Genomic DNA, 55,634 nt, shown 5'->3' with positions numbered 1-55,634 from the left:
TTACCTGATAGAAAACGAATAATTGGGGGGCGTACCAAATTAGGGCGTCTCTGTTCTGTAGAAGGCGCGTTTGAACGCTCTCCCAATTTTCCAACAATTTCCCCTACAAAAAGAGAAACCACTATGTCTAGTTTTCGTGATCGAAAGAAATTCGCCACAGTCTTTGGTAGCCAGATGGCCTATATCGAAGAGGGTGAAGGGGGCCCAATTGTCTTCCTGCACGGCAATCCTACTTCGTCTTACCTATGGCGCAACATCATGCCCTATCTCGCGGGCAAAGGCCGCCTGATTGCGCCCGACTTGATCGGTATGGGCGATAGCGACAAGCTCCAGAACAGCGGTCCTGACCGCTACACCTATGCAGAACAGAGCAAATACTTGTTTGCATTGCTTGAACAGCTTGGCGTGACTGAAAATGTCACACTCGTGCTGCATGATTGGGGCTCTTCGTTAGGGTTTGAATGGGCCAGCAAAAACGAACACGCCGTGAAAGGCATCGCCTTTATGGAAGCTGCGGTTAAAGCATTGCAAAACTGGGATTCATTTACGGATGAAGGACGTGCGTTGTTTGCGGGCTTCCGTTCGCCGGCTGGTGAAGAAATGGTTCTGGAAAACAATATCTTTGTCGAAGGTTTCATCCCTGCAGCGGTTATGCGCGATCTAAGCGAAGAAGAAATGAACGAGTATCGTCGCCCATATCTAAACGGGGGTGAAGATCGCCGGCCTATGCTAACCTTCCCTCGTCAGATCCCGATTGCAGGCGATCCGCCTGAAGTAGCGGCTGTGGTTGACGCATATTCGGAATGGCTTGGAAAGACTGATCTTCCCAAGCTGTTTGTAAATGCTGAGCCAGGTATCATCCTGACTGGTGAGCTTCGCGATTACGCACGAAGCCTTTCCAATGTCAGTGAAGTCACGGTTCCTGGTCTTCACTACATTCAAGAAGATTCACCCGATGAAATCGGTGCAGCCATTCGGGACTGGTTCGGGACGCTTTAACACAGACCAAGGTGAGCCTTTCAAGGCGGAATGGCGGACAGTTAACCATTCCGCAATCTGGCTGTGGGTTCCGCCGCAGGTCTCCACCTTATGTAACGGGGTTCCCTCGAAGAAACTGGACAAGCTTTGCGTGATTGGAGCTCAACTCACTAATTACAAAATGCACCATCAATATGAGAGTAAAAATGTTTAAAATAATAGTAATGGTTCTTGCCGCGCTGAATATGGTTTTATTTGCGCCGGCAATCATCGCCACAGCGATCAGCAACCCGACACCTGAGAGCTTTTCAATGTCCTTCGCACTGGCGGGGTTCTTGATCATGACGGCGGCCTTACTTGTTTGGGCGACTCATAACTTACCTGAGCGCGCTCCGGTCCTGTTCTGGAACGGTATGGTTCGCATTTTTGCATCTAGTGCGACGGCTTATGCGATCAGCATTAACCTCGAAGATGTCGCTCGCTATGCGTTTGTAGCCTTTGATATGACCGCAGGGATGATTTTGATTATGGGCGCGATCAAAACATCCCAACGCTCGCTGTGGGAACTTCTCCTGTGGCGCGTTCGTTAACCCTAGTAAGCTGAGGATCACAAGTAATGCGAAGGTCGCCTTTCACAAAATTGTTGTGTGATGAACCGATATTGGGAAGGGCTAAGCCAATTTACGTTTTCTAAGAAAACTCACGCCAAATGCGTTTTCTAAGATGCTTCTGGCAACCGTCTGAAAATCGCTGATTTGTATCAAACGAAATTTCGGCTAGCCAAGGTGCGTAAAAAACTTGTCATGCAGCTTGCACCAAAATTCAGCTCCAATACCGAGCATCTCGTCATTGAAATCGAAGTAGGGTGAGTGAAGGCCAGGGGTGTTGTCAGATTGCGCGGTGCCAAGCCAAACATATGCACCTTTGGCCTCCTGCAGCATAAATGAGAAATCTTCAGACGCCATGGATGCAGTTACAGCAGGTTGATCCAGCCCCATCTCAGCCGCAACTGAGCGCGCTATTTCTGCGCAGGCTGGCGTATTCACGGTTGCCGGATAGCGCCGCTGATAGTCGATCTCAACCGTGCATCCATAGGCGGCTACAATATGCTCTGTTGCGCGACGGAACTGTTTTTCAAGCTCGGTATTTGCCGTATCCGAGAACCAGCGGATCGTCCCGCGCAGTTCCGCTGTGTCTGGGCAAACATTCCAAGCCGTTCCCGCATTCACCTGCGTCACAGAGATGACGCCGGGATCTAACGGAGACAGAAAGCGGGCAGGGATGTCCTGCAGCATATTCGTCAACCGCGTCACTGCAGCGATCACCTCATCGCTTTGTTCGGGCATCGCCGCATGGCCGCCACGGCCCGTAAGCTTTACCGAAAAAATCGCAAAGGCCGCCATCATGTCGCGGTCATGCGCAACAAATGTACCTGCAGTTAGGCTAGGCCAGTTGTGTAGGCCGTAGACCTCATCGCAAGGGAAACGGTCAAACAGGCCATCGGCTATCATCTCACGCGCACCCGCATCATTTTCTTCGGCAGGCTGAAAGATCAAGTGAAGCGTTCCACCGGTGCCGGAATTCGCGAGTTCGCGCGCAGCAAGAAGCAAAGTAGCCGTATGTCCATCATGGCCACAGGCATGCATTTTTCCAGGGGTCTGCGACGCCCATTCAGCGCCTGTGAGCTCGTGAATTGGCAGCGCATCAATATCTGCCCGCAGGCCAAGCGCGGGGCCACTTCCATCCCCCAATGTGGCGACAACACCGGTTTTTGCCACGCCGGTTGTGACCTTGAAACCCCAACCATCCAGCAAACGGGCGATCACCTCTGAGGTCCGTGTTTCTTCAAAGCCAAGTTCTGGATGCCGATGAAGGTCGCGCCGCAGCGCAATGGCCTCAGTGATGTGTTCAGGTGCAAACCTAGTGATCATCATTCAGCTCGCTGCTTTGGTCGGGCCACAAAACGCATTGAGATCCCGCCGAGTTTTGACATGTCATTCGCAACCAGCGCATCGCCGATTTGGGTTAAGGGGACCGAGGGCGCAATGGCTGCTAAATTGAAGACCGCAAGATCAGAAACACGTACATCCAGCGCGGCCACACGTGGTCCATCCGCCAGATAATTGGCCGGAAGCTCCGTTCCGTAGAATGTTTGATACCGGTCTGGATTCATCACGCGCCAAAACCCATTTGTGGTTTGCACCATAGTGAATCCATCTGCGTCTTTGGTCACGTCTGATCCATGAAGATTAATAAGCCATTCCAAAACGGATGCGCTGTCGCTGTCTTCTGAAGCAATGGTCGCCGCCTCAAAGCCGTGGCTGCCATTTGGATGCTCCATCCGGTCTGGGAATTCCAATAGGTCCCGTCGATGTTGCTGGCAGGCAAAGACCGAAAGGCGAGGCAGGGTGTCGTTGCGGAAAACCTTCAACGTGGTTTTGGTGCGATCAGGCTGACCATCAGATCGGATAACATCTCGACCAAAATCCACCGTGCCCGTGCAGGTGATACCGCGCGCGCTGAGCGCGGCTACTTCGGCCTCTGCGTCCTCTGTGAACAAGGCAGACAGAGCGACCCCTTCAGAGGTCTCAAGGTATCTCTCAATGTGACGCCCAAAGAGAAAACCATTGGTTTCATACCCATCCAAAAGAGTAGCATCCCCGACGCTCACCAGTTCTAGAAGTTGGTTACGAAACAGCGCCAATGCGGTCGATGTGCCCCACGGGTGCTGACCGGGAGGCGCGATATGGAAACCAAGGCTACGGTAAGTTTCGATGGCGGCGTTAAGATCACGAACCGCGACCAACGGATGGTCGATACCTAGATTGTGAGCCAAGTTTTCATCTCCGAACCAGAGTGTTTCAGTTACATTTGGGATGTCATTTGGCGGCATTAAATCCGCTGAAACTGTTTTGCCCACGTTCGCGCACTGTGGCCTTGGCCCCATAGGCCGTGACGCCTGCGGGGATGTCTCTGGTGACGATGGCGCCAGAGGCAACAATCGCGCCCGCGCCGATCTCGATACCACCCAAGATGGTCGCATAGGCCCCAAGCACCGCACCTTTGCCGATCTTTGGGTGGCGACGCGCACCAGTGTCCACCAAGTTGGAACCCAACGTGACCCCGTGCCAAAGACTGACATCGTCTTCAATGATCGCGGTCCGACCGACAACCACGCCGAGGCCGTGATCAATCCAAACACGACGCCCAATGATGGCTTGCGGTGCAAGATCAATGTTGAGCGTGCGGCCAAGCAATGCCTTTACCGCTGCAGATGCGGTTTCCCGCCCTTGCAGCAAAAGCGCGCGCGACACCCGCTGTGACAACAGCCCCTGCAGGCCAGGCGCAAAAAGCAACACATTTCCAATGCCGCCCACATCAATGTCGCGCTCGGCTGTGGCCATCAGATCTTCGACTGCCAAAGCAACGACGTCTGGATCTTCGGAAAAGGCTTCGTTCGCCAGATCGCGCACCGTGCGGCGCGCGTCCTTGTCTTGTGTCAACCCGGCCAGAACCGCAGCCAGTACCTCTGCAGATGTCGTGATTTCTGACTCTGCGAACCCATATATCGTCCGAAGCGCGGGCTCCGTGGTAAACAAACGTTGGATATCTTTGACAAGATTTTCCTCAGATCCGTTCTGCGGCTTCATAATTGCGGGCCTTTCATTCGCTCGGAGCGTAACCAAAGGCAACCCGAGGAACCTCTGATGTTTCCACCCAAACACTCTTAGGCTCTGTATACTCCATCAGCACATCCATGCCACTGGATCGCCCAAAGCCAGATGAGCGCGAGCCGCCAAATGGGGTTGAAACATGGATCGCTTTATACCCGTTCACCCAGAAGGTCCCAGCGCGCACTTTTGCAGCCATGCGATGAGCCAGGCTGACATTGTTTGTCCAAACTGCGCCAGCAAGACCAAAATCCGTGCTGTTTGCGATCCGCACTGCATCCGCTTCATCTTCGAAAGTAAGCGCTGTTACAACCGGGCCAAAGATTTCATTTTGCGCGGCATCAGAAGAAGGTGGTAGATCAGCAAGGATTGTCGGAGGCACAACCAACGCATCGCCAAAAGCATCATCCGACGCGATCACTGTCGCGCCATCATCGGCGGCTTTTCCGATCATTGAGGTGACGTGATCAAATTGCCGTCGGTTGCTGATCGGGCCAATTTCCGTGTCTTCGCTCAGAGGGTCACCAACCGCGAGTTGCTTCATGCCGTCCGCAACCATTCTCAGGAATTTGTCTTTGATGGAAGCTTGAACCAATAGACGAGAGCCCGCAACGCAACTCTGTCCAGCGGTGGCAAAAATCGCTGCCTGCGCACCGCGACAGGCCGCTTCTAGATCAGCATCTTCAAAAACGATGTTTGCGGATTTCCCACCCAGTTCAAGTACCACTGGTTTTAGGGCTTTCCCTGATGAGGTCGCAACAATGCGGCCGGTTGCAGGAGAGCCCACAAAGACAACTTTACGCACGGCATCATGGGCAATGGCGGCTTCACCTGCGGTCGGGCCCAGACCCGCAAGAATATTGACAAGGCCTGCAGGCACACCTGCTTCGACACAGATCGCACCAAGTGCGAGAGAGGTGGAAGGGGTCAATTCGGAAGGTTTGAGCACAACGCCATTGCCGCAGGCAATCGCTGGCGCGATTTGCCAAGCTGCAGTGAACACAGGCGCGTTCCAGGGCGTGATTTGGAAAATAACCCCCAGTGGTTCACGTAATGTGTAGTTTAGGTGTCCGCTTGGAACGGGAATGACTTCGCCATGGAGCTTGTCTGCATAGCCCGCGTAATAGCGGAAGATTTCCGCAACTTTGGACACTTCGACCCGGCAATCCCGGATCGGTTTGCCAGAAACAGCGGTTTCAAGCTGCGCAAGGATCTCAAGCCGTTCTTCAACGATAGTCGCGATCTTTTGCATCACAACGCCGCGGCCCGCTGCAGTGAAATCCGTCATCCAGGATTTCTGCGCCTCTTCAGAGGCGACACAGGCCGTGTTCGCGATCTCGGCACCACAATCATTATATGTCGCTAAAACCGTCCGCGTGTACGGGTCTTCTAGCGTGATCGGCTGTCCCGTGCCGTCGACAAAAGCGCCATTTACATAGCTTTGCGGAACTGGATTTAAACCGAGGTTCGCGCAATGAGAGGTGTAGTGTTTGATGCGATCAAGCATTGGAACGCTTTCTGTATTTGAAAATCTCGTTGAAGTCGGCGCTGTCCTCCAGCATCTCCCGGCTTTGCTCCCAGATATTTGCGACGGCACTTGTGGCTGGCAGATCAATGCCAAGCCGTTCAGCCAAATCCGTGGCCAGCCCAACATCTTTGCGCATCAGCCCCATGGTAAAGCCTGAATCAAACGCACCGTTGGTGATCCATTTCGGGAAATTCACTTCGCTGACACCAGAACGACCAGAACCCGCGTTGATGCCGGTCAGAAGTTCCTCGATGGAAATGCCCGCACGTTCCGCCATCTGCGCCATTTCGCTCATGAGAACAAGATTTGCCGCACACAAAAGGTTGTTCGCAATCTTAACGGTATGCCCAGCACCTGATGGGCCGATATGAATAAGCTTTCCGGTCATTTGATCCAAGATCGGCTTCACGGATTCAAAGGCAGCCTTATCACCGCCAACAACCATGGTCATTGTGCCTGTGCGCGCGCCGATGGGCCCACCGGATACCGGGCAATCCAGAAAAACATATCCGTTGTCAGTAGCAATCCGGGCAAGACGCTTGGTGGTGTCTGGTTCCGAAGTGGAGGTATCGATCACAACGGTGCCTGATTTCAGATGCGGCCCGAGGTCATTCATCACGGCTTCGACAATCGCAGCCTTTGGGAGGGAAAGGATAATGGTGTCGCTTTTGCTGCCAAGTTCTTGAAGCGATGCGGCGATCTCTGCGCCCATTACTGCAGCGCGTTCGCGGGCTTCTGGCATTGCGTCAAAACACAAGACGGTTTGGTTTTGCTCTGTCAGGCGCGCGAGGTAACCGCCGCCCATGGCACCTAGGCCGATAAGACCGATCATTAATTGTCCCTTCCAACGGAATGATTGGAGATCGGAAACGACAGGTGTTCCCAGCTCCTCATTTGCAGATTGGAACAGGCTAGGCTTGTTGGGAATTGCTGTAGATCGGAAATTGTGTTGCATTTTATGCAACACATGCTGGGTGCATTTGCCGTGGACTAGGATTGAACCGCATGTCCAAAGGCATTCATACTGCGACTTGCATGATTTGCGAGCCTGATGGCGGCCTCCGGCAGGCGGCGTCCAGATCGAGAAATTAGCGCAGCCTCACCCTGGGAAAACTCTGGTACGTCGATTGGTATCGTCGTGATTGTTGCATCGGCGATTTCGCCTGCGACAACAAAGGGCGGAAGGATCGCAACGCCAAGACCTTCGCGCACAAAGTTGCGGATCGTTGCCAAAGAGTTTGCCTCCAAAACTGCATTGAACCTGACGCCATAGATTGCCTCAACATCCCGCACCATCGCGCCGATTCCAGAACCGGGCATCAGCAGGGCCATCGGCAACGCGGCCAAACGATCGATGGAGACAGAAGACGACGTATTTGCCCATTCAGACTTCGGGCTCACAAGCAGTTCAAGCGGCTGCGCTTTTTTCGCAATGACCTTACACGTGCGATCAGGTCCGGCGTTGTAGACAAAACCAAGATGGGCAGCGTCATTTTGAATGTCCTGCAATACTGATTCAGTCGGACCACTCTGCATGCTAAAGGTGATTTGGGGGTAGGCGACCTGAAAGCTAGGCAGCGTGTTTTTAAGCAAGTCGCTTATGAAGCCATCGCCCACTGCTAAGTTGATTTTTCCGCGTTTGAGGCCGCGAAGCGCATCAAATTCTCCGATCAGGGCTTCGAATTCGGCTCGGTTACGACGCAGGTAAGCTAAGAAAAGCTCACCAGCTTCCGTCGGCCGAACGCCAGTTTTACGTCGTTCCAATAGGGGGATCGCCAGCTGCGCCTCTAAGGTTGAAACATGGCGACTGACCGTGGAGGGCTCTTGCTCGAGTGCAGTTGAAGCCGCACGTATCGACCCTTCCTGGCAAACTTTGATGAAAGTCCTTGCAAGTTTGTCGTCCATTTTAATCAACTTTTGAGGAGCCTTTGCTTGGTTTTGAGTACTATCGCTCGACGTTTGGTGCAACAACAGTGATGCTCTAGACTCCTATCAGATTTGATCATCTTACCTAATTCAATTGAATGTCACCGTTGTCTCAGCCACTTTTATTGGCCGATCGTCCAGTGTATTGTTTTCTCAAAAATGTCTTAGAGCCGTCATTCTCCGCCTCGCGGCATATAGTTTTCAAATGGGCGCCCCCACTCTCACTCACGGCTATCTCCCGCTAAGATAACAAAGGGGCGGACACAACCGTTCAATGTTGTTGCGCGATTCGTATTTCTTGCTTGGAAACGCTCAAAACCAGACCAACAAGGTCTCTATGCACGCCAAATTCTTGTGACTTAGAGCGGTGGGACGATTTTTTTTTACCTTAAATCACTTACGAAAAGCACTCTGAAAGCGTGTGCATCTCATTTCCAGCAATGAATAAACCACCCTACGAAGTCTTTGTTCCCAGCCAATTTTAGTGAAAAATAACGGATTGAATTATAATGGTATTTTTGGGCGATTGGAGATAACTTTAGCCCGATCTACATTTTGTACTCAGCAGTACGAAGGTAAGATTTAGAACTAAAATACCAGATTAACTGATCAAAGCCTCCTGAGTTAGGTGCGAAAGCGTCTTGGTTATATGTGGGTTTTGAATGAGGGTTTGTCCCTCCTGTGACAAGGAACGTCTTATTGTCTTCTGTAAGTGACCGCATTGCCAAGGTTATCGCGACCGAGATTTCCGCCCGATCCGAGCAGGTTGTATCTGCGATTGAATTGCTGGATGGTGGTGCGACGGTTCCATTTGTGGCGCGTTACCGCAAAGAGGTAACTGGCGGACTAGATGACACCCAATTGCGAACACTGGGGGATCGCCTGACTTATTTGCGCGATCTTGAGGCGCGGCGCAAAACCATCCTTGAATCGATCAAATCCCAAGGCAAGTTGACCGATGCCCTCAGCCGCCAAATCATTGGCGCAGAAACGAAATCGACGCTTGAAGATATCTATCTGCCTTTCAAACCCAAGCGTCGCACCAAAGCGATGATTGCCCGCGAGAACGGTCTTGAGCCGCTTTTGCGCGCCATCCAAAGCGCTCCTAATGTTGATCCGCAAACCCATGCTGAGACCTATCTTTCAGCCGAAGTTGATACGGTGAAGGCTGCGCTGATGGGGGCACGTGATATCCTTGCAGAAGAACTGTCTGAGAATGCCGATCTGTTGGGTGCGCTGAGGGATTTCATGATGCGTGAAGCGCGGATATCGGCGCAGGTGCTGCCGGGCAAAGAAGAAAGCGGTAAAAAGTTTTCTGACTATTTTAACCATTCAGAGAAATGGGCGGATATTCCGTCTCACCGTGCGCTTGCCATCCTTCGGGCCGCTAAGGAAGAGATCGTCACAATCTCGATTGAGCCTGAACTAGAGACGGGAACAGAGCGCGCTCAAGGGATTGTTTGCCTTGCCATCGGTGAGCTTGGAGAGGGGGCGGGGGATCAGTGGTTGCGCGACGCGGCTGGCTGGACCTGGCGCGTTAAGCTATCACTGTCGATGTATATTGACCTGATGACCGACCTGCGCCGTCGTGCCCATGAAGAGGCGATTGCGGTTTTTGCTAGGAATTTGAAAGACTTGCTACTGGCGGCTCCTGCTGGCAATCGCGCAACGCTTGGGCTGGATCCGGGCATTCGGACCGGCGTAAAAGCCGCAGTTGTGGACGCGACGGGTAAGTTGCTTGAAACAGCCACGTTGTATCCATTTCAACCCCGCATGGACGTACGCGGGGCAGGGGCCAAGATCGCTGAACTGGTCAAACGACACGGGGTCGAATTGATCGCGATTGGCAATGGTACAGCAAGTCGCGAAACCGACCGACTGGTAGCAGATACGTTGAAACTGATCGACGGTCCAAAGCCAACGCAGATTGTGGTCTCTGAAGCCGGGGCCTCGGTCTATTCTGCCTCTGAATTAGCGGCGCAGGAATTCCCTGATCTTGATGTGAGCCTGCGTGGCGCGGTGTCCATTGCGCGCCGGTTGCAGGATCCACTGGCTGAACTTGTTAAGATCACGCCAGAAAGCATTGGTGTTGGGCAATATCAACATGATGTTGATCAAAGACGTTTGGCACAGGCTTTGGAGGGCGTTGTTGAAGACGCTGTTAACGCAGTGGGTGTTGATCTTAATATCGCTTCAGCGCCGCTGTTGACCCATGTGGCTGGGCTCGGCGCCTCCTCGGCGCAAGCCATTGTTGCACATCGTGATACGAACGGCGCCTTTGGTTCGCGTAAAGCGCTTTTGAAAGTTGCTGGTATTGGCCCGAAAGCCTTTGAGCAATGTGCGGGATTCTTACGAATTCGCGATGGAGAAGAGCCTCTAGATGCCTCTTCGGTTCACCCTGAATCATATGATGTCGCACGCCGTATCACGCATGCCTGTGGGCGTGATCTGCGCGATATCATGGGTAAGCCGGAAGCGCTTCGCGGTGTCAGTGCAGAAGCGTTTGTTGACGATCAATTTGGCCTCCCAACAGTTCTTGATATTCTCGCTGAACTTGAAAAGCCTGGGCGTGATCCGCGTCCGGCGTTCAAAACAGCAAAATTTGCCTCAGGTGTTGAGGATATCAAAGATCTCAAACCAGGAATGCGGTTGGAAGGCACCGTGACGAATGTGGCGGCCTTCGGAGCATTTGTGGATATCGGCGTGCATCAGGACGGGTTGGTACATGTCAGCCAGTTGGCTGATAAGTTTGTGAAAGACCCACATGAGATCGTTAAAGCCGGGGATGTTGTAACCGTACGCGTCACTGAGATTGATGTCCCGCGCAAACGTATCGGATTGACGATGCGTGCCGCAGGCAACACGGCTGACGCGAGTGCCACCAAGAAGGGGCAGTCGGCAAAAGGCAAGCCGGGCGGTCATAAAACCAAATCGGCACAACGAGGGTCCGCACATCAGCGCGGATCGGGAACCCGGAACCCAAAACAGAATGAACTTGGGGCCCTTGGAGATGCCCTAAAAGCGGCGATGCGGAAAGACTAGGGCTGGTGAGACGTTCAGCCTAAAGTCTTTCGTGAACCTAAAGGCTGCTCAGGCGAAACTTGTGCAGCAATTCCAGCATCATGAGTTTCGCGTTCTGGCGGTGGGATCTATGGATCTCATCGGCACGCTGGGCATTTCCTTCGGCAATCGCTTCAAAGAGATTGCGATGATCTTCATTGGATTTCAAAGGCATAGGGCGCATGAATAGGGTGACCGAACGCGCCCGACGCACTTGGTCATTCATCAATTCAAACACGGTTTGCGCGCGCGAATTCCCTCCCAGACGTACCAGTTCATTGTGAAACTGGTCATCCATTTTGGCCCAAGTTTCTCGATCATCAACCGTCAGGGCCTCTTCCATTGCGTCGATGGTCTGGGCGAGGATTTTCAGATCGTCATGCCCATAGTTTTTTTCAGAGGCCTTGCGCGCAGCAAGGCACTCTAGCTCTGTCAAAACATCATAGATTTCTTCCATATCCTCTGGCGAAATCGGCAAAACTCTGATGCCCTTGCGGGGGCGAAGTTCCAACAGCCCCTGACTTTCAAGCATCAAAGCCGCTTCCCGAACGGGTGTGCGCGACATGCTTAGACGCTCGGCCAGCTCGCTTTCAAGGTGGTCCGACCCAGCGGCAAGATCGCCGCTGAAAATCATATCACGCATCATCAGCAGGGCGCGCTGCGTGTTTGAAATTGGCTTATCTGCGGCTGTGTTCACACCATCCCCAATGCGGTTTTCTGTCCGGTCGCTGCCGATTGATAAATGGCTTCTTCAATCTCGATAACACGAACGTAGTCTTTGGCTTCGTTTTCTAACGCGGTGCCATTCAATAGGCCAGAAATCACATGGCTCTGCAAGAGATGCACACAGTCGCCGCCAAACCCGTCCCAAGTATCGGGAGGCAGAATTTCTATCTGATCTGTCTGTCCAAAATCGCGCAGCGCAAGCGAACCGTCGCCGCGTAGTATAAGCGAGCCTTCTGTGCCTTCCACCAACGCCTCGCCCATGGTCCGACGAAGATTGTCTGCGGCGTGATCCAGATTGCGGTTTCCGTCAAGCATTGCGCGAACGCCATTAGGATAATCAAATAGAACAATCCCCGCGTCTTCCCCAGCAATCACAGGGTTCACTTTGCGCAGATCAGCATAGACGGCAGTGGGTTCCCCCAGCAGGTAGCGAAAGGTGTCCACCCAATGCACCCCTGTTTCATGTATGAGAAATCGCTGCATTTCTTGGAAATAGGGCTGGCGATCCATATATGCCTCTGGTCCTTGCCCGTCACCGGGACGCAGACGGAAGGTCAATTGTTGCACGTCGCCGATCTGCCCCGACGCCAGCACATCTTTCATTCGGCGATACCAGGGTTGGAACCGGAAGTTCTCATGTACAATGATTTTTGCACCGACCCGATCTGCAGATTGAATCATATCGCGTGCCTCTGTCAGGCTGCGGCAAAAGGGTTTTTGGCAAATTAGCGTTTTCACACCAGCATCTAGTGCTGTTTTGATGGCTTGGGCATGCGCGATAGGCGGCAAAATAATATCCAACAAGTCTGGCGTGGTGGCTTTCAGCATCTCAGCGAGATCTGAAAAGGCTGGAAGGCCCGTCGCGCGGGCTTTTTCAATGTCGCGATTGCAGGAGCCTACAAGGGTGACGTCATCCATGCGGGCCCAGCTGCCATAGTGAAACTGGCTAAAATAGCCAGCTCCAATACATGCGACTTTGATCTTTTGGCTCATGCGATTTCCAGTTCCAAAAGTGATTGCACGGCAGTAGCAGCTTCGTTGGTTGTCGCAGAGCCGCCTAGATCGCGTGTGAGAACATCGCCTTTCGAGATCGTAGCTTCTACAGCGCTGCGCAACCGATTACCGTCCGCAATAAGGGCGTCGTTATCGTGCTTAATGCCGAGCCATTCTAGCATCATTGCTGCTGATAGGATCATTGCAAACGGGTTGGCATACCCAAGCCCTGCAATGTCAGGGGCTGAGCCGTGGCAGGGTTGGAACATAGCATGTTCAAGACCGATGTCGGCAGAGGGTGCTACGCCAAGCCCCCCCATCAGACCCGCGCCGAGGTCTGAAAGAATATCGCCAAACATGTTTTCTGTGACCAGCACATCAAAGTCCCACGGTTTTTGCACCATCCAAAGGGCCGTCGCATCGACATAGGCGTGGTCGGCATTCAGATCTGGATGCTGTTCGGCCTCTTTGTCAAACAGCTCGCGGAAGAATGCAAATGCGCGAAACACATTGGCTTTGTCGACACAGGTGACGCGACCAGGACCCCGCCCGGCTTTTTTGCGGTTAGCTGCCAGCTCGAAGGTAAAGCGGAACAGTTTTTCTGAAATATCGCGGGTGATCAGAAGGGTTTCCCGAGCCTCATCTTTGGTGACTTCTCCGCAGCCTTGAGAATGAAACAGCCCTTCCGTGCTTTCACGGATTAAAACGAAGTCGATTTCTTTGCCTTCGGGCAGGATTAACGGGCAGTTTTGACCTGCACGGACGGTGACAGGGCGTACGCCTGCAAAAAGGGTAAGCTGCTTTCTTAAATCGATTTGCGGAGAGATTTCGGTGCCGTCTGCATAGCGCACATCAGGCAATCCCATGGCGGATAATAGAATCGCATCCGCCTTTTTCGCAGTTTTGATGGATTGCGCTGGGAGCGATTCGCCTGTGGCTGCGTAATGCGCTGCACCTGCTTCTACAGCGTTAAAGTTCAAAGCATATTCCGAGGATGATTCAGACAGGTTTTTTAGAATTTTCACCGTGGGATCAGTGATTTCCGGTCCAATTCCGTCCCCTGAAAAGACCGCGATTTCATATGTCTTACTCATAGACACTGTTCCCTTTCTGAATACTTGCCTTCGGGCTTTCAGCGCTGTGTTGCGCATTTATGTTGACAAAAAATTTATTAATGCATACGTAAATAAATGCAACAAAAAACGCATTGAGTCTGGGAGGACGACATCGGATGAAACTCAACTTTGCAAAATTTGCTGGAATGACAGTGCTTGCGACTGGCCTAGCCGGAGCGGCAATGGCTCAGGATTACCCATATCGTGACATCACCACGGCTGTGGTTTGGGGCGCTGGCGGCGGCACCGATTCCATCAACCGCATGATCATGGCAGAGATGGAAAAGCATCTGCCTGTCTCAATTAACGTCATTAACCAAACCGGTGGTGTCGCTGGGTCAAATGGCATGGTCTATGTGCAAAACCAAGCTGATGACGGATACACGCTGGTAGGCCTGTCTGAATCCAACGTAACGGCAGCGGTCCAAGGCGGCTGGGATCAAAAATTCGACTACTGGTACCCATTCATTGTGGGCGGATCGCCAGATCTTATTTCTGTTCCTGCAAACAGCCCGTACAATACTTTGGCCGAGCTGGTCGACGCAGCCAAGGCAGCACCCGGTACAATTCCAGCTGCGGCCTCAGGGGCGGGTTCCATCCACCACCTGAACTTGTTGGCGATTGAAAACGGCGCAGATGCGACGTTCAAATTTGTGCCTTACAAAGGTTCAGCACCGGGCCAAGAAGCCGCAATTGCCGGCGAAGTTGCTCTTGTCGTGACCTCATTGGCTGAACAGGCCGCATTGATTGAAGGTGGCAAGTTGAAGCCTCTTGCGATGCTGACACCAGACACTGCAGACATCGCTGGTATGACAGTACCGTCTGCCTTTGACATCTATGATGGGCTTGAAAAATACCTGCCGTTGAAACAGGCGATTGGGTTTGCTGTGCACAATTCCGCACCTGATGATGTGAAGGCTAAATTGGGTACAGCGTTTGAAGCGGCAATCGACTCCGATGTGGTCGCGGAATGGGCGACAGCGAACAACTATGATGTTGGTGGTCAGTACGGCGAAGAAGCGCAGGCGCTCTTTTCCAATCTGGAAAGCACATTCGCATACACTCTGAAAGATCTTGGCGCGACGACTGTCGATCCAGCATCTTTGGGTATCGATAAGCCATAAACTCGGCACTAACCCTAAAGGGCGCAATCTCGGTTGCGCCCTGACTTCGCCCGATAGGGCTTACTTTCTGGAGGTAAATGTGGACTCTCCTAGCGACAAGGACATCCTTCGCGCCCGAGATTTTTGGGGAGCGATTGCTTTGTTCTTTTTGTCAGTTTTCTTTCTTTGGCGGACATCTTCTATTCCGCTGTTCGGGCAGAACCGAGCAGGTGTCAGCGGGGCGGATTGGTATAATTCAGCAGCACTTGTGCCGTTTGGCATTTTTGGCGCGCTTTTGATCCTGTCGTTGGCTCTGTTGCGAACTTCAATCAAAGCAGGGGGTGCCAAATCTGCGCTGACGGCTGTTGGCATCGGCTGGAGCCCAATTGAAGCACTGCGTTTTGGAACGCTCGCGATCATCCTCTTTTTCTACATTGTCGGCTTGGTGCCGCGCGTTGATTTCATCATTAGTTCGGGGCTTTTAATCACGGCGCTCATTCATGGGTATCACGGCGGCAAACCCGAACGCATGGTTTTGGTCACAGGGTTCGTGGCCCTTCCAGGTACCTATGCATTGGTAGGTTATTTGCCGCGATCAACTTGGAACCTGCACGCGGATGACTGGCTGACGCTTGCGCTTTGGGCAGCTTTGACTGTGTGGATATTGGTGCGCCACGGCAAAGATCGTGTGTCACGCATTATCCCAGTCATCGCGATCGTCGCCCCAGTCATTCTGGTATTGGCCATGGCCTTTGGCTTTCGACAAAACGTGCCCAACCGCGGCGGGCTGCTGTTTAAGCAGATCGAGTACCAATACTTTGTAAACATCAAACCGATCTGGAGCCGCTAAGATGGATTTCGTACTTTCTCAGCTGGCGGGTTTCGGGACCGAATTTATCGCCCTTGTGATTGATCCGCTTACCTATGCCTATCTGATCGTTTCGGTCTTTTTAGGCATTACATTCGGTGCGTTACCGGGTCTGACTGCAACTTTGGCTGTGACAATCCTCACCGGGTTCTTCGGCAATAAGATCCCGTTGGACTATTCCTTAATCGCATTGCTCGGCGCCTACGTTGGGGCCATTTATGGTGGGTCATACCCATCGATTTTGCTCAATATTCCCGGCACCGCTGCCAGTGCTGCGACAGCCATGGACGGACATCCGCTTGCCAAAGCTGGGCGCGGCGGGGAAGCGCTTGGTCTGACAACAACCGCCAGTTTTATCGGAACGCTGATTGGAACGGTGGCCCTGTTGATCTTTGTCTGGGTCTTGCTGCTGATCTCTCAGAACATCGCGAGTCCTGAAAAGGCATTGCTTGCGCTCTTTGGCATTTTGCTTTCGGGCACTTTGATGAGTGAGGACCTTGTGATCAAAGGCTGGATCGCCGGTCTAATAGGGTTGGCTATGGCAATGGTTGGGCTTGATCCTTTGTTGTCCGAGCCGCGCTATACGTTTGGCTGGTCTTATATGCTGTCAGGATTTCAAGTTGTGCCTGTACTGATGGGGGCCTTTGCGGTGCCTCAAATCATTGACGGGTTGCGCCATGCCGAAGTTGGCAAGATCGTCGCCTTGCAGGGTCGTATTTTGCCAAATCTTGCTGCGATCCGCCGGTATATGCCGACCATCACCCGGTCGGGAGTTATTGGAACCGGAGTAGGGGCCTTGCCCGGCGTTGGCGAAGACGTTGCGGGCTGGGTGTCCTATGGCGTGGGTAAAACCGTTTCCAAGGAAGGCGATAAATTCGGCAAAGGATCACTTGAGGGGTTGCTGTCTTCAGAGACAGCGAACAATGCCTGCATTGGCGGCGCGCTAATTCCGCTCTTGGTTTTGGGCATTCCGGGGTCACCTCCCGCTGCTGCTCTGATGGGGGCCTTTAAAATCAACAACGTCATTCCTGGACCAACCATTGATCCTTCGATCATTCTGCGGGTTGTGGCGATTATGGTTCTGGCGTCTTTCACTATGTTTATCCTGGGATTGTTCACAGCAAAGTTCTTCATCAAAATTTTGCGCATCCCACAGACGGTGTTCCTACCAATTGTCATGGTACTGACCGCGATTGGATCGTTCAGCGTCGGAGGGGGTATCAACGATCTCTATCTGATGATTGGCGTCGGATTTGTGGCCTATTTTATGAACATGATGAAATATCCGATTGCGCCATTGGTGATTGGTGTCATCTTGGGAGGGCTGTTTGATGAAACTTTCCGTCGATCGTTGTTCTTGTCAGACGGCAATCTGGGCGTCTTTATCTCTCGCCCTGGCGCAGCCATTTTGCTGACCATGAACATTGCGCTGATCGCGGCCCAAATTCCGGCTCTTAAACGCGGTGTGGCGCGTCTGCGGCGGAGGGGCAGCTGATGTTTGCTGTTTTGGTCACGTTTCAAATCAAAACAGAGTGCGTCGACGCATTTCTTCCTTTGATGAAAGATAACGCTGTAACATCGTTGCAAAAGGAACCCGGTTGCCATGTCTTTGACATCTGCAAGGACGGACCAGAGGTTTTCCTTTATGAGCTCTATGAAGACAGGGCAGCCTTCGATGTCCACCTCGACAGCGATCATTTTTTAGCCTTTGATGCAGCGGTCGCTGATATGGTCGCAGACAAACAGGTGCGGCTATATGATGAGGTTATCCGATGAGTGCAACGACAGGAACTTGGGAAGTTCATGCCATCAAATATGCGGATCGCAACGCGCGCACGCGAGCAGATAGCTTCATTTTTGATGACAATCACGATGCACCACATGCCATGGATTACTTCATGTGGCTGCTGCGTGATGGCGCACGCACGATCCTTGTCGATACCGGCTATGATCACGCCGAAGCCAAACTGCGCGGGCGACCAATACGCATAGACCCAGGCGAGGCGCTGGCTCCTTTCGATTTGAAACCAGATGATATTGACGAGGTCATCGTCACCCATCTGCACTATGATCATGCAGGAGGGCTGGCTTTGTTTCCCAAGGCACACCTTCATCTTCAAGCCGCGGAAATGGCTTTCGCAACAGGGCCTTGCATGTGTCACGACACCCTGCGCGCGCCCTTCACTGCCGGCCATATCTGCGAAGCTGTCTTGCGGCTTTATCAAGGTAAGTTGACGTTCCATGACGGCGATGCAGAAATTGCAGACGGGGTCACCGTGCATTGCATCGGTGGACATTCCAGAGGTTTGCAGGCCGTGCGCGTAAGAACTCAGGTAGGTTGGATGGTTCTCGCCTCTGATGCGGCGCACTATTACGAAAATTTTATGGCGCGCAAACCTTTCCCAATCGTCGTGGACCTCCAGAACATGATGGATGGTTTTGACACCTTGCAGCGTTTGGCATCGCGACCAGAGCTGATCATTCCGGGTCACGATCCAATTGTTGGCCAGATTTTCCCAATGGGATTGGCAGCCCACGTGCGACGTTTGGATGCCGGTCCAATTTCAGAGATTCCAAAATGAAACTAGGCGTAATCGCAGACGATTTTACCGGCGCATCGGATATCGCGCTGACCATTGCTGAGGCTGGCATGTCCGTCACGCAATTTGTTGGTGTGCCGACGCAGGATAGCGATCCGGCACTTGGTGCAGGGGTGGTGTCACTGAAGTCTCGGACCGCACCTGTCAGCGAGGCGATTGCTGACAGTCTTGCAGCTTGTGAGTGGTTGCTTTCGCAGGGTGCTGAGCAGATTGTTTTGAAAGTGTGTTCTACGTTTGACAGCACTTCTGAAGGCAACATAGGTCCGGTATTGGAAGCTTTGGCTGAACACCTTGGAGCGCAGCTAATCCTGACGTGCCCGGCCTTCCCGGAAAACGGCCGCAGCGTCTATCAGGGGCATCTGTTTGTAAATGACGTGCTGCTGAATGAAAGCGGGATGCAAGATCACCCGCTGACACCGATGAAAGATCCAGATTTGAGGCGCGTTTTAGGGGCGCAGACCACTTGGGATGTGTCCCACATCCCCTCACAGATTGTGACGCAGGGCGCAGCAGCAATCGAGGCCGTGCTACCAAAATCCCAGTCCATGGTTATCGTAGACGCAATCCATGATGCGGACCTACTGTGTATCGGAAAGGCGGCCAGACATCAGCGACTACTCTGTGGTGGATCGGGCATCGCCTTGGGTTTGCCGAGCAACTTCGGATGCAAAAAATCTCCTCCGTCCTGGGAACCGGTAACCGGAGCAGGTGTTGTCATCAGTGGCAGCTGTTCTCGTGCAACACGTGGTCAGGTCGCTTTGTTCCGACAAAGCAATCCTTCCTTTGAAGTCACAGCAGAGGCTGCGGTGAACGGAACGCTCACCGCGGGAATTCTGCGCGATTGGGTGATGGAGCAAACGCATACTCCACTTGTGTATTCTTCGGCGGACCCTCTGGTCGTGCAATCGGCGCAGCAGCGTTTTGGATCAGACATTGCGGCTCATGCCATCGAAACCCTATTTTCAAATCTCGCCAGCTTGTTGGTGCAAAGCGGCGTGACACGTATTGTTGTGGCAGGCGGAGAAACATCGGGGGCCGTGGTTAACGGGCTTGATGCAAAGGCTTTGGAAATAGGTCATCGAGCAGCCGCCGGGGTGCCGATTGTCAAAGTGAAACATCAAAACCTCGCCCTTGCGCTTAAATCGGGCAACTTCGGTGCGGTCGACTTTTTCCAATCCGCGCTGGATTTGATGGAGACTGAAGCATGAGCGAAGAAGCGCAAGCACGAGAAGAGATCTGTCAGCTCGCCAAGTCGCTGTTTGATCGTGGTTTGACCTGCGGCGCGACGGGGAATCTTTCGATGCGCCTATCAGATGGTAACTATCTGGTGACGCCCACCGGCAGTTCGATGGGGTTTCTTGATCCAGCCAATATCAGTCTTTTAGGCCAGAGGTTTCAGTACATTAGCGGTGATCGGCCCACCAAAGAACTTCCGCTTCACGCCGCATTCTATGAAACGCGCAATCAGGCCCGTGCCGTGGTGCATTTGCATTCTTCCTACGCCGTTGCCTTATCTATGTTGCCGGGTATCGATCCGGATAATGCTATACCCCCCGTCACCCCTTACGCCATTATGCTGCTGGGGAAGGTGAAATTCTTACCGTTTTTTGTGCCCGGGGACGCTGGGATGGGAGAAGCGGTGAAAGCGCTCAATGGAACGCGGGCGGCTGTATTGCTTGCCAATCATGGTCCGGTCGTCTCGGCCAAAGATCTTAGATCTGCGGTTTTTGCCTCTGAGGAATTGGAGGAGGCGGCAAAATTAAGTTTGCTGACACAGAGACTGTCGCCAACGCTTTTAACCGAACCGCAGATCAAAGCCGTCGTCTCCAAGTTTAATGTGGAATGGTAAGAACCAGATCGCAGAAAGTGCAATGCCGCTTCTAATATACCTCCGTCATTCAGCCAATCGCAGCCAAGTGCTGAACCTGGCTGCGACCAAAGACGTAATTTGAAATTCGATCCTGCTCTTTAGGTCTTGTTCCATTTCACTCACACTTCGGGCCATTAGCGATTAAGTTGTGAATGAGCCGCCAGAACGCGTTGACATCGACCGGTGGCTGTTAGAAACCTTGCCATAAGTGCGGTCCCTTAGCTCAACTGGATAGAGCAGCTGACTTCTAATCAGCAGGTTGAGGGTTCGAGTCCTTCAGGGATCGCCATTTACTCATGATTTTTCACGCGGCTTGGCGAGCTGCGTCTAGGTTCTGCGCTAAAACCTCTTTGATTAGGCGGTTCCAATCTGTCTCAAATGTTGCTTTGCTGTTGGCCGCAAACGCGCGCTGATCGATCTGGTTTGAAGGCTCCGCTGATAGAATGCGTTGGATATCGGAGGCCAGAACTTGCGTACCGAGGCCCGAGATTGCGACAGCTCCGTCTTCGATTTGGTCAAGCAACCCATCAACTGGGGCCACCAATACTTGACGCCCTGCTGCTAGGGCTTCTTGCGCGACGAGGCCGTAGGCTTCCCATCGTGAAGGCATCACAACCAGATCAACTTGATTGATGGCGTCGCTTGGGTAGTGGCAGAACCCTTCAAAGGAAATACGCGGGTCATTGCCGGCCAAGGCTTTCAGGTTTTGCTCCTCGGCACCGGATCCAAAAACCTTAAGGGTTAGGGTCGGGTCGTCGATGAGTTTAAATGCCGCGATGGCCTGATCAAATCCCTTTTGATCATGAAGCCGGCCGATCAAACCCACGGTTTTTGGCTGGCCTTTTGGCGTTGAAAGTGCAGCAAGATCTGTCAGATCGACGGCAGAGCGGATTATACGCAGTTTGGCATCATCTACGAGGGCGCGGGTCGCCATCCAACTGCCCTGTGCGCGGCTGACACAAACGACACGATCAAATAGGGCGTAGGCCGTGCGCAGCAACGTGTAAAACCGATCTCGTTTCGGCACATTCAGCGCAGTAAAACGCTGGGTATAGCTGTGTTCAACGTGGATTAATTTAGCCTGCGGATGTTTTGCACGTAGGGCCATGAGCGCTGGAAGATTGCGCCACTTGATCGCGAGATGGCTGACGATAACCTCGCCTTCAAACCTGGGCCAGCGGCCGCGATCCTGTACCATTTCGCGTTGGTGTTTCACGTTTTTATTCAAGGCTTTGGAGGTACAAAGGTGATCCAAAACGCGTGTCACGCCGCCTGGGGTGGCATCATCAAGTAGGTGGGTAATTGTAATGGTCATAGTCAATCCTCCGATTAGCGTGACACTGGCGCTTTGGCGCGCAATGACAGTGGGTTGAAATTCAAACGATTTAAAATCCAAGCAGCGAAGTGCGTGGTGAGGGTTTTCACCGGCTCTCTGCGCAAAGGTTCTAGCGACAATTGGTTTGCAGACCGTAAATAGGCTGTGGCAGTTTCTCCATCGCCACTGCTGATGGCGCGGCGTGCCAGATAACGCAGCTGATAGGCGCGCGCGGCGTTTTCGTGTTGCGCAAAGAAGCGCGGGTGCAGGCCACGCAGTTTGTTGATCACATTGCCCCAAGAGGCCAGTTGCCGGTCGGTATTTGCCGACAGGCCAGACAGTGCCACACGGTAAGATGTGAGGTGACCTGGAATGCCTTCGATTTTCCAATCGGTGATCAAAGCAAGACGCAGCCAGCATTCAATGTCTTCGGATTGGCGAAAACTCTCGTCAAAATAATAAGCGCGCGCATTGTGTGAGGTGCGGCTTGCGATATCCATCAGCGCCTGGCGCCGCAGCATGGCTGCTGATCCATTGCCGATTGGGTTGCGTTTTAAAATATGTTCTGCCGTGATCTGCTTTAGGCGCGGTGACTGACGAATGCCCAGTTTACGTCCTTCATCATCAATCAATTCCGAACCAGCGTAGCTTACGCCAAGGCGGGGGATTTCTGCAAAATGCACCACATGCCGGCGCGCTTTGTCCGGATGCCAAAGATCATCTGCATCACAAAATCCGATGATGTCACTGCTCGCTTCTTCGATACCACGATTGCGCGCGCCAGCGAGGCCTCGATTGGCTTGATGCACATAGCGGATGCGGCGATCCATTAAGAAAGGCGCAACAACCTCTTTGGTGTGATCGGTCGAGCCATCGTCGATGATCAGAATTTCGATATCGCGCAGGGATTGGTCCTGCAGAGATTTCAGCGTTTCCGAAATTGTGGCCTCAACATTGAAGGCTGGGACGATGATGGATGCTTTGGGCATGGGAACCTCCAGTTCAGGAAAACAGATTGCGACGTAGGGCATTGGGTAAGATTGGGGCTGCAAGCGCGGCCAATGCAGTCGCCGCTCCGCGATGCGGAGGGGATAAAAAGGCGCGTGGGTTTTCTGCTAGACCGCGCGCGGCATAAGACATCGCCGCAGTGGAGTTTTTCTCGAGCCGTAACGCGCGGCGGGCGAGGTATCGCAGATAGACAGCGTTTTGCGCGGCGGTGGGTACAAACCCAAAATACTTGGCCGTGCGCAACGCCTGCTGACGTGACCTCGCCATTGCTTCAAGATCAGCGGACAGCCCTTCGTCAGATTTACGGTACCAAACCTGACGTTTTGAAATTGGCTCTATGCGCACGCCCATACCGACAAGACGAATGAGCCATTCCAAATCTTCGTTGTGCACAAAGCCGTGCGCAAGGCCACCATGGTCAAGAAACGCTTGCCTGCGCAAAGAAAAGTTCGACATGGTACAGACCGGATTTTCCCCCATGAGGTGGGGGATTGTTAGGGACCGACTTGGTACGTTTGACCGGGTCACTTCACATCCGGGAGTGTCAAAAAAGCTTACTTCCCCAAAGGCACCGCCAATCTCTTGATCTGCAAAAACTGCAGACAATTGGGCAAGTTTTTCAGGCTCCCACAAATCGTCTGCGTCCAGGAAACTGAGGATACGGCCTGTGGCTAACGCTGCACCAACATTGCGCGCAACTGAAGGCCCTCGATTGGCGATGTGGTGCACTTTGATCCGAGGATCTTCATCCGCTAGCGCATCTAGAAGATTTGGCGTTTGATCTTGGCTCCCATCGTTGATGCAGATGAGTTCCCAATCTGAAAACGTTTGAGACCAGAGTGTTTCTACCGCACTTAGCAATGTAGCTTGGGCGTTGTAGCAGGGCATGATGACAGAAAAAAATGGCATTTAAACCTCTTGCTTCATAAGGAAATGTGACGGCCTGCGAAACAAGATATGTAGCGAGGCGAGGCCAAGAATGGTTGCAATTACAATCAGATGAGTGGTGGCGAGGCTCGTGAGGCCCAAGGTTGCGGCGGGGAATGCACACGCCAACCAAGTTAGGGTTGCCCCAAAGGTAATCGCCAGCTCTAGCCCGCTGCGACCTGTAACGCGCAGCTCTGCGGCGGCGGCAGACCAAAGGGTCAATGGGATCGCCGTAAGGCACAGGATTGAAACCGCTGGCGAGATAAAGGCCCAGTCGGGACCCAATAATATGGGTACATAGATTGGGGCAAACAGCGCTTGTAGGGCAACAACAGGGCTGATCATCACAATGCCCATGAGCGCGATGCTGCGAGCGGTCTGGCCATCGGTTTTGCAAAGGTGAGGAAAGACAACTTTATCAAATGCCGCAACAAAAGAGATCGCAATGCTCAGACCAGCGTTGAAGGCCATAAAATAGGCACCCAACCCCTGAGCGCCGAGAAGCGCTCCGATCACCAACTTATCGGCATGCAGACGCAAAGCGTTGATCAAAGAGGTGCCAATGATTGGCAGACCAAAGCTTAAAAAATCGCCGGTTGGGGCCGGGGTTGATTGATCTGGCGACCATGGACGCAGGCGACGCATGGCTATCAACCAGATCGGCGCTGTCAAAACTCTTGGCAAAACAAGAACCAAGGCAGACGGGAACACCAGCACAAGCGCCACAGAGATGAGATTGGCGGATACAATCTGCGTGCCTGCAATCGCAGCGGTTTGTTTTAGCTTGCCTTCGCGCATTGCAAGGGCGGCCTGAACAAGGCCCGCTGGCATAAACAGATATTCCAAAGCAGCGAGGGCGATCAGCGCTCCAATGAAAGCGTGACCAAACCAAACAAAGCACGCTGCCACACAGAGCTGAAGTAGGAAGAGCCCTGTTGTTGTTTGCCAAAATAGGCGATGTGCGCGGGCTGTGATGGCTTGCAAATCAGATTGCGCAGCAGCGATCACGCGTTGTCCGATGCCGTTTTCCGTTAGGCTCTTTAGGATGTCACAAACAGCGAGTGCCGCGGCGGCTAGCCCAATTTGTTCCGCGCCCAGTTGGCGCGCCACCATGATCACCACAAAGAGGCGAGACAATTTGCTGGCCACTTCCGACGCGCCGTAGGCGGTCAGGTGGGACAGAAAGGTTTTGGACCGCTTCAACTCGGTAAACATGAAAAACTCCGGTACATTCCCAAAGACTATGGCGGTGAATGCGGTCGATTTGGGGAGGGCGTCGGGGGATAAAGCGAGGCCAAAGGGTCACAGATCTACCCATGCGGGTATGTGCTTGCTCCGAAATGTGTTGAAGAAACCGCGTGTTGATGCGTTAATCCCGAAAAACAAAAATAAAATGAGGCAAAAGACGTTGGTCAGGTTCATCACACCTAAGATCAAAGCGGTTGGCTTGGCTGTGCTATTGGCCAGCTGTGCCGCTGTCGTTGATCCTGAAAACATCGAAGCCACGGGCGTGGGTGACGGCTATCAAGCGCAATACCGCGATGTGGTGACGCGTCGGGACGACACTTTTTTGACCTCTCAATCCATGAATGCTGAAAAATGCTTGCCTTTGCGCGGTGGGGTAGGTGGTAAATCCATCGGCGCCCGTGTGCTCTTGGGTGAAAAAGTGTCTCGCAATGATCTTGTGGATGTACGCATCGCAGATGATGAATCTTTGTCCGGGCGCTATGTGATTTCGCGTGATGGGTCTTTGAAGCTTCCGTTTATCGATGCGATCCCAGCGCAGGGGCGATCCGTGACAGACGTGGAAAGCATGCTGGCTGGCGCTTTGATCAACGCTGAGCTGTACGAAAACCTGCCACCGATTTCCGTGCGTGTGGTCGATTTTGCCTCCGTTAGCATTGGCGTCTCTGGGTCGGTGTTTGAACCGCATCAGATCGAGCTTGGCGGCACCCGTGGTGATCAGATTGATCCGAACCGCGCCCAAGCGCTGGGCGCATCTACCGAAGCGCGCAACCTTTCTGCAGCCCTACGAGCTGCCGGCGGGGTGCGGCCAGATGCAGATATTTCAGCCGTCGAACTGCGTCGTGGCGGACGTCTTTATAAGCTTGACCTGCGCGGCGTCTTTGAAGGGCGCAATATGGTAGATGTCATGTTGCTGACCGGCGATCAGGTGCATGTGCCGTCGCGGCAGTGTTTTCAGGATGATCTGATGCGTCCAAGTCCGATCAGCCCACCCGGCGTGACAATGTTCCTATCCAACCTCACGCAACCTGCGACTGGCAATGCGCCATCCGCCATTGGTCGTGACGTGCGCGAAATGCCCTATGGCACGCGTTACATGCAGGCCGTTGTTGATGCCAACTGTGTGGGGGGGGCCCGCGTCAGCAGTGCGCATCGTTCTGCAATGCTGATGTCGCGGAACCCTGAAACCAAAGTATCTGTTGTGATCGAACGCGATATCGAGGACATGCTGCGCCGTGCTGATCGTGACGACTATGACCCCTTTTTGCTGCCCGGCGATGCGGTGGCCTGTTATGATAGCGCGATCACAAACTTTGCTGAAGCTGCGCGTATTCTAGGGGCTGTCACCATCGGAGCGAGTTTGAACTAGGCGGATTTACTAGGGGCTGGTCAAGCCAGCCTTCGCCGCTGTCCAATGTAAACGAATACCCTCGATGGCCTCATCAGAGACCTCTGCTGATTTGCTTTGCTCTTCGACCCGCTGCAACGCCTTTTGGTAAGGAATTGCACCAAACAATGCAGCCGTCGATGCGATCTTGTGGCAACGCTGCCCGAGGTCTTCAATATCTGTGATCGGATGACTAAGCCATTCGTCTAAGTCATCGCCCTCTGCCACGAACCGTTTCAGAAATTCGTCATACTGATCGCCGAACATCTCTTTCGCCTGAGATCTCTCGTGGCCTGCGACCGTTTTTTGAAGCGGCATTGGCGCAGGTGTTTCGGTGATCGAGGCCAAAGCGGCGCGCAGCTCTTCGATCTGAACCGGTTTGCCAATAAAGCCATCCATCCCGCTTTCGCGGAACCGTTTGGTGTCATCCGGCAATACATTGGCCGAAAAAGCAAAAATCGAGGTCTTTGCAGCGCGTTTCACGGATTTTCGAATGCGCTTGGTTGCTTCAAGCCCATCGAGCCTTGGCATGTTAATATCCATCAAGATGCCGTCAAAATCAGCTTTGCCTGCCCAGTCCAACGCTTCAAACCCATCGGTGGCAAGAATGACGGAATGGCCTTCGGCACGAAGCATTTTTTCGACCACAAAGGCATTCATCTCATTGTCTTCAACCAGCAACAGCCGCAATGGGTTGCTTTGTGTTTCAATGATGTCGTTGTTGCTGTCTTTGGGTTCATGTCCCTCTGGTAAGGGCAGACGCACCCAGAAGGCGCTGCCTTCATCTAGGGTGCTTTCGACACCAATCTCGCCTCCTAGAAGGGTAACAAGTCGTTTCGCAATCGGCAGGCCCAACCCGGTCGAACCTGTGTCGCCACCTGCGCGATGTGTGGTTTCGAACTCTTCAAAGATGCGGTCGTGGTCTGCTTCATCAATTCCAAGCCCGGTGTCGATCACCCGGATTTCCACCAATGGAGAGGCACCGCGTAGGCCGACCTGTTCGACTTCGATGTCAACGCGGCCGTTTTCCGTGAACTTCACCGCATTACCAACCAAGTTCAGCAACACTTGTTCCAGATGTCCTTTGTCGCTGCGCACCCATTCTAAAGCATCGCCAACCCATCCCCAACTCATGGCGGTGCTGCGTTGCTCGGCGCCAGCGCTTTGACTGTCGACCACTTCTTGTAGGAAGCGCCCCAAATGAAAGCTTTCTTCTTTGATCGGGAGGCGGCCACTTTCAAAGCGTGCAATATCAAGGATTGAATTCACGTGTTTGAGCAGCTGACGACCAGAGATCGCCATGTTGTTTTGAAATTGTTGCTGTTCGCTTGTAAGTGAAGTTGAACCAAGCAAAGTCAGATTGCCAAGCAAGCCACTCAGAGGGGTGCGGATTTCATGGCTCATGACGGTTAGGAACTCAGCCTTGGCTTTTTCACCTGCCAGCGCTTGGTCGCGCGCTTCGGTGAGCTCGTCTTCGGATTCAACCTGGGCAGAAATATCGCGCAGAAAAGCAATCAGAATTTCGCCGTTCGATCCTTCGCCAGACTGCAAGGCCAGTTCAACCGGGAAAATGGTTTTGTCTTTGCGCATGGCATCGATACGAATGCGCCCATTTCCCACCAGTTTCTTCTGGCCGGTGTCGTGCATGCGTTTCATGCCAGCTTGATGGGCATCACGTAAAGCGGGAGGCACTATCAGATCACCGATGGATTGACCGACTGCTTCCCGATTGGAATACCCAAAAATCCGTTCAGCGGCGGCATTGAAATCAAGAATGATCCCAGTGTGATCTGACACAATCACCCCATCCAACGACGTCGACAAAATGGTCTGCATATGGGCGTTGGCACTGGCCAATTCGCGTCCACGGGCGCGGCTGCTCGCATCCGCCGCGCGGGAGTATAGCACCAATGCAATCAATGAAATGATCAAGAGGCCAGAGATGGCAGAGAGCTCTAAGAGCGTGGCTGACAACCGCGCACGCAATTGATCGGAGGCATCCGCAAAATGGGTCAGGCCAGATACATAAAGACCGCGTACAGCGGGTCGTATGGCCTTTGTTTGATCCATCAGAGCCGGTAGGGCAGCAACAAGGTCAGCATCTGCTGCATCCAATAGGGGGGCCGCCGCGTCTAAAAAGCTTTTGATTCTCGATTGTGCGGTTTCGAATTCACTGATCTGGCGCGCGTCCTGAAACACCAATCCCTGGGCGATGATGTCATGGCGGCTAAAAAAGACATCAAAATCTCTTCGCAATGTTTCTAGGTCAGGGCTGGGATTTTCCGCCGCAGACCGCAAGCTCAGTTGAAAGTCGAGGTATTCAATCTCAACCTGCGACAAAGTCCATTGTACGGTATCTGATTGTGCAGACCGCAATTCACGTAAATCAGTGAAAACGCTTTGCCCAAGCATCGCAATGACAAAAAGACTGATGGCCGCAGCAGAGGGCAATACCCAGCGGCGGACGGTCTGTTTAAGTTTTCGACGTATTATTGGGGCCGTAGCGAGCTCAGTCAAATGCAGGTTCCGATTCAAGGCAGTTATTCAATCACTTGAATCCTATTAAGCTGCCAAATCGAGCGTGCGTAAACCGTTTCAGTGCGAAATTTCGATGATTGGTCAAATGGATAAATAAGCCACAAAGGGCCTTTTGCGCGTCGAGACATCTCTTGCCCGTCCATCCGGTATGCCACGATGGCCTCAGCGTTGATACTGCCACCTAGTGGGATTTCAACCGAGTAATCGTTGATCGCTGTCAGTTTCGCCCGTTGGCCTTTCAGTCGAAAGGCTTCAAGCAGTTTGGTCAAAGGCACACCTTCAAACTGATGCACACCGTTGGTCCAAATTGTAGAGGTGACAATCTCTTTGGATCCTAAGGCTTCTAGCGCATTTAAATCCAATTTGATTGTCACCTCATCCCCCCCGCTCGTGAGGTCTGTGATTTCCAGAAGGGGCACTGGCTGTCCCGGGGCAACGCTTTCAGCACTGCTGGCAGATACCAGCGTAAAACACGTGGCTGCGACCAACATAATAATGCTCAAAACGCGAAACATTGCAGGCTCCTTCAGTAGACAGACTGACGCATTCTGGAGGGATGCGCATGGTCTCGGGCGGGTATCGTCCTACCCATGCGGATAGGACATGGGATCTGTGGGCTAATAGGCACCGCGACCGGTGAGCACTGCGCGGAATGTGGCGAGGATCAAGATAAGATCGAGCCACACCGTGCGGGATCGCGTGTACGCAAGATCCATATCGACCATCTGATCAAAGCCGATGTCTGCGCGGCCAGAGACTTGCCAAATTCCGGTCAAACCGGGCTTGACTTTTAAACGGCCAATAGCCTTTTGAGGGTAGGCTGCAACTTCCTCTGGCAAGGCTGGGCGTGGGCCAACTACTGACATATCTCCTTTGGCCACATTCACAATTTGCGGCAGCTCATCCAGTGAATAGCGGCGAATGAAACGCCCCATCCGGGTCACACGCGGATCGGATTTGGCTTTGAAACATACCCCGTCGCGATCAGATTGTGCCAAAAGCGCAGCACGTCTTTTTTCAGAATCCATTGCCATTGAGCGCAGCTTGTAGAGCGTGAAGGGTTTTCCATTTGCGCCAATGCGGCGCTGTTTGAAAATCGGAGAGCCTTTACTTTCGATCCGAATGGCCAACATGAGCGCAAGCAAAACCGGTCCAAGAACCAAAAGACCTCCAAGGCTTAAGGTTAAATCGATAACTCGCTTGCCTGAAACAGCGTTGTCTGAACGACGCAGAGGCCATAGGGCTGCACGTGCCAGGAATGTCAGATTGCCGATCAAATAGCGTTTTGCCATGCGGCGTGGCTCCATCAACAACCGCCACATCCATTCAGAGCGTAGATCGCGTACCCATCCAGGAGCGCGAGTTACATTGCCTGCAAGAAAGTCAAACAGACCTCCTACCGAGAGGCAGATCTGAGTATTTAGGCGTTCAAAATTGCGGTCAATCCACAATTCCTGCATCGGCACGCCCATAGCAACGAGCAGAATATCTGCTTTTGAATTGTTGATCGCCATGGCAGCTGCGTGGTCTTGGGCACCTTCATAACCATCACGTGTACCTGCGATGATCAAATTGGGAATGCGCCGTTGAAGCGCCTTGGCTGCGCGTTCTGCCGTGCCGGGTTTGCCACCCAGAAGGTAGATTGATTTCCCTAGTTTGGCGGCGTCAGCCAGCAGCTTTGGAACAAAATCAGTGCCGTTCAGGTTTTCTCGAATGCGGCTGCCTTGCAGCTTTGCGGCCAACTCGATGCCAATGCCGTCTGATAAAACCATATCAGCGTTTTCCAAAACCGCAGAGTAGTGTGGGTTATGCGTCGCTACATTAGCGCAATGTGCATTTAGAAAGGCCACGTGACGGCGGCCGGGGCGCAATATCTGAGCAATCGCCTCGCGGGTGTGTAAGTTGTCTATCCGGTGCCCGAGCACCTGTTTGCACAGTGGGTTTTGCTTCGTAGAATCCGCTTTCCAGCTGTCTATATTACTCTGATACGTCATTGTCTTACTCCCATCGCTTTCCATTAGATTGACGAAGGCGCACAGAGTTTTCTTGATCGCATTTGGAGCGAAATGCGGCGATTTTGGTAAATGGCTTCAAAAAAAGATGTTATTTTTCATGCCTTTGTGAAAATCCCTATCCCTTTGGATAGAGTTATCACCTGATGTTTCCCGCGAAAATTTCCCATTTCCGACACAGTTCTATGAGAAGAGAGTATATTGAGTAATGGTATCGAGCGAGGTTTCGGCGATGCGAATTTTGATTGCTGACGACCATGACCTACTGCGCGACGCGCTGGTGGCGTTTATGGCACAGGAAGACAACATAGAGACACATACGGCGGCAAATCTTGCAGAAGCAGTTGCGCTGATTGACGGAGACTGGACGTATGATCTGGTCCTGTTGGATTACAATATGCCCGGCATGAACGGGCTGGAGGGGCTGAAAGTGGCCGCGGAGCGCAATGGCGTTCACCGGGTTGCTTTAATGTCCGGCGAAGCCAGCCGTGACATCGCGGAACAGGCGCTTGAAATGGGGGCGACAGGATTTGTCCCTAAGACATTACCCGCCAAGTCGTTGGTCAATGCCATCAAGTTCATGGCCATGGGCGAAAAATACGCCCCATTGGAGTTCATGACGGCAGAGCCCGAAGGCAATGATCACCCCTTGCTGGAAAACCTGACCGAACGCGAAACCCAAGTTCTAAAAGGGTTGACCGAAGGAAAGTCCAACAAAGAAATCGCGCGCGATTTGGATTTGTCAGAACCAACGGTCAAGCTGCACGTGAAAACGCTTTATAAAAAGCTGGATGTGGCCAACCGTACCCAAGCGGCACTGGTGGCGCGGGATCAAGGTGTTTTCTAACAACGCCTGGGTACCGTACCGGCCCGAGCATATGTAATTCTGCGAAACTCAGGGCTTTGCCCCGGTCTCCAGAGCATTTCTCGAAAATTGAAAACAACTTCACCGCCTCCTATGTGGAGGCGGTTTCATTTTGTCCAGATTTGACGCGCCTGTTCTTCCTATCCGATGGGATGGTGACGCATGCGTTTGGTCCTGAAAATATCTTTTGTTCTGAACATTTCAGCTAAGCAATTTTCTATCCTGAGGCGAATGTAATAGTTAGCGCGAGTTTCTCATGGTGATGCAAAGCAACCTTCCAGATTATTCTTTGAACGCAGCTTATCTGAGCCGCCTTGATAAGGTTCTGGCCAAAGGGAAACCGGGACAGCCGGGATATCTGTTGAAGCGGATCGTTCGCTACACGGGCGTATGCCTTATTTGGATTGCTTTGATCTGGGTGCCTATCGCTGGCTACCTGGTTTCTGCACCGCCGAAGTTTACGTCGCATATGTCCCTTATTTTGCCGGGGGCAGGGGTTTCGGCCAGCGTCAATATGGAAGGCATCGGGCAGGCCAGCAGCTATGCGTCATCTGCTTTTGCAAACAACTCTGTGAGTCCAACCCAGACCTATAAACGCCTTATTCGAGCAGACCGCATTTTGGATGCTGCAGCGCTTTCATTGCAGACCGACCGCGCATATCTGCCGCGCCCCAAAGTGACCTTGGTGGATCAGACCGGGCTTATTCATATCGAAATGACAGGCGTCACGCCAATGGAGGCGCGTGATCGCAATCAGGCGATCCTAACGGCTTTTTTCGCGGAAGTTGAGGCGCTGCGCACTGATGATTTGGAAGAACGCGAAGAAGGGGCAGTGGTGGCCATTGAGGAATACCGGGATTCTGTTTTGGCCACGCGCGAGGCGGTGAATAGCCTGCAGACGGAAACTGGGTTTATTTCGCGCGATCAATTCACGCGTCAAGTGGCTGAAAACGATAATCGCCTGGCAGATATCGTCGCCCTGCGCGGAGAACTGCAGGAAAAGGCCGCCTATGTTGGCCGATTGCAAATGGCCTTGAGCCTAACACCTTTGCAGGCCGCGCGTGCTTTGGATCTTTATTCCGATCAGGAATACCTCGCCCTCGTGGCGGACCTTTCGGAAAAGGTCGCTCTACGCAATGCAGCCCGCGCACAATATGGCGCGCGCCATCCCACGCGAGAAAAGGCCGAAGTGGCTTATGACCGCGCAAAAATGGCCACTGTTGAGGCGGCGATAAAGATCACAGGATTGCCGCGTGCACTTGCTAAAAAATTGAATGTTTCGCAATTCGGGGATCGCACGTCCTTATTGGCTGACCTGCTGCGACATGAAGCAGAACGGGCTGGCTTGGAAGCCCAACACCAAGAGCTGGATCGCCGGTATCTGCAGGAAAAACAAAGGCTTGAAATGGCGGCGATGGCCGCGGCTCAGCTGGAGGATTTACAACGAGATTTCCAAGTTGCCGAGGCCATATTCGCATCAGCCATTGCGCGGGCGCAGTCGTCTAAGACCGATGTGTTTGCTTCATATCCGCTGGTACAAGTGCTGGAAAATCCGTCTCTACCTGAAGATGGTGGATCACAGCGCAACACTCGTGCGCTGCTGGCTGGAATTGGCGCGACATTCCTTGTTTTTCTCGCCTTGTCTTTGGGGTGGCTCCGTCAAAGCATCATTCGCTGGGCGCTCGGTTTGCGCGATGGGCACTCTCATGTCTGATAATGCCCGTTGCGTTGGTAACGAAACGGATGCGGTGATCGTACCGGCCAACCCGGTTGAGGCCCTTGTCTATAAAACGCTTACCATCACTTGGCCACTCTATGCGGTCGGAGCGCTTTATGTCGTTGGTCCAGTATTGGCTTGGGTGCTCGGTGGAATTGCAGCACTCGCGCTCTATCTTGGACCAGCCATGCGAACTGATCTGAGACCTCATGGTATCCCAACCGCAGTGTGGCTTTGGCTCATCGGCATGCTGGCCATGCTGCCGATCCTTTGGGTGGGTCATGTGCATTGGGGTTACGGTCTGACGTCGACGATCAAATCCACCATCGGCTGGGCCAAAGGCTGGGCACTTATGGCACTATTTCCTTTGGCTGGAGCTGTGTTGCCGATCAGACGAGAAATTCTCATCCGAGGGCAATGCATTATTGGCTTTTGGACATTGTGCTTGGCACCTGTGTTATTGGCAGCGCCTTATCTGGGACTTCCAGAGCGGATTTTCACCTCTCCGCTTAAGGCAGTGGGTGGGCCGGGGCCCGAGTATTTTACTTTGTTTCTATTTACTTATGATCCCGCGACTTGGGCGCCGCGTTGGCAGTTCTATGCGCCGTGGTCGCCGTTTGCTGCTTTGCTTGGCGTATGCATGGTTCTCTTTGCCTTTGAAGAAAAAGACCGCCGTTGGCGGGCCGCTGGACTTGCCGCGGGAACGTTGATGGTTTTGGCGTCAAAGTCCCGGATGGGATTGGTTGGATTGATATTTTGTACCATCCCGCCGCGGTTGGTCCCGCTGTTGGGGAAACAATGGGCGATGTTTGTGCTTGCGGGGCTCACGGCCAGCTTGGCGATTTTTTCGGAAAAGTTGATGTCATCCCTTTCTGCAGGGATTTCGACCTTTAAAAACGCCCGTGCCGACAGCACCCGTGTGCGCGCGACATTGCAACGTATTGCCGAAGAGCGCTGGCGGGAAGAGGCGATCTGGTTTGGCCATGGTCGTCCTGAACCTGGCGGACATATCGTGGAATATATGCCAATTGGCACGCATCACACGTGGTATGGATTGCTGTTTGTGAAGGGTCTACTTGGGTTTTTTGCGCTACTGATTCCGCTGCTATATCAATTGCTTTTGTCCGTTGCAGACACGGCCATAAACCCGCGTGGACGCCTGCCTTTGGGTATCCTTTTGGTGGTCTGTATGCTGTCATTTGGCGAGAACATTGAGATCGAAGCCTACCTGCTATGGCCAGGGCTAATGATGCTTGGAATCCACGCACGTGAGGTTGCATCAGATCCGGTATTGTCGATCCGTCCAAGGCGTGTGCCTTGTTCGACTACTTGATCTATCGCATTGATATTAAAAACAAAAACGACTCCCGAAGGAGTCGTTTTTCGTTGCTACAAACCCGTATCGGATTTGAGTAAATGGTGGGCGACCCTGGAATCGAACCAGGCGTGAGTCGCCTCGAGGGAGTTACAGTCCCCTGCCACACCTTGCGGCCTGTCGCCCACTTGTTCGGCATCGCTGCTGAACGTGAGGGGCTGATTACAGGCAGCTTTCGAGGGCGTCAACAAGAAAATCCCTTGCAGATGGAACAAGTTCACTGCATTGGTACCGCTCCTTATTTGAGAAGGCAGGAAACCATGACGAAGCCCTCGAAAAAGCCCAAGTGGGTGGTCGAAAAAGAGCAGGCAAAAAAGGCTGCTTCTGCCGAAACCGTTTGGCTGTTCGGGCTGCATGCGGTGCGCGATGCGCTGATGAATCCGGCGCGAGAAAAACTGCGTTTGATGGTCACTAAGAATGCCTCTGATAAGCTGGCGGAAGCGATTGCGGAATCGGGTATGGACGCCGAGGTGATCGACCCACGCAAATTTAATCCGCCAATCGATAAGCAATCTGTGCACCAAGGGGCCGCTTTAGAAGTGAAACCTTTGAATTGGGGCAGCCTGACCGATCGCGCGATTGGCTCTGATGACCGACCACCTCGTCTGGTTTTGCTGGATCGTGTGACGGACCCGCATAACGTCGGTGCGATCTTGCGATCTGCAGAAGTTTTCGGCGCACAGGCCGTGATCGGGACACGTCACCATTCCGCGCCGGAAACCGGCGCATTGGCAAAAACCGCCTCTGGGGCACTCGAACGCCAACCTTATCTACGCATGCGCAACCTTTCTGACACCATCGTTGAACTTCAGGGCATGGGCTACATTGTGTTGGGGCTTGACGGCGAAGCGGATGACACCATTGAGGCGGTGCTGGAAGGCAAGTTTGATCGACCAGTCGCTTTGGTGCTTGGGGCAGAAGGGCCGGGTCTGCGTCAAAAGACCAAAGAAACCGTGGATCATCTGGTTAAGATTGATTTTTCTGGTGGATTTGGATCGTTGAACGTTTCCAATGCTGCTGCGGTTGCGCTTTATGCGGCAAAGCCTAAAGGCTAAGACTTGAAACCATCTGATTGGGCGGCAATATCGGACTGATCAGATGGCAAACAAGCAGAGTAATCGGGCAGGGCACAATGGGACCAAAAATCGCGACATGCTGTTATTGCGGAACTCGCGCGGCTTTGAAACTGTCCGGCGAAGTGCAACATGAATTGGCCTGTTCGTCATGCGGTGCACCTTTGCATGACATCAAACAGATGCCAGTCAAGCCGCGTCCCGTGGCCAAGAATGCTGAAAAGAAACAGCATTATGACAGGCCCGTTTCCTACAAGAAGCCACTGAAATCAAACAAGAAATACAGAAAGAAAAAGAAGGGGTTTCTGTCGGAGCTCCTTGATGACTTTGACGATATTTTCGACATTTTTGATTGAAACAATTTTTGACGGGTCCTCACAAACGCGTCACTGGCCCTATGGGGTTTAGAAAAATCGCTTACTCTTGGGGCAGATCAAACGACCCTATTGCCCAAGATGGAGCCTTACATGCTAAACCGCCGTTCTTTTCTAGTATCTGCTGCCGCTGCGCCTGTGGCCTTTGCCGCTGCAACCCCCGCGTTGGCGATGACGCCTGAAATCTATGCACCAGACGGCATTGCGCTGAAGGGCTATGATACGGTCGCCTATTTCAAGCAAGAAACCCATGTGAAGGGCAGCGCTGCGTATAAGATCAGCTGGAAGGGGGCTGAGTGGCATTTCGCCTCGGCTGAAAACCTTGCTGACTTTACCGCCAATCCTGAGGCCTTCGCGCCGCAATATGGTGGCTGGTGTGCCTTTGCTGTGGCGCATGGTGCGACCGCGAAGACCGACGCTGATGCGTGGACTTTGCACGACGGCAAACTTTATCTGAATTTCAATAAATCCGTGCGTGCCAAGTGGCGCAAAGACATTCCAGGGTTTGTTGCGAAAGCAGATGCGAACTGGCCAGCAGTTCTGAACGGCTAAGTCTCAAAAAGATATCGAGAGTTAAGTCTTTGTTCACAATTATCTTACATTCTCTGGAAAGACGATAAATTCGACTTATCTATTATCATGGAAGGCAAGACCGGAACTCTTGCCTTCACTTCACTGTCCCTCGTTCCGCACTGCGCCCGGTTTACTCCGGGCGCTTTTTTCTTTTCGCGGTTTTCCCTTTTCATTCCGGCAAGAAAACTGAATGGTCGCCCTATGACACAATACTCTGATGACCTGCTCAATGACGTCTTTGATCGCAGTAAAACAATTGCGGTGATTGGCTTTTCCATGAACCCAGCGCGTGCCAGCCATTATGTGGCGCAATTCTTGCATGAGCAGGGCTATCGGGTCATTCCGGTAAACCCTGGCCATGCTGGCAAAGAGATATTCGGTACGACAATTCGCGCGTCGCTTTCAGACATAGGTGAGCCCGTGGATATGATCGATGTTTTTCGCCGCTCGGATGCATTTATGGGCGTCGTGGAAGACGCACTTGAGCATCTACCTGACGTGCAGACCATTTGGACACAGCTAGGTGTGTTGGATGATGCCGCCGCTGCCAAAGCGGAGACGGCTGGGAAAACAGTGATTATGGACCGCTGTCCGAAGATCGAAATCCCGAGGCTTGGCCGCCTAAAGTAAAGTGACGCGGATTACAGGGAAGGGCCGTTACTTACGGCTCGCCTTTTCGGCAATTCCGCTGGTGCCCTGACGGCGCGCGAGTTCAGCTAGAACCTCATCCAGTGAAATGCCACGCGATTGCAGCATCACCAAAAGATGGAACAACACATCCGCGCTTTCGCTGATCAGCCCATCGCGATCATCTTTGATGGCTTCGATAATGGCCTCAACGGCCTCTTCGCCGAATTTCTCAGCACATTTTTCTGGACCTTTGGCGAGCAACTTTGCCGTCCAGCTGCTGTCTGGGTCCGCTTTCGCACGGGCCGCAATCGTGGCTGCTAGTTCATTGAGTGTGTTCATTGCTCAGTCCTCACTGCAGTCGCATTGGAATGCCGTTGGAAATCATATGCTGTTTGGCTTCTTGGACGGTGTATTCTCCAAAGTGGAAAATCGAAGCTGCAAGTACGGCAGACGCGCCACCTTTGGTCACACCTTCGACAAGGTGATCCAGGTTTCCAACACCACCAGACGCAATCACCGGAACATTTACGGCATCTGAAATCGCTTTGGTCAGTGGTAGATTAAAGCCCGACTTAGTTCCGTCGCGATCCATGCTTGTCAGCAGAATTTCTCCAGCGCCCTTTGAGGCCACGAGTTTGGCAAACTCAACCGCATCGATCGGGTTGCCATCGCCATCCAGCGCTTCTTTACGGCCTCCGTGGGTGAATATGCCCCACTTGTTTGGCGTACCGTTTTCATCATGCCCGATCGTTTTGGCGTCAATCGCACAGACAATGCACTGGCTTCCAAATTGATCGGCGGATTCTGCGATTACGTCTGGGCGGGCAACAGCAGCAGAGTTGAAGCTAACCTTGTCAGCACCTGACAAAAGCAAAGCGCGCACATCATCTTTGGTCCGCACTCCGCCACCGACAGTCAGAGGAACAAAACACTGCTCTGCCGTGCGGCGCACCATATCAAACATGGTGCCACGATTTTCATGGGTCGCGTGAATGTCGAGAAAACAGATTTCGTCCGCACCCGCCGCGTCATAGGCGCGCGCAGCTTCGACTGGGTCACCTGCATCACGCAGGCCCACAAAGTTTACGCCTTTGACCACACGGCCATCAGCGACATCCAGACAAGGGATCAGGCGGGTTTTCAACATCTTGGTACCTCTTGGCGTCCTCTTACGCGGTTTCACGCCATTGTCCAAGATGTCGATCCCCTCGATATATGCCGATCCTGCGATTTTCAGCCGTCAAGCAAATGTGATTGGCAAAAGGGTTGGCAAATGTCGTGAATGGCGGCGAAAGCACCTAGTTGAAAAGAGAGATTATGAAACGTTACCTAATAGCCGGAGCCATCGCCATGTCCTCAGCCCTCCCAGCCAGTGCAGAGCTGATCTCTGTTGTCAGCAATAAATCCGTATCCGCCTCATTGGATGCCCTACAAGCCGCTGTCGAAAACGCGGGTGCGAAAGTCTTTGCGCGTGTGGATCACGCAGGCGGCGCTCAAAAAATCGGAGAGTCCTTGGCGGATGCTGAGCTTCTGATTTTTGGCAACCCAAAAATCGGCACTCCGGCGATGCAGGCAGATATCAAAGCTGGTCTGTTTTTGCCGCTTAAGGTGTTGGCTTATGAAGATGCGGATGGAACGGTTTATCTGACCTATGAAGATCCGGCCGCGAGTTTTGCCGGGCTGAACATTGCCCCGGATGCGCCGTTTCTCGCGAAAATGAAGGGCGCATTGGGTAAATTGACTGCAGCAGCGGCTGAATAAAGCCTTCTTTAAAGGAACGCCGCGTTGGTTCGCTGCGCGGCGTTCATGATTGGGCTTAAGTAAGTGCAGCGGGCCTCGATTGCAGCTTTGCCGCCCGTGCCACACCGTTTCGAGCAATCATAATGTGAAACGGCATAATCGCGGCCAGATAAATTCGGCCACCCAGATTATGCGGGTGCACCCAGGTCGCCAAAGACAACATTCCATTCTCACTGATCACAGAGACACGAAAATCGAGGTGCTTGTCATCAAAGCCCGCGATGATCTCGCTCTCTGTTTCGCTTTCAACAGGGAAGGGGCCGAGTTTGTCTGCCGCCTCTGGTCCATCCTGATCTAACCCAAAAGGCGCGGTCACAATCCGGCGCAGGTGCAACAGAAATTTCCCCCAATTCGGAAAGTCGACAATTTCTGCCGCGGCCGCGCGCGGACTGATGTCGGCCTGGGTTGCGAAACAGTCCAGGAAGTCTTCGGGCTGAAGGCGTTTATGCAGTGCACTGGAGGCGGGAAGTTGGATTTTTTGGACCTTCGGTTTCATGCGCGATTCCTTTGAATGGGGCCTTCTCTACACCTTGGGGAGAGTGTGTAGATCTTCAAGCAACCGGGCGCGTTTGTCGCAGGTAAAATGCCCTAAAATGGTCACAATCCCACGGTTGATCGACTGCCCCAGTGCGGTATGAAACCTCATATTTTACTGGAGTAATTGTTATGTTTCGTTCTCTGCTACTGGGCAGCGTTGCTATTTTTGCAACCTCCACTCCCAGCTTGGCAAGCTCACTTCCAAAGGCGTCGGAATGCCGATTGCTTGAGCTCGCCTACAAGGTCACTTTGGCGCAAAAAGATGCGGCCTTCTCAGATATTTTGGTGGATTGCCCAGGATATGAGACCTGGGAGTTTCAGATGACCACACGTGACAATAGTAACGCGTTTCGCGATGCGATGGGCGCGCAGTTACCGGTCAAAGTTCAAATGGGTGGGGACGAGGCAAAGGCTTTGTTTCAGCGCATGATCTCACGCGGTGTGCCGTTGGATGTTGCTGAAGGTATGGTGGATACGAGGGCCTTTGATAAAGCCCTCGCAAGTCTTTCGAATTAAACCAATCCGTCGCGATCAGGCCTTGAGGACGCTAAGCGCCTCGGCCAGATCAATCGCACCATCATAAAGCGCGCGACCAGAGATCGCGCCATTCAGATCAGCACCGCAGGATTTCAAGGCGCGCAGATCGTCCAGAGATGACACACCACCAGAAGCGATCACCGGGATCGAGACTGCGTTGGCTAGGTCAGCCGTCGCTTGCACGTTCGGGCCTTTCATGGCGCCGTCACGCATGATGTCGGTGTAGATGATAGCCGCGACGCCAGCATCCTCAAATGATTTTGCGAGATCCGTGACCATCACGTCGGTTTCTTCGGCCCAGCCTTTGGTGGCCACTTTGCCGTTGCGCGCATCAATGCCGACGGCAACCTTGCCCGGGAATTCTTTGGCCGCTTCGCGTACCAGATCAGGGTTTTCAACGGCCACAGTGCCGAGGATCACACGTGCGAGGCCCTTGTCGATCCAGCGTTCGATGGTGGCCATGTCACGGATACCACCACCCAATTGCGCTGGGACTTTGGTTTGCTTGAGGATTTCTTCGACTGGGGCCGCATTCACGGGCTCGCCCGCAAAAGCACCGTTCAAATCAACCAAATGCAACCAGTCACAGCCGGCTTTCACGAACTCCAGCGCCTGCGCGGCTGGGTTGTCGTTGAACACTGTGGTCTTGTCCATGTCCCCGTGCAGCAGGCGCACGGCTTGGCCGTCTTTCAGGTCAATTGCAGGGTAGAGGATCATGGCAGTTTCCTTTGGACAATCGTCAGTCTTTTATCTCTCGCAGCCCTTATGCATGACCTTGCGCAAATGGCAACCTGACCCCAAGTCATTCTTGATTGAAGCGCGTGGCCTGCGTCAGGCTGTCTGGCAAACAGGGAGTGACACAAATGAAAACTGCTTTGCTTGCCGGGATTCTGAGCCTTTCAGCCACCTTCGCTCAGGCTGATGCCGCAACAGGAACTTGGAAAACCGAAGCCGGGGACACCGGCGGATATCTACATGTAAAGATGGTGCCTTGCGGGAATGCGCTTTGCGGCTCCATCGACAAAGCCTTCAGTGCTGGGGGCGGTGTAAGCTCTGACTACGAACACACTGGCAAACGCATGATTTGGGATATGAAGGCCGAAGGTGATGGCAGCTATGGCGGCGGCAAAATCTGGGCCCCAGACAAGAATAAGACCTATAAGTCGAAAATGTCGTTGAGTGGCAATAAGTTGACCGTCAAAGGCTGTGTTGCGGGTGGCGCAATTTGCCGAGGTCAAACGTGGACCCGCGTCAATTGATCCAAATCAGCTGAACATTCCAAGTTGCACCGGAATAACAGCGTAGCCCCCTTTAAGTTTGGCCGCCTTGAGGCGTTCAAGCTCCGCCTCTGCGGCGGGGGCTTCGCCCAAATAGTCGCGCTTTTCCTGCGCCGCACCACCAATCACACCCCATTCGCGTACCAGACACCACTCGCCAAACAACGTCTTGGTCAGGCGCAGCGCGTAGTACCGCTTTTGCTTGCGGGTGTGGTTGAATTTCTCAAGGCGGACGTGCACGAGGATATCCTTTGGCGATTGCGCCCGATATGCCCCGTGCTGTCGTCTCTGTCCAGAAGGCTTAGACCGCCCCGGTGTATTCCCCACGTGCCGGGTAGTCATTGGCGATGGCAAAATCCAATGCTGGTATCAGTTCACGGAAATGCGGACGCACAAACGGCATGGTTTGGACTGCCCCATAAAACAGCGTCTGGTCAGGGCGCACAAGGAACAGGCCCGGTTCGCTGAACAGGGCGGGCTCTTCGATGCCAATCGAAGTTTTGCCGCGAGAGGTCGAAATATACAGACCCCAAACACGTGCGGTCTGCAGTGGAAGGTCATATGCAAAGCGCAGACCTTTGGCGTTGATCTTTTCAGCCATTAGAGCGGTGCGCTCTTCGCCGTCAGAACTTACGGCAATCGCGCCAACGCCACGTTCCGCAAAGTCGCCGATTAGTTTTTCAAGTTCAGTCAGGTACGTTGCGCAAATCGGGCAGTGCAAGCCACGATAAAAGCAAACAATCGTGCCGCGCTCAGAGTTTTCGGCGCTGAGATCGAACTCTCCTCCGCCAAGGGTTGGCAGTTTCAATTCCGGGGTCTTTTGGCGAGGTATCAGCATCAAACAAATCCTATTTGTGAAGTTTCTCTTGCACTTTCTCAGATTTTTATGTCAGGTAATTCCAATTAATCTACCCAAAATGCCGGAATTTCAATGGATCGCATCACAACGCTTATGAACCGCTTTCATCGCACAGTGCGGGCATCGTCCCGATCTGACGCGGATATTGTTGTGCTCGGAGAGCAAGGTAACCCTCAGGAAGTGCGCTTTTATCCACATGATCGAGGTCAGCATCTACCGACTGAGCGCGAGCTTTGGTTTGCACAGGTTGATTGGACGGGGAATTTGAATCCGTTACAGCGCGCTTTGCCCAAAGAAGTGCGGTTTGATTTGACGGCCTGCGCCGAAACCCAGGCTTTGATCCAGGTGATTTTACAAGAACATACGCAAGCGCGCTGTGGCGGACACTGGGTGCTAAACCGGCTGGGGGATGTTCTGCTGGTGCGGCTTTTGCGCGATCAAATCGACAAGGGGTCAACCAAACCAGGACTGATTGCTGGGCTCGCAGATGAGCGCCTAAGCCGAGCAATTGTGGCCATGCATGACCACCCGGGACGGGTTTGGAACAATCAGGATCTAGCCTCAGAAGCGGGGCTGTCTTTGTCGCGGTTTAATGAGCTTTTCGCAGCGCAGGTTGGTGAGACCCCCATGGGCTATCTGCGTAAATGGCGGCTGACTTTGGCGCGGCAAGATCTGCAAAAAGGAGACCGCGTTGATGCGGTCTCTCGCCGATACGCCTATGGCTCCCCCGAAGCTTTCACACGCGCTTATCGTAAGGCCTATGACGAAGCCCCGATTGCGGCGCGCAAAGCTGCAAACGTCGCTTAGGGTTTCCAACGCAGGAAATTGCCAATCATGCGCAGGCCAACGTGTTGGCTTTTCTCCGGGTGAAATTGCATACCGACCATCGTGTCACGCCCGATAACCGCGGTGATGTCTCCCGCGTAATCCACATGGGCGATCCGTTCAGCTGGATTGGCGACCTGAAAATGATAGCTGTGCACGAAATAGACGTGTTGACCATTTTCCACGCCGTCCAGCAGCGCATGCGGTTGATCGATCACCAGATCGTTCCAACCCATATGCGGCACTTTCAGTGTTTCATCTTTGGGGGTGATCTTAACAACTTCGCCACCGACCCAATCCAGACCAGCAGTATCTTCGTATTCACGACCCGTGGTTGCCATCAGCTGCATGCCGACGCAGATGCCAAGGAAAGGGCGGCCCTTTTGTTCGACTGCTTCGACCATGGCGTCATAGATGCCTTTGTGGCCGCGCAGCTCCGCCGCGCAGGCCGGGAAAGCACCATCGCCCGGCAGGACCAAACGGTCGGCTTTTGCCACGACATCGGCATCCGACGTTACAATGACGTCCCCGGCATCAACTTCAGCAGCCATACGCTGAAAGGCCTTTTCCGCAGAGTGCAGATTGCCGCTTTCATAGTCGATGATCGCTGTCAGCATGGTGGTTCCTTTCGCTTGCCGACCAAGTGAAACGAAATCAGCGTCGGGTCAAGGGATAAGGATCAGTTACCAAGTGTTCCGATGCGGTCAAGTAATGTCATCACCTGTTCAAATGGGCCATCGGCAATAGCGGGTGGGGGATAGCCGAACTCTCCAGCAAGGTAGAGCAGGGTAAAGCCGTGGATCAAAGACCAGACTTGAATTTCGATAATTTGCGGATTTTGGCCCTCGGGAACAAAGGGCGCGCAGACACCGCGCAGAATATTGTAAGCATAACTGCCTTCTTGATTGTCGGGCACCAAAGCTGAAAGGCCCGTGCCAAAGATCACATTCAGCAAACCTGGATGTTGCAGGCCAAAAGCAAGGTAACCTTGGCAAATAGAGCGCAATCTGTCCTGTGGATCAACCAATCCGGTGAGCCCGTCTTCCAAGTACCGGGAAAAAATACGAAATCCTTCTTGAGCAATTGCAATTTTCAACCCGGCCAATCCGTCAAAATGATGCGCCGGAGCAGCGTGTGACACGCCAGCTCGCGCAGCACATTTTCGTAATGTCAGACCATCGATACCACTTTCTTCCAGCAGTTCGATACCAGCTAGCACCAAAGCCTCCTTCAAGTTTCCATGATGGTGTTTTTTCTTGGTGTCGGTCTTGGTCATGGCTCATTTCTAGCAAAAGACTTGACAGCGTCAAGATGTTTTGATTTTTACAGTGTCAAGATAAGCTTTACACTGTCAACTTAATGGATTCGCTATGTCTGCTTCAAAATTCCAGACCGAAACCTCTTGGTCTCTCATCCTTTTGTGGACGCTGTCTGTGCTCGTGTCTGTTGTCTCTTTGCGATTTCTGGTCGCTGAGTTGGCAATTGTTATGCCGCATATGATGCACCACGCGATGGCGCGACCTCTTAGTCTTTACCTTCACATTGGATTGGCCCCGGTTGCGCTTGCGTTGCTACCTGTCCAGTTTAGCGCGCGGATTCGAACTACACGCCCTGCCGTGCACCGCTGGGGCGGTCGCATTTATGCAATCGCCATTCTAATTTCTGGGACCAGTGGGATATTCCTCGCTTTGGGAACCGAAGCTGGGCCGGTCGCCGCTGCAGGGTTCGCAGGGCTTGCGGTTCTTTGGTTGGCGACAACGGCTCGGGCGGTTCAGCTTGCGATGCAAAGGCGCATTGCGCTTCATCGTGAATGGATGATCAGGTCCGCAGCACTGACACTCGCTGCGGTGACCCTGCGCCTTTATGTTCCGTTTGGACAAATGGCCGTTGGATTTGAGCTCGCTTACGTTGCGATCTCATGGCTCTGCTGGGTGCCAAATCTGTTTATTGCAGAATGGTTCTTGCGCCGCCGCAGCCGCACCCAACCTGCCTAACAAAAAACCCGGCACAAAGCCGGGCTTTTTAATAATCTGTCTTCAACACGTTAGAGCGCGCCTTTGGTCGACGGGATATCCCCAGCCTTACGCGGATCCGTTTCCACAGCGGTGCGCAGCGCGCGCGCTACAGCTTTGAATGCCGCTTCCACGATATGGTGGCTGTTCACGCCGTGCAGTTGATCAATGTGCAATGTGATGCCGCCATGCGTCGCAAAGCCCGTGAAGAACTCACGCACAAGCTCGGTATCAAAGGCACCAATTTTCTGCGTTGGGATGTCGACATTCCACACCAGAAATGGACGCGCAGACAAATCCAGCGCTGCACGCACTTGTGCGTCATCCATCGGTAGGTGGCATTCGCCGTAGCGATTGATGCCGCGCTTGTCACCAAGAGCTTTCACAAGCGCCTGACCCAGAGCGATGCCGGTATCTTCGACAGTGTGGTGATCATCGATGTGATAATCGCCTTTGGCGCGGATTTTGAAATCTATCAACGAGTGGCGCGACAGTTGGTCCAGCATATGGTCAAAAAACCCAACACCGGTTTGGTTGTCGTAGTTTCCTGTGCCATCCAGGTTAATCTCCACCGAAATTTCGGTTTCAGCTGTCTTGCGTGTCACGCTTGCGGTGCGCATGGGCGTATCCTCTTGATCTTTCGCCGCTCTTATAGGCGGGCCAGGGGGCTAGGGGAAGGCGAAGTATTTTGAATTTGCGTTAGTGTGTTGGATCTGTCGGTCGATAAGAGCTGTTAACTTTTGCGCGGTTTCAAAACAGAGAGAACACCAACTTATTGCTTGACCCTCCCGTAGCTGGAACCCCTAGGACGATTAAAAACTTGCGGAGAAAAATATGAAGAAGAATGCCATTGGTTTGGTTCTGGCGTGTGGCATCCTTGTGAGCGGGATTGCTATTTTTGACGTCAATTTGATTGCGCCAGCTCAAGCTGCACATGAGCTAGAAGCGCGTAATATTTTACGTGGAAAAGAGCTTTATGATGAGAACTGTGCATCATGTCATGGGGCCAACTTAGCGGGGCAAAAAAACTGGCAATCCAAGGGGGCTGACGGTATCGCGCCGGCGCCCCCACATGATGAGACGGGACACACCTGGCATCATGATAATCAACTCTTGTTTGATTACACTAAATTGGGTGGACAAAAGTTGCTTGCCGCGCGCGGAGTTGAAAACTATAACAGCGGGATGCCTGGGTTTGTCGGGCTGCTCGAAGATGATGATATTTGGGATATTCTTGGATATATTCATTCGACCTGGCCCAAACGTGTGCAGGATATCCAAGCAGCGCGAAATCAGCCTCACAAGTAATTCGATCTGGCCTGTATTTTTTATCGGCTCGTTGTCACGGGACTAAGAATGCATATTAGCCAAATAAAAAGCGCGCCTAACGGCGCGCTTTTACTTTTCGATCGTCAGAAAAGTTACTCTTTGGTCGCAATATTGCGGTCGTAGTCCAGACGTTCAGCCGCCTGCAAAGTCAGGATCTGGAAGAGGCGAGAGGCCTCGTCATCTGATCCCACTGGTGCGCCGCCATCTCCTGCGCTGCTGCCAAACACATAAGTCGGCACGTTGCGTTTTGCGAAGGCTTCGGCCCAGAGTTTTTGGATTTCGACTTCGGCGTCTAGTTTCTGTGCCAATGCGTTATCCGCCTCCAAGATTTGCGTCTTCGCATAGGCTTCCGCCTCTGCCGCAACTTGAACAGCTTCAGCGTCGATGCGCGCTTTCTCTAGCAGGATTTCAGAGCGCTCTTTGGCAATGCGTGCGGCTTCGCGTTCCCGCTCGGCTGCTGTGATCGCCAGTTGTTTTTCGGTTTCCGCATCAGTTGTCCGCTCGATCTGCGTAACCTTGGCAAAGGCCTGACGTTCCGCAACTTCACGTTCACCACGCGCAACAGCCAAGAGTTTTTGCTCTTCTTCCTGAATGCGCTGTTCACGCGCAATCGCGCGATCGGCCGCCGCTTGTTGGCGCAGCGCCATCCGATCCTTGAACTTCTGGTTAGGGTTCACATCTGTCACACGCGCCGACGTCACCGAAATCCCGAACTTTGTGAAGGACTGTTCTTTGCGGCGTGGCAGGCCTGTCGCATCGACCAGTTTTTCAACCACGAAAATGGTCTTGGTGTCATCGCCAAACTCTTCTTGATCCTCGCCCAAAGCCGCATTCGCAGTACCCGGGCGATCGCCAGAGATTTTCACGCGTTTTTCGATGCGGCGCACAAGATAAATGCCCGATTCCATCTGGCGTTGGAATTCGTTGTTGAATTCGGTTTTACCACCTTGGAAGTAATCCTCGGCAGACATCAATGCAGCTGTTGCCCCCAGAGTTTCCTCAAAGGCAGGCACCAATTCGGTGCGCAGCAGGTTTTCTGGCGTGCGGTATTGGCGCGCCAGACGCAAAAATGCATCTTCGTCACTTGGCAGTTCAAAGCGAGCAGTTGCGGAAACAAGCGCGTCTACCTGATCCAAGAATACCAATGATTTTGGCGCAAGGTTTGCGCTCATTTGAGCGCTTTCGACCTCGGCTACAACTTCGCCTCGCCCGCTGGATGACGCCTGCACAGACATTGCGTTTTTCCAAGCGTTGTAGCGACCAAAGAGGTGCAGGTTATACCCGGTGTCAGACACCATTTTCTCTTCGCCCAAGATTGTGCGGACGTGATATTTGAACCCAGGTTCGGCATAGAAAAACATGCCATTGAATGTGGTGACGAACACGATCATCAGGCCGGCAGCTTTGATGCCCCAACCCGAAAGATTGACGATTCCGTCGAGGTTTTGATTTTCTGGAAAATTGAAATTACGGCGAATAACGTATCCCGCCGCGATGATAAACAGACCTAAAATTGGCCAAAACAGCATAGAACTTCCTTTTAAAGCTGAGTTGAAAACAAGTTTGGGCGCAGCCTATGAGATCGCTTCGCCGAAAGAAACACACAACTATTAAGTGTGCATTCTTGTCGAAATTTCAAGTATTTGGTGTTTGGTTTTCAAGCAGGCATGAAGGAGACATTTTGGAGCGGGCGAGGCGATTCGAACGCCCGACCCTAACCTTGGCAAGGTTATGCTCTACCCCTGAGCTACGCCCGCACCGTTGAGTGAGGCGTGGAATATAAACTATGCCGCGATGCCGCAAGAGGAAAAGTACCACTTCAGCAAAAAAATCTTTGGCAAGCGACGGAAATTTCAAGCCGTCACGTTTGAATAGATATGAAGACAGTATTTCACACCACACTAGGATTGATGGCCAGCGCCTTTGTCACTTTGGCGGTCGCATTTTGGGCAACCGGTCCGGCTGCGCACGAGGGATCGCATGTCTCGCGCATCGTGTCTGATGTTTCGCAATTGAAGGTGATCGGCTCCGAAATGTTGCTTTCTCTGACAGTGACCAATTTTTCGGAAACGGATGTCGTTCTGCAGTCGGTGTGGGCAACAGGCGCAGAAGCTACAGCGATTGCCCCGGTTTCGATCGAGCAGGGTGCGGCGCAATTGGTGGAGGTCACTTTTGTATTTTCCTCCAGTATTCCCAGCATCTTTACCGCTGTTCTTGATTTCGGTGTGAACGGGCAGGGCCCGGTTTTGGTGATGAAGTAGATATTACGTAGGAGAAACAGGCATGTCCGGCACGGGAAACATTCGAATATTGGCGTTGGTCACGGCTTTGGGGGTGGCAAGCGTTGTTGACGTGGAAGCGCAAAACCGACCACAGATGCGTAACCACACAGCAACTGAGACAAAGCCACTTCAGTTGGCCTCTGCCACGCAGACAGTGCGATCTGGCAGTGTGCAAATCACGACCTCTGGCTCAACGCGCACCGTTAAATCCAATGGTGTGCCAGATCATGCGGTGGGTCGTTTCCCCAATCGTGGCAATCCAAATCGTATCAAAGCGCAGTCCTACAGCTTTAAAATGACCACGACGCCGCAAGCCGGTTCGGCAAAGGCACTTTCGCGCGGATTGCTCTTTGGTGTCGCCGTCAATGGCGTGCCATTTGATCCGGGCGCCGCTGAGTTTTGGAAGGGTAACCCGCAATCCGGTTGGCAATATGAAGCGCTTGGTGGCGCTGTGCGTCTGGGTTTAGACGAAAATTTCGGGCATGTGCAGCCGACAGGGGCCTATCATTATCATGGGCTGCCGGTTGGGCTGATGAATGAGTTGGGTTGGTCCAGTCAAACGGCATCGCCACTTATCGGATACGCAGCCGACGGGTTTCCGATCTATGCGATCACTGCAAATATCGATGGGCCTGTTCGCAAACTACAAAGCTCTTATCGGTTGAAAAGCGGCAACCGTCCGGGTGGGGCAGGCCCAACAGGAGAGTATGATGGCACCTTCGTCCAGGACTATACCTATGTCGAAGGGGCAGGCGATTTGGATCAATGCAATGGTGCAAATGTCAAAACTTCAGAGTATCCGAACGGCACATATGCTTACTTCCTGACAGATTCCTATCCGGTGATCCCAAGATGTTTGGTGGGGCAGGCCGATCGTAGTTTTAGCAAACGGCGTCGGTAAACGGATTACTCGCAAGACCGAATTCACAAACAAAAAAGGCCCCGGAATACCCGAGGCCTTTTCATTCTTAAAGATGGATTATTCCAGCTCGACCAACAGGTCTTTGGCGTCGATCTGACCACCTGCTGAAACATGAACGGCTTTCACAACCGCGTCGCGTTCAGCATGGATGCCGGTTTCCATTTTCATGGCTTCAATGGTCAGCAGTAGATCACCTTCGGCGACCTTTTGACCTGCAGTCGCGGCAACAGAGGCAACAACACCCGGCATTGGCGCTCCGACGTGGTTGGCATTGCCCAGTTCAGCCTTAGGACGCGATGCAGTGGAGGCTTTGACCAGACGGTTCGGTACGCGAATGACGCGCGGTTGGCCGTTGAGTTCAAAGAAGACCTTCACTTCGCCGTTTTCATCGGTTTCACCGATGGCTTGCAGGCGGATTTCCAGCGTTTTGCCCGGATCGATCTCTGCTGCGATCTCTTCACCGGCTTCCATACCGTAGAAGAAGGTTTTCGTCGGCAGGGCGCGGACTGGGCCGTACTGGCGGTGACGTCCCATGTAATCCAAGAAGACTTTTGGATACATCAGGTAGCCGTTCAGATCCTCATCGTCGATCTCAAGACCCTCAAGTTGCTTTGAGAGGTCCGCACGAGTTGCTTCCAGATCGATTGGCTCAAGATGGGCACCTGGACGATCCGTATTAGGCGCTTCGCCTTTCAGCGCCTTCTTGACGATCCCTTCAGGGAAGCCGCCAGCCGGTTGCCCCAGATTGCCGCGCATCATGTCGACAACAGAGTCCGGGAAAGCGACGTCTTTGTCAGGGTCTTCAACCTCGGACCGAGACAAGCCTTGGCTGACCATCATCAGGGCCATATCGCCGACCACTTTAGAAGACGGTGTTACCTTAACAATGTCGCCAAACATTTGGTTCACGTCCGCATAGGTATGCGCAACTTCGCTCCAGCGGTCTTCAAGACCCAAAGACCGAGCCTGCGCCTTCAGGTTGGTGAACTGACCGCCCGGCATTTCGTGCAAGTAGACCTCAGATGCAGGCGCTGCGGTACCGCTTTCAAAGGCGGTGTATTGCGCGCGCACGTTTTCCCAATAGCCAGAGATGTCGCGGATCGCTTCAATGTCCAGACCAGTGTCGCGGTCGGTGTTGCGCAGGGCTTCGACGATGGAACCCAAGCATGGCTGGGATGTCCCACCAGAGAAGGCGTCCATGGCTACATCCACGGCATCCACTCCTGCATCTGCAGCGGCCAAGATGGTCGCGCCTGCAATGCCGGATGTGTCATGGGTGTGGAAGTGGATCGGCAGGCCGACCTCTTCTTTCAACGCGCGGATCAAGAGCTTAGCTGAGGCCGGTTTCAAGAGGCCTGCCATGTCTTTCAGACCCAGGACATGTGCGCCGGCAGCTTCCAGTTCTTTCGCCATATCGACGTAGTATTTCACGTCATATTTGGCTCGGTTCGGATCCAGAATATCGCCGGTATAGCAGACAGTGCCTTCACAGACTTTGCCTGCTTCCTGAACCGCATCCATCGCAACACGCATGTTTTCAACCCAGTTCAGGCTGTCAAACACGCGGAAGACATCAATGCCCTTTGCAGCTTCCGTGACAAAGGCCTGCACAACGTTGTCAGGATAGTTGGTGTAGCCCACGCCGTTTGAGGCGCGCAGCAACATTTGTGTCATCAGGTTTGGCATTGCCGCCCGAAGATCGCGCAGACGCTGCCATGGGCATTCCTGCAAGAAGCGATAGGCCACATCAAATGTCGCGCCACCCCAGCATTCCATCGAGAAAAGCTGCGGCAGGTTGGCGGCATAAGTTGGCGCCACGCGCAGCATGTCTATCGAGCGCATCCGGGTTGCCAGCAAAGACTGGTGGCCATCGCGCATGGTGGTATCAGTCAAAAGCAATTGCTTTTGCTGCTTCATCCAATCAGCAACGGCCTGTGGACCCTTCTGTTCCAGAAGGTTGCGTGTGCCGTAAGCCGGATCAGCTTTTTTCTCAGGCGCAATTGGCAGCCGCAGGTCTGCAGCAGGTTCTGCGCGACCTTCGGTCTCTGGATGTCCATTCACCGAGATATCCGCAATATAAGTCAGAACCTTGGTGCCGCGGTCACGGCGCTTTTTGAAATCAAAAAGCTCTGGTGTCTCATCGATAAACTTTGTCGTGTAGGAATAATCCAAGAAAGTCGGGTGCTTCAGCAGGTTTTCCACAAAAGCGATGTTGGTGGACACGCCGCGAATACGGAACTCGCGTAGAGCTCGGTCCATCCGTTTGATGGCCTTTTCAGGGGTTGGTGCCCAAGCGGTCACCTTGGTCAGCAGGCTGTCGTAGTAGCGTGTGATCACGCCACCGGCGTAAGCCGTGCCGCCATCCAGACGGATGCCCATACCAGTTGCCGAACGATACGCCGTGATACGGCCGTAGTCAGGGATAAAGTTGTTGGACGGATCTTCTGTTGTCACACGCGTTTGCAATGCGTGACCGTTCAGACGAATGTCTTCTTGCGCCTCTTTGCCAGTGGCTTCGGCGATTGTTTTGCCTTCAGCAATCAAGATTTGCGATTGTACGATGTCGATGCCAGTGACCTCTTCGGTCACAGTGTGTTCAACCTGAACGCGCGGGTTCACTTCGATGAAGTAGAACTTGCCGGTGTTCATATCCATCAGGAATTCAACGGTACCTGCGCATTCGTAGTTCACGTGTTTGCAGATTTTGTAGCCCAGATCGCAGATTTCGGCGCGCTGTTCTTCGGTCAGGTACGGGGCAGGGGCACGTTCAACCACCTTTTGGTTGCGGCGTTGAACAGAACAGTCCCGTTCAAACAAGTGGTACATGCCGCCGTGTTTGTCGCCCAGAATCTGAACTTCGACGTGGCGCGCCTTGGTGATCATCTTCTCCAGATAACCTTCACCGTTGCCAAAGGCAGCCTCAGCCTCGCGACGGCCTTCCAGCACTTTCTCTTCAACTTCATCTTCGCCGAAGATGGGGCGCATGCCACGGCCGCCACCGCCCCATGACGCTTTCAGCATCAAAGGATAGCCGACTTCCGCCGCCTCTTTTTTTATGGCAGCCATGTCGTCGCCCAGCACTTCGGTCGCAGGGATCACTGGTACGCCGGCTTCGATCGCCACTTTGCGGGCCGAAGCCTTGTCACCCAGCGCGCGCATGGTTTCCGCCTTGGGGCCGATAAAGGTGATGCCATTCGCGGCACAAGCGTCGACGAACTCAGGGTTCTCTGACAGTAGACCGTAGCCTGGGTGGATTGCATCAGCGCCGCATTCGCGGGCAACACGAATGATTTCGTCGATGCTCAGATAGGCCGCAACCGGCCCCATCCCTTCACCAATGCGGTAGGCTTCATCCGCTTTAAAGCGGTGTAAACTTAGCTTGTCCTCTTCCGCAAAAATCGCGACGGTTTGCTTCCCCATTTCATTGGCGGCGCGCATTACACGGATCGCGATTTCGCCTCGGTTCGCTATCAAAATCTTCTTGAAGTCTGCCATCAGAGTGGGGCCTTTCCAAAGTAAGCGTATCGTTGGCCTTGGCTAAACCGCGTCTCTGCGTTTAATCAATACCAATGATTGCGGATATAGCAGGGATATGTTGGGAAAATTGGCCGGTTTGCTACCCAAAAAACACCGATGGGCGCAATTTCTTCGAAATTCTTGCTGATAATGGTAGCGCAAACATGATTTTAGGTCACGAATTGTGACCTAAAATCCGATTTGTTGGAATTAGTTCCGTTTTTGGCGAAATTTCATAAATTCTTGCTGTGGTGATTCACTCTTATTCAGCTGCGATCGGGGGATCCTTCGGCGCGGATTTTCCAGCCACCAAATTCACATTTTCGTCACCAGCATATACAACGCGATCTCGACCGGTGTTTTTGGCGTGATACATCGCTTCATCCGCAGCGCGTATGACATCTTGCGGAAGGGTGCCGTGCTCTGGCGCGTTAGCCACCCCAACCGAAGCCGTGATTTTTGGCAGCGTTTTGCTCTGATAATTCAGAGATAGCCCTGAGATTTTCACACATAATGCATTAACGCGTTTTCTGAGCTCCTTTGGCTGAACATCTGGCCAAAGCAAAACAAATTCCTCCCCGCCCATCCGGCAGGCGACTTCGTCATTTGAGCAGCTGTCGTCCAAGATCTCACCAACAGCGCGTAACACAAAATCCCCCGCATCGTGGCCATGTGTATCGTTGAACCGCTTAAAATGGTCGATGTCTAAATAGATTACATTGACCAACCGGCTTTTCTGGCCGGATAGATCCACAAAATGACGCAGCCGATCCACCATATGGCGCCGGTTAAAGAGCCCAGTCAGAGGATCACGCAGGGATTGTTCTTGCAGCTGGTCCCGCATGCGCACGTTTGCGATGGCCATTGAAATTTGTTCAGCACTCATCTGAGCCAGGTTGCGGGATTTCAAAAACCGTTCCTCGCTCGCGCCTTCAAGCTTTTTCAGATGCATCAGCCCGACGGTTTCCCCATGTGCCAAAATCGGAAAGCAAAAATAGGGGGTGTCATCATGCGGTTCGGCGTGTTCGCAAACAAAATCCACTTCGCTTGTGCCATATGTATATGTGCGGCCACGGCGCAGCCCCCAACAGCCTTCCGGGCGAATATGACGTTTGACTTCGCCACCATTCCAAGAGCTGACGCCATCCAATACATCCCGAGAATTGGAATAGACATACACGGAGCCTGAGCAATCGGGTAGCATATGCCCCATGAACTTTACCACCATGTCGAATAGTTCATCCAAAGATCGGCTGGATTGCAGCCATTCGTTCAGCTCTCCTAGTAGTTTCACCTCTTGGGCGAGATGAAGCTGGCGATCCATTAGTTCGCGTTCATTCTGTGAACGTGTTTGCAGTGCGCGATAGCGTGATTTATTCGATTTCCAGATAAAGCTGCCGATAAATATCAGCATAACGACAACCACGCTGGTTAAGGCGATCAATGTAAGCTGAACACGATTAATAAAGAGATCGCGTATTTCTGTGATGTCAGAATAGAAGGCGATCGCCCCGATAAATATGCCGTTCTGCATCACAGGAACGTAGACTTCGGCAACCTCATGCGCTGCGTTCGAATTTGTATTGCGCGCATGTAAAAGAAGGTCGTCAATTTCCGATGCTGGTTTGGTCTTATGTGTGTAAGACATCGCGCCATTGGCGACGTCAGATTGAAAAAACGGTTCTTTGGTGACAATCCCGATATCTGATGGGCGGGTGGACCAAAAAACTGATCCCTGTCTGTTGAGTAATTTGAATCTGTAGACATCAGACGCTTCTGGCAAAAGCGTTAAAAAATCGACTTCTGCTTCAGACAGAATCTGGCTGTCAAAGGTCTGCGTACTGTTGTCTAAATGTAAGATAACTCTGCGTTGCCACAGTTCGGCGCGCTCACGAATATCGCGTTCCAATACGATGTCGACAGCGGGAACTGTCAGGTACAGAATGCCAAAACCTGCTGTCAGCGTAAAAAGAATGGTCGCAAGCGCCCAGGTGATCCCTTGATTGTTAAAAAAACGCCTTCGGTTTGCACCCATCATGTTCCGACACCTCATTGTTCCCCAACTTTGATTTGCATTCAAAAGGGTTTCTTCGAGGTTAATTTTCAGTCACTCAGGCCTGAGATTTCATTCAAATGCATCCTATCTCGGCGTAAAGTTTTGTCGAAAACTGGGTGAACAAGACCAGAACATACCTTTTCCTAAGCTGCGGTTCGCTGTAATGTCTGCCCATGAGCAGTATTGACGAATTTGATGCCTTCGA

General features: G+C 52.9%; 55 protein-coding genes and 3 tRNA genes (1 of these 58 only partly in view). 28 read left to right on the top strand and 30 right to left on the bottom strand.

Going from position 1 to position 55,634, the window contains the following annotated elements; translation table 11 throughout:
* Positions 1-123: 123 nt before the first annotated feature.
* Complete coding sequence (locus tag JXQ85_RS08585; RefSeq protein ID WP_421748483.1) at positions 124-999, top strand: haloalkane dehalogenase; 876 nt, start codon at positions 124-126, stop codon at positions 997-999.
* A 185-nt stretch (positions 1,000-1,184) separates the two neighbouring features.
* The gene (locus JXQ85_RS08580; RefSeq protein ID WP_421748482.1) at positions 1,185-1,568 is read left to right on the top strand and encodes a hypothetical protein; all 384 of its coding nucleotides are present in this window, start codon (positions 1,185-1,187) and stop codon (positions 1,566-1,568) included.
* Positions 1,569-1,754: 186 nt separating this feature from the next.
* Here JXQ85_RS08580 and JXQ85_RS08575 read toward each other — a convergent pair whose 3' ends face one another.
* The 6 genes from JXQ85_RS08575 to JXQ85_RS08550 all read right to left on the bottom strand — a co-directional run bounded on the left by JXQ85_RS08575 (position 1,755) and on the right by JXQ85_RS08550 (position 8,082).
* On the bottom strand, positions 1,755-2,912 hold the full coding sequence (locus JXQ85_RS08575; protein ID WP_421748481.1) for an amidohydrolase: 1,158 nt from the start codon (positions 2,910-2,912) through the stop codon (positions 1,755-1,757).
* Positions 2,909-3,814 carry a VOC family protein gene (locus tag JXQ85_RS08570; RefSeq protein WP_421748480.1) on the bottom strand — a complete coding sequence of 302 codons (906 nt, stop codon included), beginning with the start codon at positions 3,812-3,814 and terminating at the stop codon, positions 2,909-2,911. Before JXQ85_RS08570 ends, JXQ85_RS08575 begins: the two co-directional genes overlap by 4 nt.
* Positions 3,815-3,857: 43 nt before the next feature.
* Positions 3,858-4,628, bottom strand: a complete 771-nt coding sequence (locus JXQ85_RS08565) for a serine O-acetyltransferase (protein ID WP_421748479.1) — start codon at positions 4,626-4,628, stop codon at positions 3,858-3,860.
* 13 nt (positions 4,629-4,641) lie between these two features.
* Positions 4,642-6,156, bottom strand: coding sequence for an aldehyde dehydrogenase family protein (locus tag JXQ85_RS08560; RefSeq protein ID WP_421748478.1), 1,515 nt, complete (start codon positions 6,154-6,156; stop codon positions 4,642-4,644).
* Positions 6,149-7,009 carry an NAD(P)-dependent oxidoreductase gene (locus JXQ85_RS08555; protein WP_421748477.1) on the bottom strand — a complete coding sequence of 287 codons (861 nt, stop codon included), beginning with the start codon at positions 7,007-7,009 and terminating at the stop codon, positions 6,149-6,151. The genes JXQ85_RS08560 and JXQ85_RS08555 overlap by 8 nt, the downstream gene beginning before the upstream one ends.
* Before the next feature lie 158 nt (positions 7,010-7,167).
* Positions 7,168-8,082 (bottom strand): LysR family transcriptional regulator, encoded by a 915-nt coding sequence (locus JXQ85_RS08550; protein ID WP_421748476.1) that lies wholly within the window; start codon positions 8,080-8,082, stop codon positions 7,168-7,170.
* Positions 8,083-8,802: 720 nt separating this feature from the next.
* On the opposite strand from JXQ85_RS08550, the gene JXQ85_RS08545 reads away from it, so the two are divergent.
* Entirely contained in the window at positions 8,803-11,145 is a 2,343-nt protein-coding gene (locus JXQ85_RS08545) for a Tex family protein (protein WP_421748475.1), read from the top strand.
* A gap of 37 nt (positions 11,146-11,182) precedes the next feature.
* Here JXQ85_RS08545 and JXQ85_RS08540 read toward each other — a convergent pair whose 3' ends face one another.
* From JXQ85_RS08540 to JXQ85_RS08530, 3 genes are read right to left on the bottom strand one after another with little or no spacing between them, the layout of a single operon-like run.
* Positions 11,183-11,860, bottom strand: coding sequence for a GntR family transcriptional regulator (locus JXQ85_RS08540; protein WP_421748474.1), 678 nt, complete (start codon positions 11,858-11,860; stop codon positions 11,183-11,185).
* Positions 11,857-12,882, bottom strand: a complete 1,026-nt coding sequence (locus tag JXQ85_RS08535) for a Gfo/Idh/MocA family protein (protein ID WP_421748473.1) — start codon at positions 12,880-12,882, stop codon at positions 11,857-11,859. The genes JXQ85_RS08540 and JXQ85_RS08535 overlap by 4 nt, the downstream gene beginning before the upstream one ends.
* The gene (locus JXQ85_RS08530; RefSeq protein ID WP_421748472.1) at positions 12,879-13,976 is read right to left on the bottom strand and encodes an isocitrate/isopropylmalate dehydrogenase family protein; all 1,098 of its coding nucleotides are present in this window, start codon (positions 13,974-13,976) and stop codon (positions 12,879-12,881) included. Before JXQ85_RS08530 ends, JXQ85_RS08535 begins: the two co-directional genes overlap by 4 nt.
* Positions 13,977-14,113: 137 nt before the next feature.
* Between JXQ85_RS08530 and JXQ85_RS08525 the strand changes: the two genes are divergently transcribed.
* The 8 genes from JXQ85_RS08525 (at position 14,114) to JXQ85_RS08490 (ending at position 20,727) form a co-directional block, all read left to right on the top strand.
* Positions 14,114-15,121 carry a Bug family tripartite tricarboxylate transporter substrate binding protein gene (locus JXQ85_RS08525; RefSeq protein WP_421748471.1) on the top strand — a complete coding sequence of 336 codons (1,008 nt, stop codon included), beginning with the start codon at positions 14,114-14,116 and terminating at the stop codon, positions 15,119-15,121.
* Between the two features lie 79 nt (positions 15,122-15,200).
* Positions 15,201-15,950 (top strand): hypothetical protein, encoded by a 750-nt coding sequence (locus tag JXQ85_RS08520; protein ID WP_421748470.1) that lies wholly within the window; start codon positions 15,201-15,203, stop codon positions 15,948-15,950.
* 1 nt (position 15,951) lies between these two features.
* Positions 15,952-17,463: a tripartite tricarboxylate transporter permease gene (locus JXQ85_RS08515; protein WP_421748469.1), complete on the top strand. Its 1,512-nt coding sequence runs from the start codon at positions 15,952-15,954 to the stop codon at positions 17,461-17,463.
* Positions 17,463-17,744, top strand: coding sequence for a putative quinol monooxygenase (locus JXQ85_RS08510; RefSeq protein ID WP_421748468.1), 282 nt, complete (start codon positions 17,463-17,465; stop codon positions 17,742-17,744). The genes JXQ85_RS08515 and JXQ85_RS08510 overlap by 1 nt, the downstream gene beginning before the upstream one ends.
* On the top strand, positions 17,741-18,550 hold the full coding sequence (locus tag JXQ85_RS08505; RefSeq protein ID WP_421748467.1) for an N-acyl homoserine lactonase family protein: 810 nt from the start codon (positions 17,741-17,743) through the stop codon (positions 18,548-18,550). The genes JXQ85_RS08510 and JXQ85_RS08505 overlap by 4 nt, the downstream gene beginning before the upstream one ends.
* Complete coding sequence (gene otnK, locus JXQ85_RS08500) at positions 18,547-19,776, top strand: 3-oxo-tetronate kinase (RefSeq protein WP_421748466.1); 1,230 nt, start codon at positions 18,547-18,549, stop codon at positions 19,774-19,776. Before JXQ85_RS08505 ends, otnK begins: the two co-directional genes overlap by 4 nt.
* Positions 19,773-20,417, top strand: a complete 645-nt coding sequence (locus JXQ85_RS08495) for an aldolase (protein WP_421748465.1) — start codon at positions 19,773-19,775, stop codon at positions 20,415-20,417. The genes otnK and JXQ85_RS08495 overlap by 4 nt, the downstream gene beginning before the upstream one ends.
* 233 nt (positions 20,418-20,650) lie before the next feature.
* A tRNA-Arg gene (locus JXQ85_RS08490) sits at positions 20,651-20,727 on the top strand.
* 15 nt (positions 20,728-20,742) lie between these two features.
* On the opposite strand, the gene JXQ85_RS08485 is transcribed toward JXQ85_RS08490, so the two are convergent.
* Genes JXQ85_RS08485 through JXQ85_RS08470 form a run of 4 tightly spaced genes read right to left on the bottom strand, consistent with a single transcriptional unit; the run spans position 20,743 to position 24,903 of the window.
* Positions 20,743-21,753 carry a glycosyltransferase family 4 protein gene (locus JXQ85_RS08485; RefSeq protein ID WP_421748464.1) on the bottom strand — a complete coding sequence of 337 codons (1,011 nt, stop codon included), beginning with the start codon at positions 21,751-21,753 and terminating at the stop codon, positions 20,743-20,745.
* Positions 21,754-21,767: 14 nt separating this feature from the next.
* A complete protein-coding gene (locus JXQ85_RS08480; RefSeq protein ID WP_421748463.1) occupies positions 21,768-22,742 on the bottom strand; it encodes a glycosyltransferase family 2 protein in 975 nt (324 codons plus the stop codon).
* A 13-nt stretch (positions 22,743-22,755) separates the two neighbouring features.
* A complete protein-coding gene (locus JXQ85_RS08475) occupies positions 22,756-23,670 on the bottom strand; it encodes a glycosyltransferase family 2 protein (RefSeq protein ID WP_421748462.1) in 915 nt (304 codons plus the stop codon).
* Positions 23,671-24,903 carry an oligosaccharide flippase family protein gene (locus tag JXQ85_RS08470; RefSeq protein ID WP_421748461.1) on the bottom strand — a complete coding sequence of 411 codons (1,233 nt, stop codon included), beginning with the start codon at positions 24,901-24,903 and terminating at the stop codon, positions 23,671-23,673. It abuts the gene before it with no gap.
* A 178-nt stretch (positions 24,904-25,081) separates the two neighbouring features.
* On the opposite strand from JXQ85_RS08470, the gene JXQ85_RS08465 reads away from it, so the two are divergent.
* Complete coding sequence (locus JXQ85_RS08465; protein WP_421748460.1) at positions 25,082-26,302, top strand: polysaccharide biosynthesis/export family protein; 1,221 nt, start codon at positions 25,082-25,084, stop codon at positions 26,300-26,302.
* Positions 26,303-26,311: 9 nt separating this feature from the next.
* On the opposite strand, the gene JXQ85_RS08460 is transcribed toward JXQ85_RS08465, so the two are convergent.
* The 3 genes from JXQ85_RS08460 to JXQ85_RS08450 form a co-directional block, all read right to left on the bottom strand.
* Complete coding sequence (locus JXQ85_RS08460) at positions 26,312-28,837, bottom strand: ATP-binding protein (RefSeq protein WP_421748459.1); 2,526 nt, start codon at positions 28,835-28,837, stop codon at positions 26,312-26,314.
* A gap of 23 nt (positions 28,838-28,860) precedes the next feature.
* Positions 28,861-29,373, bottom strand: a complete 513-nt coding sequence (locus JXQ85_RS08455; RefSeq protein ID WP_421748458.1) for a molybdopterin-dependent oxidoreductase — start codon at positions 29,371-29,373, stop codon at positions 28,861-28,863.
* A gap of 102 nt (positions 29,374-29,475) precedes the next feature.
* On the bottom strand, positions 29,476-30,852 hold the full coding sequence (locus JXQ85_RS08450) for a WecB/TagA/CpsF family glycosyltransferase (protein WP_421748457.1): 1,377 nt from the start codon (positions 30,850-30,852) through the stop codon (positions 29,476-29,478).
* Positions 30,853-31,102: 250 nt separating this feature from the next.
* Between JXQ85_RS08450 and JXQ85_RS08445 the strand changes: the two genes are divergently transcribed.
* From JXQ85_RS08445 to JXQ85_RS08435, 3 genes are all read left to right on the top strand, one after another.
* On the top strand, positions 31,103-31,717 hold the full coding sequence (locus tag JXQ85_RS08445; protein ID WP_421748456.1) for a response regulator: 615 nt from the start codon (positions 31,103-31,105) through the stop codon (positions 31,715-31,717).
* Positions 31,718-31,991: 274 nt separating this feature from the next.
* Positions 31,992-33,449, top strand: coding sequence for a hypothetical protein (locus JXQ85_RS08440; protein ID WP_421748455.1), 1,458 nt, complete (start codon positions 31,992-31,994; stop codon positions 33,447-33,449).
* The gene (locus JXQ85_RS08435) at positions 33,442-34,785 is read left to right on the top strand and encodes an O-antigen ligase domain-containing protein (RefSeq protein ID WP_421748454.1); all 1,344 of its coding nucleotides are present in this window, start codon (positions 33,442-33,444) and stop codon (positions 34,783-34,785) included. Before JXQ85_RS08440 ends, JXQ85_RS08435 begins: the two co-directional genes overlap by 8 nt.
* 84 nt (positions 34,786-34,869) lie before the next feature.
* Here the strand turns inward: JXQ85_RS08435 and JXQ85_RS08430 are convergent.
* Positions 34,870-34,953: transfer RNA gene (locus JXQ85_RS08430), tRNA-Tyr, on the bottom strand.
* Positions 34,954-35,087: 134 nt separating this feature from the next.
* Here JXQ85_RS08430 and rlmB point away from each other — a divergent pair.
* The 4 genes from rlmB (at position 35,088) to JXQ85_RS08410 (ending at position 37,477) form a co-directional block, all read left to right on the top strand.
* Entirely contained in the window at positions 35,088-35,882 is a 795-nt protein-coding gene (gene rlmB, locus JXQ85_RS08425) for a 23S rRNA (guanosine(2251)-2'-O)-methyltransferase RlmB (protein ID WP_421748453.1), read from the top strand.
* Positions 35,883-35,899: 17 nt separating this feature from the next.
* A complete protein-coding gene (locus tag JXQ85_RS08420; protein ID WP_421748452.1) occupies positions 35,900-36,256 on the top strand; it encodes a hypothetical protein in 357 nt (118 codons plus the stop codon).
* A 111-nt stretch (positions 36,257-36,367) separates the two neighbouring features.
* Positions 36,368-36,826 (top strand): YHS domain-containing (seleno)protein, encoded by a 459-nt coding sequence (locus JXQ85_RS08415; protein ID WP_421748451.1) that lies wholly within the window; start codon positions 36,368-36,370, stop codon positions 36,824-36,826.
* Positions 36,827-37,048: 222 nt separating this feature from the next.
* Complete coding sequence (locus JXQ85_RS08410) at positions 37,049-37,477, top strand: CoA-binding protein (protein ID WP_421748450.1); 429 nt, start codon at positions 37,049-37,051, stop codon at positions 37,475-37,477.
* A gap of 27 nt (positions 37,478-37,504) precedes the next feature.
* On the opposite strand, the gene JXQ85_RS08405 is transcribed toward JXQ85_RS08410, so the two are convergent.
* Both JXQ85_RS08405 and hisF read right to left on the bottom strand, forming a co-directional pair.
* The gene (locus JXQ85_RS08405; protein ID WP_421748449.1) at positions 37,505-37,816 is read right to left on the bottom strand and encodes a phosphoribosyl-ATP diphosphatase; all 312 of its coding nucleotides are present in this window, start codon (positions 37,814-37,816) and stop codon (positions 37,505-37,507) included.
* A gap of 10 nt (positions 37,817-37,826) precedes the next feature.
* The gene (gene hisF, locus JXQ85_RS08400) at positions 37,827-38,624 is read right to left on the bottom strand and encodes an imidazole glycerol phosphate synthase subunit HisF (RefSeq protein WP_421748448.1); all 798 of its coding nucleotides are present in this window, start codon (positions 38,622-38,624) and stop codon (positions 37,827-37,829) included.
* A 170-nt stretch (positions 38,625-38,794) separates the two neighbouring features.
* Between hisF and JXQ85_RS08395 the strand changes: the two genes are divergently transcribed.
* The gene (locus JXQ85_RS08395; RefSeq protein ID WP_421748447.1) at positions 38,795-39,238 is read left to right on the top strand and encodes a DUF302 domain-containing protein; all 444 of its coding nucleotides are present in this window, start codon (positions 38,795-38,797) and stop codon (positions 39,236-39,238) included.
* A 55-nt stretch (positions 39,239-39,293) separates the two neighbouring features.
* Here the strand turns inward: JXQ85_RS08395 and JXQ85_RS08390 are convergent, their stop codons facing one another.
* Positions 39,294-39,773 carry a DUF2867 domain-containing protein gene (locus JXQ85_RS08390; RefSeq protein WP_421748446.1) on the bottom strand — a complete coding sequence of 160 codons (480 nt, stop codon included), beginning with the start codon at positions 39,771-39,773 and terminating at the stop codon, positions 39,294-39,296.
* 170 nt (positions 39,774-39,943) lie between these two features.
* On the opposite strand from JXQ85_RS08390, the gene JXQ85_RS08385 reads away from it, so the two are divergent.
* Positions 39,944-40,330 (top strand): hypothetical protein, encoded by a 387-nt coding sequence (locus JXQ85_RS08385; protein WP_421748445.1) that lies wholly within the window; start codon positions 39,944-39,946, stop codon positions 40,328-40,330.
* Positions 40,331-40,345: 15 nt separating this feature from the next.
* Here JXQ85_RS08385 and hisA read toward each other — a convergent pair whose 3' ends face one another.
* A complete protein-coding gene (hisA, locus tag JXQ85_RS08380) occupies positions 40,346-41,068 on the bottom strand; it encodes a 1-(5-phosphoribosyl)-5-[(5-phosphoribosylamino)methylideneamino]imidazole-4-carboxamide isomerase (protein ID WP_421748444.1) in 723 nt (240 codons plus the stop codon).
* A gap of 146 nt (positions 41,069-41,214) precedes the next feature.
* On the opposite strand from hisA, the gene JXQ85_RS08375 reads away from it, so the two are divergent.
* Complete coding sequence (locus tag JXQ85_RS08375; protein WP_421748443.1) at positions 41,215-41,610, top strand: DUF2147 domain-containing protein; 396 nt, start codon at positions 41,215-41,217, stop codon at positions 41,608-41,610.
* Positions 41,611-41,616: 6 nt separating this feature from the next.
* Here the strand turns inward: JXQ85_RS08375 and JXQ85_RS08370 are convergent, their stop codons facing one another.
* A complete protein-coding gene (locus JXQ85_RS08370; protein ID WP_421748442.1) occupies positions 41,617-41,868 on the bottom strand; it encodes a WGR domain-containing protein in 252 nt (83 codons plus the stop codon).
* A 61-nt stretch (positions 41,869-41,929) separates the two neighbouring features.
* Positions 41,930-42,466, bottom strand: a complete 537-nt coding sequence (locus tag JXQ85_RS08365; RefSeq protein ID WP_421748441.1) for a peroxiredoxin-like family protein — start codon at positions 42,464-42,466, stop codon at positions 41,930-41,932.
* A 93-nt stretch (positions 42,467-42,559) separates the two neighbouring features.
* On the opposite strand from JXQ85_RS08365, the gene JXQ85_RS08360 reads away from it, so the two are divergent.
* Positions 42,560-43,294: an AraC family transcriptional regulator gene (locus JXQ85_RS08360; protein WP_421748440.1), complete on the top strand. Its 735-nt coding sequence runs from the start codon at positions 42,560-42,562 to the stop codon at positions 43,292-43,294.
* On the opposite strand, the gene hisH is transcribed toward JXQ85_RS08360, so the two are convergent.
* Both hisH and JXQ85_RS08350 read right to left on the bottom strand, forming a co-directional pair.
* A complete protein-coding gene (gene hisH, locus JXQ85_RS08355) occupies positions 43,291-43,929 on the bottom strand; it encodes an imidazole glycerol phosphate synthase subunit HisH (protein WP_421748439.1) in 639 nt (212 codons plus the stop codon). The two genes, JXQ85_RS08360 and hisH, sit on opposite strands and share 4 nt — an antisense overlap.
* A gap of 62 nt (positions 43,930-43,991) precedes the next feature.
* The gene (locus JXQ85_RS08350; protein WP_421748438.1) at positions 43,992-44,588 is read right to left on the bottom strand and encodes a TetR/AcrR family transcriptional regulator; all 597 of its coding nucleotides are present in this window, start codon (positions 44,586-44,588) and stop codon (positions 43,992-43,994) included.
* Between the two features lie 94 nt (positions 44,589-44,682).
* Between JXQ85_RS08350 and JXQ85_RS08345 the strand changes: the two genes are divergently transcribed.
* On the top strand, positions 44,683-45,306 hold the full coding sequence (locus JXQ85_RS08345) for a DUF2306 domain-containing protein (protein WP_421748437.1): 624 nt from the start codon (positions 44,683-44,685) through the stop codon (positions 45,304-45,306).
* A gap of 50 nt (positions 45,307-45,356) precedes the next feature.
* Here the strand turns inward: JXQ85_RS08345 and hisB are convergent, their stop codons facing one another.
* Entirely contained in the window at positions 45,357-45,944 is a 588-nt protein-coding gene (gene hisB / locus JXQ85_RS08340) for an imidazoleglycerol-phosphate dehydratase HisB (protein ID WP_421748436.1), read from the bottom strand.
* 214 nt (positions 45,945-46,158) lie between these two features.
* On the opposite strand from hisB, the gene JXQ85_RS08335 reads away from it, so the two are divergent.
* Complete coding sequence (locus JXQ85_RS08335; RefSeq protein ID WP_421748435.1) at positions 46,159-46,632, top strand: c-type cytochrome; 474 nt, start codon at positions 46,159-46,161, stop codon at positions 46,630-46,632.
* A gap of 113 nt (positions 46,633-46,745) precedes the next feature.
* On the opposite strand, the gene JXQ85_RS08330 is transcribed toward JXQ85_RS08335, so the two are convergent.
* Complete coding sequence (locus JXQ85_RS08330) at positions 46,746-48,182, bottom strand: SPFH domain-containing protein (RefSeq protein WP_421748434.1); 1,437 nt, start codon at positions 48,180-48,182, stop codon at positions 46,746-46,748.
* Positions 48,183-48,335: 153 nt separating this feature from the next.
* Positions 48,336-48,410: transfer RNA gene (locus JXQ85_RS08325), tRNA-Gly, on the bottom strand.
* A 120-nt stretch (positions 48,411-48,530) separates the two neighbouring features.
* Here JXQ85_RS08325 and JXQ85_RS08320 point away from each other — a divergent pair.
* Positions 48,531-48,914 carry a hypothetical protein gene (locus JXQ85_RS08320; protein ID WP_421748433.1) on the top strand — a complete coding sequence of 128 codons (384 nt, stop codon included), beginning with the start codon at positions 48,531-48,533 and terminating at the stop codon, positions 48,912-48,914.
* Between the two features lie 22 nt (positions 48,915-48,936).
* On the top strand, positions 48,937-49,836 hold the full coding sequence (locus JXQ85_RS08315; RefSeq protein WP_421748432.1) for a YHYH protein: 900 nt from the start codon (positions 48,937-48,939) through the stop codon (positions 49,834-49,836).
* 78 nt (positions 49,837-49,914) lie between these two features.
* Here the strand turns inward: JXQ85_RS08315 and JXQ85_RS08310 are convergent, their stop codons facing one another.
* Together JXQ85_RS08310 and JXQ85_RS08305 are read right to left on the bottom strand one after the other, a co-directional pair.
* Entirely contained in the window at positions 49,915-53,352 is a 3,438-nt protein-coding gene (locus JXQ85_RS08310) for a pyruvate carboxylase (RefSeq protein ID WP_421748431.1), read from the bottom strand.
* A 283-nt stretch (positions 53,353-53,635) separates the two neighbouring features.
* Positions 53,636-55,411 (bottom strand): sensor domain-containing diguanylate cyclase, encoded by a 1,776-nt coding sequence (locus JXQ85_RS08305; RefSeq protein WP_421748430.1) that lies wholly within the window; start codon positions 55,409-55,411, stop codon positions 53,636-53,638.
* A 191-nt stretch (positions 55,412-55,602) separates the two neighbouring features.
* Here JXQ85_RS08305 and JXQ85_RS08300 point away from each other — a divergent pair, with 191 nt between their 5' ends.
* On the top strand, positions 55,603-55,634 hold the 5' end (the start) of the coding sequence (locus JXQ85_RS08300; protein ID WP_421748429.1) for an ATP-dependent helicase. 2,410 nt of this gene lie beyond the right edge of the window; 32 of the gene's 2,442 nt are visible here — the first part of the coding sequence; its start codon is at positions 55,603-55,605; the stop codon falls past the right edge of the window.

Origin of the sequence: Cognatishimia sp., assembly GCF_049116455.1 — a bacterium.
GTDB lineage: Bacteria > Pseudomonadota > Alphaproteobacteria > Rhodobacterales > Rhodobacteraceae > Cognatishimia.
This window is presented reverse-complemented; position numbering and strand designations above follow the sequence as displayed.

What these genes read in the sequence shown, in the direction of transcription:
- JXQ85_RS08585 (WP_421748483.1), top strand. Translation starts at nt 124, where the DNA reads ATGTCTAGTTTTCGTGATCGAAAGAAATTCGCCACAGTCTTTGGTAGC.
- JXQ85_RS08580 (WP_421748482.1), top strand. Translation starts at nt 1,185, where the DNA reads ATGTTTAAAATAATAGTAATGGTTCTTGCCGCGCTGAATATGGTTTTA.
- JXQ85_RS08575 (WP_421748481.1), bottom strand. Translation starts at nt 2,912, where the DNA reads ATGATGATCACTAGGTTTGCACCTGAACACATCACTGAGGCCATTGCG.
- JXQ85_RS08565 (WP_421748479.1), bottom strand. Translation starts at nt 4,628, where the DNA reads ATGAAGCCGCAGAACGGATCTGAGGAAAATCTTGTCAAAGATATCCAA.
- JXQ85_RS08560 (WP_421748478.1), bottom strand. Translation starts at nt 6,156, where the DNA reads ATGCTTGATCGCATCAAACACTACACCTCTCATTGCGCGAACCTCGGT.
- JXQ85_RS08555 (WP_421748477.1), bottom strand. Translation starts at nt 7,009, where the DNA reads ATGATCGGTCTTATCGGCCTAGGTGCCATGGGCGGCGGTTACCTCGCG.
- JXQ85_RS08550 (WP_421748476.1), bottom strand. Translation starts at nt 8,082, where the DNA reads ATGGACGACAAACTTGCAAGGACTTTCATCAAAGTTTGCCAGGAAGGG.
- JXQ85_RS08535 (WP_421748473.1), bottom strand. Translation starts at nt 12,882, where the DNA reads ATGAGCCAAAAGATCAAAGTCGCATGTATTGGAGCTGGCTATTTTAGC.
- JXQ85_RS08530 (WP_421748472.1), bottom strand. Translation starts at nt 13,976, where the DNA reads ATGAGTAAGACATATGAAATCGCGGTCTTTTCAGGGGACGGAATTGGA.
- JXQ85_RS08525 (WP_421748471.1), top strand. Translation starts at nt 14,114, where the DNA reads ATGAAACTCAACTTTGCAAAATTTGCTGGAATGACAGTGCTTGCGACT.
- JXQ85_RS08515 (WP_421748469.1), top strand. Translation starts at nt 15,952, where the DNA reads ATGGATTTCGTACTTTCTCAGCTGGCGGGTTTCGGGACCGAATTTATC.
- JXQ85_RS08510 (WP_421748468.1), top strand. Translation starts at nt 17,463, where the DNA reads ATGTTTGCTGTTTTGGTCACGTTTCAAATCAAAACAGAGTGCGTCGAC.
- JXQ85_RS08505 (WP_421748467.1), top strand. Translation starts at nt 17,741, where the DNA reads ATGAGTGCAACGACAGGAACTTGGGAAGTTCATGCCATCAAATATGCG.
- otnK (WP_421748466.1), top strand. Translation starts at nt 18,547, where the DNA reads ATGAAACTAGGCGTAATCGCAGACGATTTTACCGGCGCATCGGATATC.
- JXQ85_RS08495 (WP_421748465.1), top strand. Translation starts at nt 19,773, where the DNA reads ATGAGCGAAGAAGCGCAAGCACGAGAAGAGATCTGTCAGCTCGCCAAG.
- JXQ85_RS08485 (WP_421748464.1), bottom strand. Translation starts at nt 21,753, where the DNA reads ATGACCATTACAATTACCCACCTACTTGATGATGCCACCCCAGGCGGC.
- JXQ85_RS08480 (WP_421748463.1), bottom strand. Translation starts at nt 22,742, where the DNA reads ATGCCCAAAGCATCCATCATCGTCCCAGCCTTCAATGTTGAGGCCACA.
- JXQ85_RS08475 (WP_421748462.1), bottom strand. Translation starts at nt 23,670, where the DNA reads ATGCCATTTTTTTCTGTCATCATGCCCTGCTACAACGCCCAAGCTACA.
- JXQ85_RS08470 (WP_421748461.1), bottom strand. Translation starts at nt 24,903, where the DNA reads ATGTTTACCGAGTTGAAGCGGTCCAAAACCTTTCTGTCCCACCTGACC.
- JXQ85_RS08465 (WP_421748460.1), top strand. Translation starts at nt 25,082, where the DNA reads ATGAGGCAAAAGACGTTGGTCAGGTTCATCACACCTAAGATCAAAGCG.
- JXQ85_RS08455 (WP_421748458.1), bottom strand. Translation starts at nt 29,373, where the DNA reads ATGTTTCGCGTTTTGAGCATTATTATGTTGGTCGCAGCCACGTGTTTT.
- JXQ85_RS08450 (WP_421748457.1), bottom strand. Translation starts at nt 30,852, where the DNA reads ATGACGTATCAGAGTAATATAGACAGCTGGAAAGCGGATTCTACGAAG.
- JXQ85_RS08445 (WP_421748456.1), top strand. Translation starts at nt 31,103, where the DNA reads ATGCGAATTTTGATTGCTGACGACCATGACCTACTGCGCGACGCGCTG.
- JXQ85_RS08440 (WP_421748455.1), top strand. Translation starts at nt 31,992, where the DNA reads ATGGTGATGCAAAGCAACCTTCCAGATTATTCTTTGAACGCAGCTTAT.
- JXQ85_RS08435 (WP_421748454.1), top strand. Translation starts at nt 33,442, where the DNA reads ATGTCTGATAATGCCCGTTGCGTTGGTAACGAAACGGATGCGGTGATC.
- rlmB (WP_421748453.1), top strand. Translation starts at nt 35,088, where the DNA reads ATGACGAAGCCCTCGAAAAAGCCCAAGTGGGTGGTCGAAAAAGAGCAG.
- JXQ85_RS08415 (WP_421748451.1), top strand. Translation starts at nt 36,368, where the DNA reads ATGCTAAACCGCCGTTCTTTTCTAGTATCTGCTGCCGCTGCGCCTGTG.
- JXQ85_RS08410 (WP_421748450.1), top strand. Translation starts at nt 37,049, where the DNA reads ATGACACAATACTCTGATGACCTGCTCAATGACGTCTTTGATCGCAGT.
- JXQ85_RS08405 (WP_421748449.1), bottom strand. Translation starts at nt 37,816, where the DNA reads ATGAACACACTCAATGAACTAGCAGCCACGATTGCGGCCCGTGCGAAA.
- hisF (WP_421748448.1), bottom strand. Translation starts at nt 38,624, where the DNA reads ATGTTGAAAACCCGCCTGATCCCTTGTCTGGATGTCGCTGATGGCCGT.
- JXQ85_RS08395 (WP_421748447.1), top strand. Translation starts at nt 38,795, where the DNA reads ATGAAACGTTACCTAATAGCCGGAGCCATCGCCATGTCCTCAGCCCTC.
- JXQ85_RS08390 (WP_421748446.1), bottom strand. Translation starts at nt 39,773, where the DNA reads ATGAAACCGAAGGTCCAAAAAATCCAACTTCCCGCCTCCAGTGCACTG.
- JXQ85_RS08385 (WP_421748445.1), top strand. Translation starts at nt 39,944, where the DNA reads ATGTTTCGTTCTCTGCTACTGGGCAGCGTTGCTATTTTTGCAACCTCC.
- hisA (WP_421748444.1), bottom strand. Translation starts at nt 41,068, where the DNA reads ATGATCCTCTACCCTGCAATTGACCTGAAAGACGGCCAAGCCGTGCGC.
- JXQ85_RS08375 (WP_421748443.1), top strand. Translation starts at nt 41,215, where the DNA reads ATGAAAACTGCTTTGCTTGCCGGGATTCTGAGCCTTTCAGCCACCTTC.
- JXQ85_RS08365 (WP_421748441.1), bottom strand. Translation starts at nt 42,466, where the DNA reads ATGCTGATACCTCGCCAAAAGACCCCGGAATTGAAACTGCCAACCCTT.
- JXQ85_RS08360 (WP_421748440.1), top strand. Translation starts at nt 42,560, where the DNA reads ATGGATCGCATCACAACGCTTATGAACCGCTTTCATCGCACAGTGCGG.
- hisH (WP_421748439.1), bottom strand. Translation starts at nt 43,929, where the DNA reads ATGCTGACAGCGATCATCGACTATGAAAGCGGCAATCTGCACTCTGCG.
- JXQ85_RS08350 (WP_421748438.1), bottom strand. Translation starts at nt 44,588, where the DNA reads ATGACCAAGACCGACACCAAGAAAAAACACCATCATGGAAACTTGAAG.
- JXQ85_RS08345 (WP_421748437.1), top strand. Translation starts at nt 44,683, where the DNA reads ATGTCTGCTTCAAAATTCCAGACCGAAACCTCTTGGTCTCTCATCCTT.
- hisB (WP_421748436.1), bottom strand. Translation starts at nt 45,944, where the DNA reads ATGCGCACCGCAAGCGTGACACGCAAGACAGCTGAAACCGAAATTTCG.
- JXQ85_RS08335 (WP_421748435.1), top strand. Translation starts at nt 46,159, where the DNA reads ATGAAGAAGAATGCCATTGGTTTGGTTCTGGCGTGTGGCATCCTTGTG.
- JXQ85_RS08330 (WP_421748434.1), bottom strand. Translation starts at nt 48,182, where the DNA reads ATGCTGTTTTGGCCAATTTTAGGTCTGTTTATCATCGCGGCGGGATAC.
- JXQ85_RS08320 (WP_421748433.1), top strand. Translation starts at nt 48,531, where the DNA reads ATGAAGACAGTATTTCACACCACACTAGGATTGATGGCCAGCGCCTTT.
- JXQ85_RS08315 (WP_421748432.1), top strand. Translation starts at nt 48,937, where the DNA reads ATGTCCGGCACGGGAAACATTCGAATATTGGCGTTGGTCACGGCTTTG.
- JXQ85_RS08310 (WP_421748431.1), bottom strand. Translation starts at nt 53,352, where the DNA reads ATGGCAGACTTCAAGAAGATTTTGATAGCGAACCGAGGCGAAATCGCG.
- JXQ85_RS08305 (WP_421748430.1), bottom strand. Translation starts at nt 55,411, where the DNA reads ATGATGGGTGCAAACCGAAGGCGTTTTTTTAACAATCAAGGGATCACC.